Consider the following 54508-nt stretch of genomic DNA (forward strand, 5'->3'; position numbering starts at 1 on the left):
GGGACCGGGCGGCCGCCGACGCGGGCGCCAGGAACAGAGCGGCCGCACGCGCGGGCTCGGCTGCCGCCGTCAGCGGCGCAGGGGACAGCGCGGCTGCCGCCGGGGGTGCGGAAAAGAGGGCGGCTGCCGCCGCGAGGCCGAGGAGGGCTGGCGTATAGGCGTACACATACCGTCGCATAAACACATGACCCTGTCGGGCGCGGGCGGTCGGCCGGGGATGCCGCTCCGGGAGGCCCGGGAAGTCCCCTCGATCAGCGGACGTCAGGCGTCGGCTCGTCCGAACAGCGGGCCCAGCACGAGCTGCGCCGCCCCGTCGGCGACCTCGCCGGGCGCGGCGCGTACGGGGACCGGCTCCTCGCCCGCGCGCCGGGCGCGCTCGTCGAGGACGGCCGCGACCCCTCGTAGGAACGCGTCCGGGGCGGTGGCCACGGTACGGCCGCCCAGCAGGACCAGGTCGATGTCGAGCAGGGCGATGAGGTTGCCGGCCGCGATGCCGAGGACGCGTGCCGCTTCGGCGAGGTCACCGCGGGCCACCGCCGCCAGGCACAGCGCCTCCACGCAACCGCGGTCACCGCAGTCGCAGGGCGGCCCGTCGAGCTGGACGACCTGGTGTCCGAACTCCCCGGCGCCGGTCCGCGCGCCCCGGTGCACGGACCCGTCGATGACGAGCCCGGCGCCGAGGCCCGTACCGAGGTGGAGATACGCGAACGACCCGCGCTCCCCCGCGACCGCGAGCCCCAGCGCGGCCGCGTTGGTGTCCTTGTCGACCACCACGGGCACCCCGAGCCGCCGCCCGAGCGCGTCCCGCAGCGGAAACCCGTCCCACTCGGGAAAGCCGGTGACGCGGTGCAGTACACCGCGGGTGTGGTCGAGCGGACCGGGGAGGGCGACGCCGACACCGAGGAGGGCGGGGAGGGACTGGTCGGAGAGGGGCCCCGCGGTGCCGGTGGCTGGCCCTGTGCCCGGACCCGCGGCCCCCGCCCCGCCCTCCTGGGCACTGGCGGATGGACCTGCATCCGGCCTCGCGTCCCCTGCCCCGCCCTCCTGGGCACCGGTGGACGAACCTTCGTCAGGCCTCACGCCCCTGGCATCCTCGCCCTCTCGGGCACCGGTGAACGAACCCGTGCCCGGACCCACCTCCCACGCCCCGCCCCACACCCCCTTCGCCAGCGTCTCGATCTCCCCCGCGACCGCCGCCACCACCGCGTCCGCCCCCGCGCCCAGGTCCAGCGCGGCGCAGCGCTCGGCCACCACCGTTCCCGCCAGATCCACCAGCACGGCTCGCAGGGCGTCCCGGTCCAGGTGGACGCCCACCGCGTGGCCGGCTCCCGGCACGAGTCGCAGTACGGTCCGCCGCTTGCCGCCCGTCGAGGCGCGGTGTCCCGCCTCCACCGCGAGGCCCTCCTCGCGGAGCCGGGCGGTGATCTTGCTGACGGCCTGGGGGGTGAGGCCCGTGCGTTCGGCGAGTTCGAGTCGGCTGATTCCCTCGGCGCCCGCGCCCCGCAGCAGGTCGAGCACGAGCGCGGTGTTGTGGCTGCGCAGGGCCAGGAGGTTGGCGCCGCCGTTCGTCCTGTTCACGTGTCCCATTCTCCGCCACGCTTGCACTTTGGCAACAGCGTTGCGAAAGTGGGAGGCATGACTGCTGCTGACCTCCGCGTGGGCCTCGTCGGTTACGGCCTCGCGGGCTCCGTCTTCCACGCCCCACTGATCGCCGCCACCGAGGGCCTCACCCTCGACACGGTGGTCACCTCGAACCCCGAGCGGCAGGAACAGGCCCGCGCCGAGTTCCCGGACGTGCGTACGGTCGCGGGCGCCGACGAGTTGTTCGCTCGCGCCGCCGACCTGGACCTGATCGTCATCGCGTCCCCCAACAAGACGCACGTCCCGCTCGCCACCACCGCCCTGAAGGCGGGCCTGCCGGTCGTGGTCGACAAGCCGATCGCGGGGACCGCGGCCGAGGCACGGCAGCTGGCGGCGCTGGCCGAGGAGCGCGGGCTGCTGCTCTCCGTCTTCCAGAACCGGCGCTGGGACAACGACTTCCTGACCCTCCGTCGGCTCCTCGACGAGGGCGAACTGGGCGACGTATGGCGCTTCGAGTCCCGTTTCGAGCGGTGGCGGCCGCAGCCCAAGGGCGGCTGGCGCGAGTCCGGCGATCCCGCAGAGGTCGGAGGTCTGCTCTACGACCTCGGCAGCCACGTCGTCGACCAGGCGCTGACCCTCTTCGGGCCCGCCGCCTCCGTGTACGCCGAGGCGGACGTCCGCCGCCCGGGCGCCGAGGTCGACGACGACACGTTCATCGCGATCACCCACGCGAGCGGCGTCCGCTCCCACCTCTACGTCTCCGCCACCACCGCCCAACTCGGCCCCCGTTTCCGGGTGCTGGGCTCCAAGGCGGGCTATGTGAAGTACGGCCTCGACCCGCAGGAGGCCGCACTGCGGGAGGGCGAGCGCCCCGGCACGGCGGCCGACTGGGGCCGGGAGCCGGAGTCGCTGTGGGGCCGGCTCGGCTCGGGCGAGTCCCCCGTGACGGGCGGCGGCAGCCCCGTCCCCACCCTTTCCGGCGACTACCCCGCTTACTATGCGGCCGTGGCCAGGGCCCTTACCGGCGACGGCACCAACCCGGTGACCGCGCTGGAGGCGGCCGCCGCCCTCGACGTACTGGAGGCGGCGCGCCGTTCGGCCCACGACGGAGTGGCGGTGGAGCTGTGACGCACAACACCGAGCTGACCCCGAAGTTCCAGCCGGAACTGACCCCGCCGCTGGAGGAGCTGGAGGCGCAGGAACGCCGCCTGGTCTTCCGGCAGTTCACGTACGAGGACGCGTGGGCCCTTGGCTCCCTGCTGGTCGAACTGGCCCGGGAGCGGCAGGCGCCGGTGGCCATCGACATCCACCGCGGCGGCCAGCAGCTCTTCCACGCCGCCCTGCCGGGCTCGGCCCCGGACAACGACGCCTGGATCGACCGCAAGCGCCGGGTCGTGGAGCGCTACGGCTCCGCCTCCTACCTGGTCGGTGCCCGCTTCCGCGCCAAGGGCAGCACCTTCGAGGAGTCCTCGCGCCTGGACCCGGACGAGTACGCGGCCCACGGCGGCTCCTTCCCCATCACGGTGGAGGGCGTGGGCGTCGTCGGCACGGTGACGGTCTCGGGCCTGCCCCAGCTCCAGGACCACCGTTTCGTGGTCGAGGCGCTGGAGGAGTTCCTGAGCAAGGACCGTTAGCCCGGGACAGGAATTATCGCCGGGGCCCGGCACGTTGGCACCTGCCATGAAGGAGACCATCGGAAAGTACGGCATCTGGAACGGCGGCGGCCTGCGTTCGGAGGACCCGTCCCACCGGGGCGAACGCGCCGACGCCGCCGCCGAGCTGGAGGAACTCGGGTTCGGCGCGATCTGGCTGGGCGGCAACAGTTCGGCCGCCAACGCCGCCCCGCTGCTCGAGGCGACCGCCCGAATCGCCGTCGGCACCAGCATCCAGAGCATCTGGGAACACGAACCCGAGGCCGCCGCCGCGAGCTTCACCGACCTGAACGCCGCCCACCCGGGCCGTTTCGTCCTGGGCCTGGGCGTCAGCCACGCCAAGATCGCCGACCAGTACCACCGCCCGTACTCGGCCCTGGTGGCCCACCTGGACGCCCTGGACGAGGCGGGAGTCCCCGCCGAGGGCCGCGTGCTGGCCGCGTTGGGGCCCAAAACCATCGAGCTGGCCCGGGACCGCGCGGCCGGCTCGATTCCGTATCTGATCACCGCGGAGCAGACGGCACGGTCCCGCGAGCTCCTGGGCGAGGCGCCCGTGCTGGCCCCGGAGCTGAAGGTCGTCCTCGAATCCGACCCCGTGAAGGCCCGGAGCGTGGCCCGCGACTACCTCGCCATCTACCTGGGCCTGCCCAACTACACCAACAACTTCCTCCGCAACGGCTTCACGGAGGACGACCTGTTGGACGGCGGCAGCGACCGCCTGGTCGACGCGGTCTACGCCTGGGGCACGGACGAGCAGATCCGCGCCCGCATCGACGAGTTCATCGAGGCGGGCGCGGACCACGTGGCCCTGCAGATCGTGGACGGACGCCCGCGCCACGAACTCCCGAGGGAGGCCTGGCGCAGGCTGGCGTCGCTGCTGGCGTGAGTGAAGTGCCTACGCGTCCTTGAACTCCTGGCGCTGACGCCCGAGCCCCGAGATCTCCAGTTCCACCACGTCCCCGGAACGGAGATAGGGCTTGGGCTCGGGCTCCCCCATCGCGACCCCGGCCGGCGTACCCGTGTTGATCACGTCACCCGGGTACAGGGTCATGAACTGGCTGACGTAGCGCACCACTTCACCGACGGGGAAGATCTGCTCGGCGGTCGTGCCGTTCTGCTTCTGCTCGCCGTTGACCCACAGCTTCAGGGACAGATCCTGCGGATCGGGAACCTCGTCCGCGGTCACCAGCCAGGGGCCCAGGGGATTGAACGTCTCGCAGTTCTTCCCCTTGTCCCACGTGCCGCCGCGCTCGATCTGGAACTCCCGCTCGGACACGTCGTGCGCCACCGCGTACCCGGCGACATGGGCGAGCCCCTCCTCCACGGACTCCAGGTAGCGCGCCGTACGTCCGATGACGACCGCCAGCTCGACCTCCCAGTCGGTCTTCACCGACCGCCGGGGCACCAGCACCGTGTCGTAGGGGCCCACCACGGTGTCCGCGGCCTTGAAGAAGATCACCGGCTCGGCGGGCGGCTCGGCCCCCGTCTCGCGCGCGTGGTCGTGGTAGTTGAGCCCGATGCAGACGATCTTCCCGATCCGGGCGATCGGCGGCCCGACGCGGAGCCCCGTGGCGTCCAGCGCGGCCAGTTCCCCGGCCTCCGCGGCCGCGCGGACCCGGCCCAGTGCCGCGTCGTCGGCGAGCAGCGTCCCGTCGATGTCGTCCACGACACCGGAGAGGTCCCGCAGGACCCCGTCGGCGTCGAGCAGCGCGGGCGTCTCCGTTCCCGCCGTACCGACTCGCAGCAGCTTCATGATCACTATCTCCCTCGATTGCGGGGCGCCCGCCGACGGGTGCAGCCATCGGATGACTGGTCGATCCTCCAAGCTGAGTGTCCACTCCGCAATACCCGGTTCACGGACTGGACCGGTCAGCGGTAGAGGACTGCCCGCTCGACCGCGGCCCACGTCGAACTGGTCACCACGTACAGCGCGGCCGCCAGCGGCACGACCGCCACGGTGAAGAGCGTGAAGAAGGACATGAACGGCATGACCTTGCTCATCGCGCCCGCTCCGGGCACCGGCTGCCCGTCCGTCACCGGCATGACCGGGTTCGCGGCCATCATCCGCTTGGTGCGGCGGTAGTTGAAGGTCGCCACCACGATCACGAACGCGAACAGGCAGACGTACACGAGCCCCGCTCCCTGGAACATCCCGCCGTCCCCGAGCGCATCGGCCCAGCGCCCGCCGAGCGGCGCGGCGAACAGCTCGTGGCCGAGCAGTTCGTTCGCCTTTCCGCCGATCGTCGTGTTGGAGAAGAGGTGGTAGAGCAGGAAGAACGCCGGCATCTGGAACATCACGGGCAGGCAGCCGGTCAGCGGTGAGACCTTCTCCTCGGCGTGCAGTTCCAGCACCGCCTTCTGGAGCTTGTCGGGGTTGCCCTTGTGTTCCTTGCGGAGCTCGGCGATCTTCGGCTGGAGCCTGGTGCGGGCCTTCTGGCCGCGGGCGGCGGCGCGGGACAGGGGGTGCACGAGCAGTCGTACGAAAGCGGTGAACAGGACGATCGCGGCGGCGGCCGCGGTGGCGCCGAAGAGGGGGTGGAGCAGGTCGGCGAGATGCTTGACCAGATCAGCGAAGACGGACATGGGTGAGCCCTCCGGGGGTCTCGTCGTGCCGGGAGTGGTGCGAGGCGGCATGACGACCCGCGCGGGGTGTCCTTGCAGGAGTGGGCCCCTACGCGACGGTCGCCGGGAGGGCGTGGCCGGGCGCTCGGGGGCGGGGGCGGCCCTTGGCGTCGGGGTCGCGTTGCGGGAGGAAGGCCGTGCGGCGGGCGCGGTCGCGGATGGCCGTACGGACCCGGGTGGGCGGTACGGCGGGCGCCGAGCGCGAGGCGATCAGCGAACAGGCGGCGAAGGCGGAGCCGGCCGCGGCGGTGGCGGCGAGCGCGACGGCGGCGGAGAGGCTGCCGGTGTCGAGCAGGACGACGTCGAGGACGAGGAGCACGAGCACGGCGGCGGGCCGCATGCTTGTCCAGCCGCGGATCACGGCACTCCCCCCTCTCCCTGTCGTCGGTCCTCCTCCGGTTATACCTGATCGACCACGATCGGCTGCAACAGCCTCTTCGGCTTGAGCAGGGCCCGGCTGACCGGATCCGCCGGGTGGGGATCGAGTCCGGGGCCCGGCAGCATCAGGACCTCGTCGAGCGGTACGACCCTGGCGCAGGCGGGGCATTCGCCGTAGGAGCCGATCTCGGTGCCGCACTCGGTGTGCTGGAAGGTGCGCAGCACGGTGTCGCCTTTGTGCTCGCGGCCCCAGCGACCCAGGGCACGCAGGGCGGGCCACAGGGCGATGGCGCGGTCGGTGACGACGTACTCGTCGCGCGGCGGGGACTCCTGGTACCGGCGCTTCTCGAGGATCCCCTCCTCGGTGAGCATCTGGAGGCGGGCGGCGAGGACTGCGCGCGGGATGCCGAGGTGGGCGAGGAAGTCGTTGTAGCGCCGGACGCCGTAGAGGGCGTCGCGGATGACGAGGAGGGTCCAGCGTTCGCCGACGATCTCCAGCGCGCTGGCGATCGAGCATTCCTGTGTCGCGTAGTCCTTGCCCAGTGCCATGACGCCACTGTAACCATTTTCCGGCTATAGGTTCAATGACTGAACTCACTCTGCTACGGTTCTCGACATGACTAGGTTCAGTGAACGAACTCTCATGGAGACGAAGGTGTCGGCCGCCCCGGCCCCGGCGTCCCCGCGCCCTTCCGCGACGCTGGCCCTGACCAGCGCCGCCACCGCCGTGGCCCTGATGACGTACACGGCTCCGGTGGTCACGCTGCCCGACGTCGTCGCCGACCTGCACACCCCGCTGTCCGCCCAGGCCTGGCTCCTGAACGGCACCCCGCTCGGCCTCGCCGCCCTCCTCCTGGTCGCCGGCAGCCTCGCCGACGACTACGGACGCCGCCGGATCTTCGTCGCGGGCACTCTTGCGCTGGGCCTCACCACGGCCCTCGGCGCCCTCACCTCGTCCACCTGGCTGTTCACCCTGGCCCGGATCGCCCAGGGCGCGGCCAGCGCGGCGCTCCTCGCGAGCAGCCTGGGCCTGATCGTCCACGCGTTCCCGTCACCAAGGGGTCGCCTGCACGCGACCGGGGTGTGGGGCGCGTTCGTGAGCGGCGGCATCGCGGTCGGTCCCCTTCTGAGCGGCGCGCTGCCGAGCTGGCGGGTGTCCTACGGCGTTCTCGGCGCCGCGGCCGTGCTCGTGGCCGCCCTGTCCGCACGGTTCCTGACGGAGTCCCGGGCCCCGCGCGGCGGCCGCCCCGACCTCGCCGGCGCCGTGACCTTCGGGCTCGCCCTGGTCGCCCTGGTGGCGGCACTGACCCTGGGCCGGGACGGCTGGCTGCGGGCACCGGTCGAGCTGTTGCTGCTGGCGTCCGTGGTCCTGCTGGCCGCATTCGTCGCGGTGGAGCGGCGCTCCCGGACCCCCATGATCGACCTCGGCCTGCTGCGCCACCGCCGGTTCCTCGCGTCCTCCTCCAGTGGCCTGTTCACGGGCCTCGCGGTGATCGGCCTGTTCAGCTTCCTCCCCGCCCTCCTCCAGCAGACGGTCGGCCTGTCCGCGATGGACACCGCCTGGCTCTTCCTCCTGTGGTCCGGCCTGTCCTTCGCGGTGGCCCTCCAGGCCCGGCGCCTGGCCGGCCGCGTGCCGCCGCGATGGCAGCTCGCGATCGGCTTCCTGCTGCACGCGGCGGGCGTCCTGACCATGCTGGGCTCGCTGGACGCCGGTTCCTGGGTGCGGCTGCTCCCCGGCCTCGTGGTGGCCGGCATCGGCAGCGGCCTGCTGAACGCGGCACTCCCGCTGCTCGCCGTGGAGTCCGTCCCGGCCGCACGGGCGGCGATGGGATCGGGCGCCCAGCAGACCTTCCGCTACATCGGCTCCTGCGCCGGAGTCGCCCTGACCATCGCCATCGCCACCTCCTCCGGCAGCGGCCTCGCCCACGGCGCGGACATCGCGATGGTGGTGTCGGCGGTACTGGCCCTGGTGGCGGCGGCGAGCGTGGTGGCACTGCGGGAGCAGTGAGCCCCCTGCTCGCGGTGGAGTCCGTCCCGGCCGCACGGGCGGCGATGGGATCGGGCGCCCAGCAGACCTTCCGCTACATCGGCTCGTGCGCCGGAGTCGCCCTGACGATCGCCATCGCCACGTCCTCCGGCAGCGGCCTCGCCCACGGCGCGGACATCGCGATGGTGGTGTCGGCAGTACTGGCCCTGGTGGCGGCGGCGAGCGTGGTGGCACTGCGAGAGCAGTGAACCCCCTCAACGCGGCCGCCCCGCTGCTCGCCGTGCAGCCCATCCCCGCCGCCCGGGCCGCGACGGGCTCGAGCGCCCAGCAGACCTTCCGCCACATCGGCTCGTGCGCCGGAGTCGCCCTGACGATCGCGATCGCCGCCGCCAGTGCCAGCACGTGATGGCGCTGCGAGAGCAATGAGGAGCGCCTCAACGCGGCCGCATCGACACCAGCTTGCCCCACACCACCAGCCGGTACCGGGACGTGTACTCCGGGGTGCACGTGGTGAGGGTGAGGTAGTAACCGGGCGCGGTGTAGCCGTAGGTGGGGTGGACCGTCGAGCGCGGGACCGGGCGGATCACTCCCGAGTCGCGGGCCGAGGTCTGGCGGAGGGTCTTGTCCACGGCGTACGTGAAGACCGCGCTCCGCGTCTCCACCCGGACGGTGTCCCCGGGCGCGAGGCGGTTGATGTACCGGAAGGGCTCGCCGTGGGTGTTGCGGTGCCCGGCGAGCGCGAAGTTCCCGGCCCGGCCCGGCTGTCCGGCGCCGGGGTAGTGGCCGACGTACCCCTTGTTGAGCACGCTCCGCTTGCCGACGCCCTCGGCGACGGGGACGCGGAGGTGGAGACGGGGGACGGTGAGGATGGCGTACGCCTGGGACCGGCCCGAGGTCAGGTCGGCGGGGTCCGGCACGGCGGCGCGGAGATCCCGCCCGGCGCGGGCGCCCGGGGACGCCGTAGGCGCCGTAGAAGAGGACGCGGACGGGGACCCGGAGCCGGCGGCCGTACCCGAATCCGCTCCCCCGCCCCGCCCCCACTCCCGCTCCAGCGCCTCGACCCCGTGCCGAGCGCCCTCCTTGGCCTCCCGGTTGGTCCACCACAGCTGGTGCACGACGAGCAGCAGCAGGACGACGCCCGCGGTGACCAGGAGTTCGCCGCCGGTCCACACCGCGCGGCGGCGACGCTCGCGCCGGCGCCGGGCTCCGTGGTGCATGACGCGCTGCCGCATACCTCACGCCTCCTCGGCACACCTCCTCGGACGGGGCCGCCCGCACGATAAGGGCCGGGCCTTCAACTCACCAGTGCCGAACGCCTCATAGAGCCGGCGGAGCAGTCGACGCGTCCGGCATACCGAACCTCCCCGCAGAACTTCCTCCACAGGTTTTAGGAAGGGCTGTCAGAACTCTCGACAACCCCACTGGCCACACCCGATGCTTCGTCGTGGCATGAACGGGGCAGGCCACGACGCGGGTCAGAAGGCCGCGTCGATCCATCGGAGTTCGGAGTAGCCATGATCCGACGCAGAACGCTGCTGACAGCCGCAGGAGGCACCCTCCTCGGCAGCGCGCTGGCCACCGGTACCGCCCGTGCGGACGCAACGATCGCGGTCAGCCCGGGGACGTCGTACGGCACTTGGGAGGGCTGGGGCACCTCCCTGGCCTGGTGGGCCAACGTGTTCGGCGCCCGGGACGACTTCGCCGACATCTTCTTCACCACCAAGTCGACGTCCTACAACGGCACTTCACTCCCCGGCCTCGGCCTCAACATCGCCCGCTACAACCTGGGCGCCTCCAGCTGGAACTCCGTGGGCGGCACGTCGATGACCGCCTCGCCGAACATCCCCGCCTTCAAGCAGATCGAGGGCTTCTGGCAGGACTGGAACAACGAGGACCCGACGTCGTCGGCGTGGGACTGGACGGCGGACGCGAACCAGCGGGCGATGCTGGTGAAGGCGACGGCGCGAGGTGCGACCTCGGAGCTCTTCGCGAACTCCCCCATGTGGTGGATGTGCCTGAACCACAACCCCTCCGGCGCCTCCGACGGCGGCAACAACCTCCAGTCCTGGAACTACCGCCAGCACGCCTCTCACCTGGCGGCCACGGCGCTGTACGCCAAGAACAACTGGGGCGTGAACTTCTCGACGGTCGACGCCTTCAACGAGCCCTCCTCGTCCTGGTGGACGGCGACCGGCACGCAGGAGGGCTGCCACATGGACGCGACGGTCCAGTCGGCCGTACTGCCGTACCTGCGCAGCGAGTTGAACAACCGCGGCCTGACCGGCGTGAAGATCTCGGCCTCCGACGAGACGAGTTACGACCTCGCCCGCACCACCTGGAACTCCTTCAGCTCGACGACGAAGGGGTACGTGAACCGGGTCAACGTCCACGGCTACCAGGGCTCGGGCGGCCGCCGGGACCTCCTCTACACGGACGTGGTGACCACGGCCGGCAAGGCCCTGTGGAACTCCGAGACCGGCGACAGCGACGGCACCGGCTACACCATGGCCTTCAACCTCCTCTACGACTTCCGCTGGCTGCACCCCACGGCCTGGGTCTACTGGCAGGTCATGGACCCGTCGACGGGCTGGGCGATGATCGCGTACGACGAGAGCACCCTCCAGCCGGCCGCGGTCCAGACGAAGTACTACGTCATGGCCCAGTTCGCCCGGCACATCCGCCCCGGGATGAAGATCATCGACACGGGCGTGAGCAACGCGGTCGCGGCCTACGACTCCTCGGCCAAGCGCCTGGTCATCGTGGCCCTCAACACCTCCACGTCGGCCCAGACCCTGACGTTCGACCTGTCGAAGTTCACGACGGTCACGGGCGGCTCCGGCGGCCTGGTCCCGCGCTGGAACACGGTGACGACGGGCGGCGACAAGTACGTGTCGTACTCCAACACCTTCCTGAGCGGAAAGACGGTGGCCGTGCCGTTCGCGGCGAAGGCTGTGCAGACCCTGCAGATCGACGGCGTGACGATCTGAGGCGGTGGTGCGGGCCGGGCCCTGGCCTCTTCTCCCGTTAACCGGGCCCTGGCCTGCACCTCCCTCTTCTTTGCCACTGATCGGCAGTACGGTGTCACCCATGCGCCCCGACACGCCTGCCGAGAACGTCGACCACAACGCCGAAGCGGCGCGCCTGGAGCGGACCGCCGACCGGTATCCCGAGGACGCCGAAGCCCTGCTCCTGCAGGCCGCGGCCCATCTGGAACTGGCCGGCGACCGCCCCGCCGCGTCCTCCCTCTACGACCGGTTGCTGTCCTCGTCCCAGAGCCTGGAGAACCCCCACCTGGTACGAGCCCTCAAGGCCGCGAACCTCTGGGAGTACGGCCACGAGGCCGAGGCCCGCGCCATCATCGAGGGCGTCCGCGTGGCGGCCCCCCGGGACCCGGCCCCCTGGGTGATCGTCGCGGAGGCCCTGGAGTCCCACGACGAGCTGGAGCAGGCGCAGGAGACGTTCACGGACGGGGCCCGCGTGCTCCTGACGGACGTGGCGGAGCCCCCGTACTCCACGCATCCGCTGCTGTTCGGCCGTCACCGCGTCCGCCGCATGCTGGGCCTGGCCCACGACGACTGGGACGTGCTGGCGGACACCCTCCACACCTCCCCGGTCTCCCTTGACGAGCTGCACGACCCGAAGCGCGTCTGGTCGCTCGGCTCGGAGAACCCGGCGGAACTGGAGGCGGAGATCTCCCGCCTGCGCGCGGAACTCGGCACGTTCAGGGAGGCGCTGTCCCGCCCGTTCCCGGTGGCGGTCCTGCACTGGCCCGCCTCCGAACTGGCGGAGCTGGTGGACGCCTACCCGTCCCTCTCCTCGGAGTACCCCTCCCACGAGGAGCACCTGGCGACGATAGAGGCCTCCCTGCGCGAACTGTCCGCCTCCGGCACGCCGAACCTCGGCATCGTGACGGGCACGGTCCCGTCGTACGAGGCCTTCGCGGCATCGGAGCTCATGTCCCCGGCGGAGGCGACACTGCTCCCCCAGTACGCGACGACCCTGGCGGCCCGGGGCCGCGCGGTGGAGTGGCCGCCACAGCGGGGGACGGCTTGCTGGTGCGGGTCGGGGCGGGTTTATGGGGAGTGCCACGGGGAGTGACGTGGTGAGGGGGCCGGGTTGATTCCTCGGCCCCCTGCTGTCTGAGTTGGGCGAAGCACCACCACCCGAGGCACAGGCGCGCCCCCACCGGTGGCCAGTCGCTGAGCAAACCCGGCGTGCGTGCCACCGAGACGCGACCGCGCACCTCCACACCGGACCACATGGCAGCCAACGGGTCCTCCAACTCACCTGGGCCACCCATCCCTCCGGGCCGCCCGCTCGCTTCTCCCCCGTGCTGGAGCCGACTGGGTCAAGGGTCGGCCGCAGGCCGATCGCCGCAGGGAGCGCCCTTGAGGCAGTGTGCGGAAGCACGACACTGACCAAGAAGCGGGCGGCCCGACGGCAACGACCCGACAATCGGGACCGCCAACGCCCGAACCACCCCACCGTAGGCATTGCCCAGACCAGAGCGGCGCAAAGTGTGCGTCACCCCTTGCTTCGCAAACGTAAAAGTTCCTTTCTGGGGGGCTCTCCTCCAAGGATGCTGGCCGTCGCGGCGTCTTTTCGAACGGGGAGTGGGATGGGCGGGCAGTTCGGGGTGGACCCCGACACACTGACGGACCTGGCGAGCAGGCTCGACAGGGAAGCTTCGGGCCTTGCCGGGCCGATCCGGACGTTCTCGGGGAGCACCGCGGAGATCGGGGACGCGTTCGGACTGCTCGGAGCCTGTGACGGGGCAGCGGAGAAGTACCGCCAACTCCTGGAGAACACGGCCAAGGCGCTCGGACACCTTCCGGACGTCCTGAGCAGCGACGCCGACCGGCTGCGGCTGAACGCCACCCACTACGCGCACTCGGACCAGACCGCGCTCGGTTATCTGCATACCGCGGCCCGCACCTTGGGCGGCCCCGCGTGAGCGTCAACGGCTGGATCGACGGCAAGGTCCTGGACATCCTCCAGGCGTCCGGCGTGAAACTGCCGGGCGGCGACGGCGACACGCTCCGCTCCATAGCCCGTTCCTGGGACGCCATGGGCACCGAACTGGCGGACGTCGTACGGGCCGTGGACTCCGCGATCGCGGGGGTCGACCGGCAGGGCTGGCACGGGGCCGCGCGGAACGCCTTCGAGAAGCACTGGGGTGAACAGAAGCAGGTCATCCAGGAGATCGCGGGCAACTTCCATCACGTGGCCGACGGGCTGCGGTCCTACGCCGACGAGATCGACGGGATCAACAAGGAGATCATCGACATCTGCGTCGAGATCGCCGAGATGGAGATCGCCGGGGTCGCCCTGTCGTTCTTCACCGGATTCGTCTCCGACCTCGTCGCGAACACCGCCGTGGCAGCACGGGTCGCCCGGGTCGTCGACCTGGTGAAGCTCTTCTCCTCAGCGGCGGAGAAGGTGGCCGCCCTGATCGAGAGGTTCTGCGTTCTCACCGAGGAGTCGGCCGCCTTCGTGGAGAAGATGCTCACGACCGGGGCCGAATTCCTCGGAGACCTCTCCAAGAAGGGACTCCAAGGCTTCGCCACGAACTTCGTCGCCGACTCGGCCAGCATGATGGGCAGCCAGGCGCTCAGCGGCCAGCCGGTCACCGTGGGCCAGGACCTCTCCACGAGCAGCAAGGAGGCCTTGGGCACAGCCGCGTTCACCGCAGGGGGCGCGTCACTGGCGGAAGGCGCCCACCTGACGGGCGCGGTCGGCAAGGTGCTGAGCGGCGAAGGCCGGGCCGGCAACGCCGCCAACGGCGCGCTCGGCAACATCAGCGGCGGCCTCACGGCCGACCTGTGGAACCACGTGAGCGGTGCGACCGTGGCGGACGACGCGCTGACCAACGCGGTGACCGGGGCCACGGGGAACGCCTCCAACGATGCCCGCTTGCGTCATCTGGAGGAGCACGGTGGCCTCGGGGGCGAGCACCTCAGCGACCAGGGGCGCCTCGCCGACTCGGCGTATCGGAACTCCTCCGCCACCGGCCTCAACACGGCGGTCTACGCGGCGGGCGCCGGCATCGAGTCGGATGTCCAGGGTCTGGCCAAGGACATCGACAACGAGAGCGAGTGAACAGTGCACGGTGGGCTCGGGGACATGATCCTCGCGGGGGTCGCGCACAACAATCCGGACCACACCTCCGGCTGGAGGAGCTTCTTCGCGGCGTTGATCGTGATCGCCGGGGGTGCGTTCGTGCTCGCGGGTGCGGTCGCGGGGATCACCGCATGGCGTGGCGCGCAGCGGCCCGGCGCAAGGAGCCTGCGGGGTGCGCTGTTCGCCACGACAGGGCTCTTCGTGGCGGTGGGCCTGGCGATCGGCGCGATCGGCGTGTGGATGTACTGAGCGGCGCCACCGAGTGAGACACCGCTCAGCGCATGGGCCTCGGGGCCGGGAGGTTCGGTTCGGTTCGGTTCAACGACGTCGGATCAGCCGCACCGGATGTCCGGCGTGCTGAGGGTGTACTTCACCCCGCCCCGGACCAGCGACCCGCTCAGGTGGATGCACTCGTTGGTCGCATCGAACCAGGTGTAGAGCGGCCCGGCGTAGTAGTGGTAGTTCTGCGGGTGCTCCGGCGGCGGGTCGGCGACGTAGTCACCGCTCTCGTCGTGGAGGTACAGCGTGATGTTGGACGCCAGACCGTCGTAAGGGCTGGAGAAGAACTTCGCGCAGTTCCGCTTGGTCGAGGCGTTCCAGTAGGTGCGCGCGTACCCGCCCCCGTTGCTCCCCGAAGGGCTCTTGGCCCAGTAGGACTTGCCGTCCCAGCTGCCGCTGCACTCAACGGCCGCGGGAGCGGCGGCAGTTGTCGCCCCGCCCGGTGCCGCCTGCGCGGTCGGCGCGGCGACCAGACCGAGCATCAGAGCCATGACACCGAGGCCGAGCAGCTGTGTTCTCCGTAAACGCTTCATCCGCAACTCCTGTGGTGAGATGTCGCTAATCCGGTACATGACAGATGGCACTCGAAATGCTCCGCTTGTCGCGGCGCCAACACCCGGCTTTTCACGAAATCTCCGCCGTATCGGACCGACGAACGGACGCCTCCACCTCGCCGATCAACCAGCCCTCATCGCATCCGAGATGGACTTGACCCCACCGTGCACGGTGAGCCCCCCGTCCACGGGAATCTCCGCACCGGTGATGAACGACGACTCGTCACTCAGCAGGAACACCACAAGCGGAGCGATGTCGTCAACGGTCCCGCTCCGCCCCAACGGCGTCTCCCCGATGGTCGCGTCCCGGAAAGCGTCCGTAGCCCCGGCGGTCATCTCGGTCTCGATGTACCCGGGATGCACGGTATTGACCCGAATCCCCCGAGGCCCCAGCTCCATGGCGGCAACCTTCGACACCCCGCGCAAGGCCCACTTGCTGGCGGTGTAGGCGACCGGGTAGTACCCGGTAAGCGCAGCGGACGACCCGACATTCACGATGGACGCCCCCCTCGTCATCAGCGGGGACAGGTACTGGATCCCGAGCAACGGCCCTACGGTATTCACGGCCTGCACCTGCGCGAAGTCCTCGGCCCGAACACTGTCGATCCGATCCCGCTGAATGATCCCGGCGTTGTTGACCAGCCCATGCACCTGGCCGTGGGCCTCCTTGAGCTCGGCGGCGAGCTCAGCCCAGTCACCCTCACGGCTGACATCAAGCCGACGGCACTCACTGCCCTCCGGCCGCGCATCGGTTCCGATCACGGTGGCCCCCGCCAGGGCCAAGGCGGCAGCCTCGGCAGCCCCCTGCCCGCGAGCCGCTCCGGTAACAACGACGACCTTGCCGGCCAACCGCTGGGCCTGCTGATCACTTTCGGAGATCCGAGTCATGGCGGAAACATAGCCGTGGCGGGTAAGCATCCCCTTCCCGCAAGCCTCTTCCCCTTACTCGGCGATCTGTCAGCAACCCACCTGTGCCGCAAACGGCTCGGCATGCGTCGGCACCGACGCCACCAACGCGATCCACGACCCATCCGCGAACGCCAACTCGAAGCGGCCTCGTTGGAGCACACCCTTAGGATTCGCGCGGACACCGACGATGGCAGTTCGTGGCGCCTCTCCTGCAGGTCGTCCCCCGTTGGGGCCTGCCAGGCCGTGGCGCGATCTCACCGTCCACCGCCTGAAAATGATCACTTTTCTGCGCGACGCCTTCGATTGTCAGTGGTTGCTGTTAGAACTGATCCCTATCGGTGGGAGAGATCGAAGGAGCAGTCGTGGCGGATGCGGGGGACCCGACGCAGTTGGGCGAGGGCGTCTACGAAAAGCTCGTCACACAGGATCTTCACGACCAAATGGTGGGCCTCGAAGCCGCAGGGTGGAAGGCCATCGACGCGGAGGTGAGCAAGGAATCCACGCCCCACGTACTGGCCCGACACATCGGTGAGGCTGTGGGACGCAGGTTGGCCCAACTCCCCCAGAAGGAGCAGGTGGCCGTCGCCAACCACATCATGCAGTCGTTGGCAGCCAGCGCACCCGACCCGGACGAGGACGGGATCAGCAGCACCATCGCCGATGGTCCTCGCCAGTTGCTAGCCGTCGCCGAACCAGAGGCCCCTGGCGTATACGCGATCCGCCCACTGACGCCCCTCTCCGAGACGGCTCTGATCACCAACGCTCCTGACGACCCCAATCTGGGCGCCGAACTGCGGGCGGAACTTGCGACGGCCAACCGCATCGACTTGTTGTGCGCATTCGTCAAGTGGCACGGCATAAGGGTGCTCGAAGATTCCCTCCGCGCGGCGACGGAGCGGGGAGCCAAAATCCGGGTCATCACGACCACCTATATCGGAGCCACAGACCGCCACGCCGTGGACCGCCTGGTGCGAGAATTCGGCGCCGAGGTCAAGGTCAATTACGAGATCCGATCGACGCGACTTCATGCGAAGGCCTGGTTGTTCCGTCGTAATACCGGCTTCAATACGGCCTACGTTGGCAGCTCCAACCTGTCCAAGGCCGCGCTGCTGGACGGTCTGGAGTGGAACGTAAGGCTGTCGTCGGTCGCCACCCCCCGAGTGCTCGACAAGTTCGAGGCGACATTCGACGCGTACTGGAATGACTCCTCCTTCGAGTCGTACGACCCCGATGAGGACGGCGAGAGACTGACGGATGCGCTGGCCCGGGCAGGCGGAGGCGGGTCAGGCGACGACCTCAAGATCAACCTTTCCGGACTCGAAGTACAGCCGTTCCCGCACCAGCGGGACATGCTGGAACGCCTTCGCGTCGAACGCGCGATTCGCGACCACCACGAGAACCTCCTGGTCGCGGCGACCGGCACCGGCAAGACCGTCATGGCGGCTTTGGACTACCGCACCATGCGTGACCAGCAGGCGGGAGAACTCCCCCGGCTACTTTTCGTCGCACATCGCAAGGAGATCCTGAAGCAATCTCTGCGCACCTACCAAGAGGTACTCGCCAACGCTTCCTTCGGCGAGTTGCTCTTCAACGGCCAGGAACCCAGCGAATGGACTCACGTCTTCGCCAGCGTCCAGTCCCTCAACCTCCAGCGCCTGGAACAGCTCGCACCAGACCACTTCGACGTGATCGTCATCGACGAATTCCACCACGCCACGGCGGGCACATACCGCCGCGTCCTGGACCACTTCAAGCCGACGGAGTTGCTCGGTCTCACCGCGACGCCGGAGAGGATGGACGGGCTCAACGTCCAAGACGAATTCTTTGACGGCCGGATCGCTGCCGAAATGCGACTATGGGAGGCGCTCGAAGCCGACCTATTGTGCCCTTTCCACTACTTCGGAATCCCGGATGGCACGGATCTGGCTCAGCTGAATTGGCGTGCGGGTTCCTACGATCGGGACGAGCTCAGCAATGTCTACACGGCTAGTGACGCTCGGGCTCTCATCGTCATCAAGCAGGTCAAAGACAAGATCGCCAACCCTGCGGCCATGCGGGCCTTGGGTTTCTGCGTGACCAAAGCGCACGCGCACTTCATGGCGAGGCAGTTCGAGAAGGTCGGATTCCAGGCTGCGGCTCTCGACAGTGACTCGACTGCCGCAGAGCGGGAGCGGACACTGAAGGATCTCAAGGACGGCAAGATCCAAGTCATCTTCTCGGTGGACTTGTTCAACGAGGGCCTGGACATCCCCGACGTCGACACCCTCCTTCTTCTGCGCCCCACGAACAGCGCAACCGTCTTCTTGCAGCAACTAGGGCGCGGTCTTCGCCGTACGCCGAACAAACCAGTGCTGACGGTTCTTGACTTCATCGGCCAGCACCGGGCCGAGTTCCGCTTCGAGGAGCAGTTCCGCGCGCTGACGAACCTGTCTCGCAACCGACTGGTCGACAGCATCGAGCGCGACTTCCCCCACCTCCCCTCCGGCTGCCAGATCATCTTGGAGGGGAAGTCCAAGAAACTCGTGCTCGACAACATCCGCACGCAGCTCAACGCCACCATCAACACGCTCGCCAAGGAAGTCAGGGACTACAGCACGCCCACGCTCGATGCCTATCTGCGCGAGAGCAGGCGGGACATCAAGGAGCTCTACAAGAGCGACAACTCGTGGACCAAGGTCCTGCGTAAGGCGGGCGTCGTGAAGGAGGCCCCGCTGCCCGGCGAAGAGGACCTCCTCAAGCGCGTCCACGCTTTTCTCCACGTCGACGATCCCGAACGGGCCCAGATGTATCTGCGCCTACTCGCCGACGACGCCCCCGATTACGACTCCCTCACCCACGCCGAACAGGCATACGCCCGCATGCTCTTCTTCAACTTGTGGGACAAGGCGGGCGGCTTCTCCGGCTACCGGGACGGCCTCGAATCCCTGCGAGCTCAGCGACTTCTCCGGGACGAACTCCAGCAGGTGCTGTCGTATGTCCTCGACCGCACCGACCACTTCCCCATCGCCCTTGAAGGGCTGCTCAGCCACCTCCCCCTGAAGATCCACAGCGCGTACAACCGTTCCGAGGTCTTGGCCGCATTGGGGGTTGCACGCCTGGGTGGACAAATGCCCGGAGTCTTCAGCCAAGGCGTGAGCTGGATCGAGGAGATCCAGACGGACGCCCTGCTGATCACCCTGGAGAAGAACGAGCGGGACTTCTCTCCCAGCGTCCGTTACAAGGACTACGCCATCAGCCCCACCCGCTTCCACTGGGAGTCGCAGGGCAACACACCGGAGAATTCCCCGACAGGTCTCCGCTACCAGCGCCACAAGCAGCAAGGAAGCCACATCCTGCTCTTCCTCCGCCGCTACAAGCGCAACGCCATCGGCAAGTCGGAACCGTGGATGTTCCTGGGCCCGGCCACCTACGTGGATCACGCCGGCAGCAAGCCGATGGCGATCACATGGGACCTCCATCACGAGCTCCCGGCCGATGTCTGGACGTACTCGACCATTGCAGCAGGATAGCCACGGAGGATTAAAGCCACCATCGGCAGACGCGCTCAGGCGTTTCAGCGCCGTCTGTGGCCCGAGCCCTTCTCGTTCCCTCAGGTGGCCAGGACTTCAGCGTCTTCAGCCTCCACCTCGAAGCGGGTCTGTGCGCGGTCCAAGGCCTCATCGGCATCGCGTCCGTGTGCCCTCAACCAGTGAAGGACGTCGACCATCACATCGATCGCCGCTTCCTCAACCACCGCCACCGCTCCGGCCCCCGCCAGCCATAGGCGATCCTGTTCGCCACCGTAGCCGCCCAGCAATGCCTCCACTCGATTCACCCGAGCGCCCCCAGAGTGCCCCTCGGCCGAAGGCAACCCCGTCGGCAGCTCACACCAAGTCACCTTCCGGTCAGCCTGGAGCTGAACACCCCAACGGTCGGTAACAGCAGTGACCAGTGCCATTCCTCTGCCGGACTCGGCATCCAGACCGGCATCGAGGAACACCGGCAGAGCGCGGGCGTCGGAATCGTGGACCTCGATCCGTACACGAGTTCCGCTCATGGACACGACGAGGGTGGCGGGCGTACCGATGCCGACGTGGCTGATGACGTTCGACACGAGCTCGCTGACACAGAGCTGAGCGGCATCGATGACACCGTGAAGCCCCCAGAGCCCCAAATGAAGCCGCATGATCCGCCGGAGCGCCGCGACCTCCTGCGGTTCTGCCGTGAAGGGAAGGCTCCAGGGCTTCCTTGAGACACCAGCGATGCAGTCCATCCATCAACACCTCTACCTTCGAGCCGAGTTGCGGGGTGCATTCACCCACATACAGAGAGTTGCATTGGAACTCTCAAAATGGAACTCTCATTTCCTGCGACTGGTGGTGCGAGTGCACGGCGAGCGCCCCCGGCGCGCGCCACCTTGCCGTCCCCTTGGGACAACCAGGACGATCTGCTGGATCGACACGAAGGGCCGTAGGAATGGCAGTTGGACCCACGACACGAAGGCGCCAACTCGGTGCCGACCTCCGTCGTCTCCGGGAGCGAAATGGGCTGACCCTCGAAGAGGCAGGCACCCGCGTCGGCATCTCGAAGGCGACTTTGAGCCGCTATGAAACGAAGGAAGGGACGGTCAAGTGGCCGGCCGTTGATGCCCTCTGCCGCGAGTACGGCGCCTCCGATGCGGAACGCCTCGCCCTCGTGGAGCTCGCGAAGGGCGCCAAGATCCAGGGCTGGTGGCGATCCCTCGCCGACCCCATCCCTGAGTCGATGAACCTCATGCTCACGCTTGAGGACGAGGTCGTACGCGAAGACCACTACGCCTGCATGTACGTCCCCGGTCTTCTTCAGACCCGCGCCTACGCGGAAGCCGTCCACCGAGCATCAGAAGTGCATTGTCCCGAGCGCGAAGTTCAGCACATGGTCGACATCCGCATGAAGAGGCAAGAGCTTCTCGAACGCGATGAGCCCCCGCTGCTCTGGTGCGTGATCGACGAGGCGGCACTGCGGCGCAGGGTGGGCGGCAGCGAGGTCATGCAGGACCAGCTCCAGCACCTACTCACCGTGGCGCAACGACCGCACGTCACCGTCCAGGTGCTCCCCTTCTCATCTGGCGCACACGCAGCCACGGTAGGCAGTTTCGCGGTCATGCGAGGTCCGTCTCCCGAACTGGACGTGGTGTACGTGGACTTGCTCGGCGGCGGCCTCTTCATGGAGAAGCGGCCCGAACTGGAGCGTTATAGGTTGGCGTTCGAGTACCTCAGCGCACAAGCGCTCGACCTTGAGTCCTCTGCGGCGGTCATCCGCCGTATAAGCAAGGAGCTTTGATGACGAAGGCACCGACGCACGAGTGGTTCAAGTCCTCCTATAGCGGAGGCAGCGGAACCGAGTGCGTGGAGGCCGCTTTCGTACAGCCCGGAGTTCTCGTACGGGATTCCAAAGCACCTGAACGCCCATACCTCGTCGTGTCAGTGGGGGCGTGGGGCAGCTTCCTGGCTGGAGTACGTCGTCCCGAGGACTTCTAGGAGCAGGCGATCGTGAGCGGACCGAACTCGCTGCAACGGACCTCCAACGTGCACCGAGGCAGGACCGACCACGAGAGCATCGCGTGACCACCGTCAACGGCATCACCGCCCGCGGCACACAGCACTGCGAGACATCAACCCTCGGCGTACTCCTCCGCCACCAAGGACTCGATCTCTCCGAGCCCATGCTCTTCGGTCTCGGCCGCGGCCTCTCCTTCGTCTACTGGGACAGCAAGAGCATGGGCTTCCCGTTCCTCGGCGGACGGGTCAAGCCCTTCGAGCTCACCCGGAATCTGGCCGAGACGCTCGGGCTGGAGCTCGTGGTGCAGGAGACCGCCTCGCCTCGGAAGGGCTGGGCGAACGTCGTGGAGGCCATTGATGGCGGCCGGCCCGTGGGGCTGCAGCTCGACAGTTACCACCTGGACTACTTCGGGTCGAAGGTGCACTTCGGTGGTCATGTCGTCGCCATGTACGGCTACGACGACCAGGTCGCCTATCTGGTGGACACAGAGCAGCAGGGCGGAGCGGTGGCCACGAGTCTCGGTGGTCTCGCTCAGGCTCGGGCCGCGCGTGGGCCGATGACCGCCAGGCACCGGTCCTTCACCTTCGCCGCTCCCCAGTGCCTGCCCGCTGCTCACACGAGGATCGTTCCCGCCATCACCGCCTGTGCGGACGCCTTTCTCGACCCGCCCATCGCCAACCTGGGTCATCGCGGCATCGAGAAGAGCAGCAAGCTGGTACGCACCTGGCTCGGGCGGACCGACGACCCGCGGCGGGACCTTCCGCAGGCCGCCCTCCTGATGGAGAAGGCCGGTACCGGCGGTGCCCTGTTCCGTAACCTCTACCGTGACTTCCTCGCCGAATGCTCCCAAGTTCTGGAGTCCAGCCCTCACTTGCGCACCGGCCACCAGTTGTACGCCGAGGCCGCTGCGCTGTGGACCGAGGTCGCCGCGCTGATCACCCGAGCCGGTGAGTCGGGCGATGAGCAGTACCTCGTACGGGCGGGCAACGCCCTCCACGAGCTCGCACGCATCGAACGCGAGGCCATGGAGGCGCTGAGCCGTCTGCAGTCCTGAATCGAGGCCCGGGCCAGAAGCCCACGCGGTACTTCAGGTGCGTGGCCAGCGGGGTGTCCACCACTCTGACCTGCTCGAGGCGCCCCACCCCCAGGAATCGGCGGCCTCGCGCCACACCTCGCCTGGACGGCACAGACCGTCGTCGCGCTTTCCTGCCTCCCACCCCCCGCAGCCTCCTATCCTGGCCAGGTGAGACTTGAGGGGGTCGGGCTGCGCTACGGGTGGCGTGGGCCGTGGGTGGTGCGTGAGGTGGATCTGGACCTGCCGGCCGGTCGGCTGATCCGGGCCCAGGGTGCCAACGGGTGCGGGAAGTCGACGTTGTTGCGGGTGGTCGCCGGGTCGGCTCGGCCGGACCGGGGGCGGGTGCTCGGGCGTCCGGCGCGTACCGCGTACGTGCCGGAGCGGTTCCCGCCCGCGCTGCCCTTCAGCGCGTCGGAGTATCTGCGGCTCATGGGGCGGGTGCACGGTCTGCCGGGCGCGGAGGCGGAGCGGCGCGGGGCGCGGCTGCTGGCCCGGTTCGGGGCAGAGGAGCACGCGGGGCGGCCGTTGGCCAAGCTGTCCAAGGGGACGTGCCAGAAGGTGGCGGTCGTACAGGCGCTCCTCGCCGAGCCCGAGCTGCTGGTGCTGGACGAGGCGTGGACCGGACTGGACGCCGATTCCCGGATCGCCCTGGACGAGGAGGTGGAGCGGCGGGTGGCCGAGGGCGCGACCGTGGTCTTCGTCGATCATGATCCGGAACGGCTCACGGAGCGCACAGATCTGCGGTGGGTCGTCGGTGGGGGCACGGTGGCCGTGACGCGGCAGGCCGCCGCCGCTCCGGTACGGATCGACTGCGCGGGCCTGACTGGCGAGGTGGCGGAGCTGTCCGCGCTGCCCGGCGTACGGGCGGTCCGCACGCTCGCGGACGGGAGCGTGCGGTTGGAGACGGATGAGGCCCACTCGGACGCGGTGCTGCGCGCGCTGCTCGCCGAGCCGGGGGCCCATGTGCGTGGCGTGAGCGGGGGACAGCGGTGAGAGCGCTGCTTCCGCGCGGCGGCGCCTCGGTGGCTTGGGCCCACGCCCTCCACCCGAGCGGGGCACCACGGTGAGAGCACTGCCTCAGCCCTACGACATCCCGACGCCCCGAGCCCACACCCTCCACCCGAGCGGGGCACCACGGTGAGAGCACTGCTTCAGCCCTACGACGCCCCGGCGCCCCGAGCCCACACCCTCCACCCGAGCGCGGCACCACGGTGAGAGCACTGCTTCAGCCCTACGACGCCCCGGCGCCCCGAGCCCACACCCTCCACCCGAGCGGAGGCCGACCGTGACCGCGCTGCTTCGCTACTACGGCGCCCTCCTCCTCCGCTCGCAGCGCTGGCTGCCGCCCGTGCTGTTCTACGTCGGGCTGGTGGCGATCTCGCTGGACGGTCAGTCCCGGCTCGGCAGTCAGCTCGGCTGGAACGCCGCCGTGCTGGTGCCCGCCCTGGCCTGGCTCACCCGCTCCCTGCTGGCCGCGGAACCCCCGGCGGCCCGTGCCTGCCTCGCCGCCGCGACCGGCACCCGTCGGCCCCAGTACGCCGCGCTCGTCATCCCCCTGGCCGTAGGTCTGCTGCTCGTGACACTCGCGGCAGCGGTGTCCCTGCTGGTCTGCGGGGTGCCCGAGAACCTTTCCCTGGTCCTCGGCAACGGGCTGACCACCGGCCTGGTCTGCGCGTTGACGGGCAGTGCGCTGGGAGCGGCCGGTAGTCCGCCGCTGGTGCGCACGACGGCGGCCGCGGCCGGAACGCTGGTCATCGGTTCGGTGCTGCTGCTGGTGGTCTCCGCCTCACCGGCGAACGCGGCCGTCCGTGCCGCCTTCTCCTCCGACGGCGCCGATGGCCACTTCCCGCTGCTGCCCCTGCTGGCCGTACTCCCGCTGGTCGTGGCCGGCTGGTGGGCGTCGGCCCGCGCGGCCGGCCGCATCGGTGCCGGAACCGGTGCCGACGCCGGCACCGGCCAGGAGCCCGGGTGACGGTCACCGACACACGGGGCGGCCGTGGGACCGAGGGCTCGCTCATACTGAGCGGCACCGGCGGGCACCCGGTCCGACGCCGGTCGCGGGGATACTGCCCCTCAAGCACCGATCCTGGAAGGCGACGACATCATGCTCATCCTCTTTGGCACCAAGGGATACCTGTACCAGCTCGCGATACTCACCCTGGTGTGCGGGCGCTGCGGGAACCCGGCCGCGCACACCCTGCGCAAGCGCGTCACGAAGTTCACGCTGTTCTTCGTGCCGCTGTTCCCGATCTCCACGAAGTACGCGACGCAGTGCACGTTCTGCGGTGCGGAGAGCAAGGTGAGCGCGGAGGAAGCGGAGCAGCTGCAGACGCAGGCCGCCGCCGGTGGCGCGGCCGGGGGTCAGATGCAGGGCGGACAGGCCCCGCAGCAGCCGTACCACCAGTAACGGTCAGGTGAGCTTGCGGGCCACCCCGCCGTAGAAGCCGATCTCCCGCGAGCGGGGCGGCGGGGGTGTGTCCGGGCGCCAGAACGGGACCTGGGCCACGCCCGGTTCGATCAGCTCGAAGCCGTCGAAGAGGCGCTCGATCTCGGTACGGGTGCGGAGGTTCATGGAGGCCGTCGCCTTGCTGTAGACGGCCGCCGCCCCGCTGCGGTCGGCGAAGTCGCCCGTGGCGTGGGAGAGGATCAGGTGGCTGCCGGGGGCGAGGGCGTCGCGGAGGGTGGCGATGATCTCCTCGGGCTTGTCCGCCTCCGTGAGGAAGTGGACGACGGCGACCAGGAGCAGGGCCACCGGCTCGTCGAAGTCGATGACGGCGCGTACGTCGGGGTCGTCCAGGATCGCCCGCGGGTCGCGCAGGTCGGCCAGGACGATGCCGGTCGTGCCGGCCGCGTTGAGCAGGGCGCCGGCGTGGGTGTGCACGATCGGGTCGTTGTCGACGTAGACGACGCGGATGTCCGGTGCCACCTCCAGGGCCGTCTCGTGAACGTTCGGTGAGGTGGGCAGGCCGGTGCCGATGTCCAGGATCTGGCGGACGCCGGTGCCTACGACGTGACGGACGGCCCGGCGCAGGAAGGCCCGGTTGGCCCGTACGCCGATCCGCGCCTCCGGGGCCGCGGCGACGAGCCGTTCGCCGGCCTGGCGGTCGACCTCGTAGTTGTCCTTGCCGCCCAGCAGGTAGTCGTAGATCCGTGCGGGGTGCGGCTTGGTGGTGTCGATCTCCTCGGCACGGAAGCCGTTCTCTCTCACGGGGGCTCCTCTCGGGCGGCGGCGGGCGCCTGACCGCGTCAGTTGTGCGTGCGTCGATTCAACTCCCTTACGGTGGGCGGAAGTTCCAGGGGGAGGGTTCTGCGGCGGGCTCGGGTGTGGGCTCCTGGCTCGCGCAGGTCGAATGCGGTCTCGGTCACATCACACCCCCCGCGCGAAGTCCGCCACCACCTCGAAGTCCGTATCCCGCAGCCCCACCCGGGGATCGACCCAATGCAGCAGAGCCGGGCCGTCATGGTGGGAAGCCACGAACTCGCGGTCCTTTTCGTCAAGTTCGTCGTCCAGCCAGACGAAGGGGCGGCCCTCGGCGTGGGTGACGAGGTGGCGGGTCTTCCAGAAGGTGCCGTTCGGGCCGGGGGCCAGGGTCGTGGGCCAGTCGACGACCGGGAGGGGTGGGAGGCCGAGGACGGGGGCGATGAAGGTGTTCGCCTCCTCGCGCCAAGTGGTCGCCCAGACCAGGTCGTAGCGGTCCGTCAGCTTCAGCAGGGCCTGGCCGTGGGCGGGGTTGAGCCAGACCCGGAGGGGCTTGACGCGGGAGGGGGGCAGGCCGGGGTGCTGGGCGATCCAGCCGTCGGGCTTCATGCGGTGGGTGGTGTAGCCCTCGGGGCGGTGCTGGGGCTTGGCGGCGTACGGGTTCAGGGGGCCGTCGACGTCGAGGTAGAGGAGGGGGCGGCCGGTGTTCATGAGCGCTCTCGTCGGCGTCGTTCCCAGTCGGTGCGCAGGAGTTCGTACTCCACCTCGCCCTGCTCGGAGCCCTCGATCGCCTCCGGCCAGTCGCCGAAGAAGGTGCGCAGGAAGGTCAGTCCTGACTTCTCCATCACGCGGCGCGAGCCCTTGTTGACGGTCATGGTGTTGGCGGTGACGCGTTCGACGCCGAGCTCGGTGAAGCCCTTGTCGATGAGGGCGCGGGAGCCCTCGGTGGCGTAACCGCGGCCCCAGGCGGCCTTGTTGAGGCGATAGCCGAGTTCCACGACGGCCGGGCTGTCGTCGTCGAGGGGGCGGAACTCGAACCAGCCGAGGAAGGTGCCGGTGGACTTCTCCTCGGCCGCCCAGTAGCCGCGGGTGCCGAGACCGGGGTGGTCGTGGAGGACGCGGGGCAGGGTGCGGGTGCGGATCGTCTCGGGGGGCGTGGGCGCGCCGCCAGTGAGGAAGCGCATCACCTCGGGGTCGCCGTCCAGGGCGACGAGATGCCCGGCGTCGGCCTCGGTGAACGCCCGCAGCCGCAGCCTTTCGGTCTCCAGGAAGACGTACGTCACGGGCTTCTCCTCGTCGACTCGCCGGCCAGGAACTTCTCGATCTCCCGGTGGAGCGGTTCCGGCCGGTCCAGGTGTACGTCGTGGGCGGCGCCCGGGACGACGGCCGTACGGGTGTCCGGGCGACGGGCCAGCATCTCGGCCGCCTCCGCGGTCTGCATGGTGCCGGACGCGCCGCGCACGAGGAGCGTGGGGCAGCGGATCCGCGACCACTGCGGCCAGTAACCGTCCTCGGCCAGTTCCGTCATCGTGCGGACCAGCGTGTCACGGTCGAAGCGTGGACGAAGGCCGTCCGCCCGCTCCTCGAGCCCCCGTGCCCAAGCCTCGTGGCCGAGGAAGGCCGTCGCCTCCTGCAGGGAGCTGAAGGGGAGGGGCCAGCTGTCCAGCCAGCCCGCGATCTCACCGGGCAGCTCCGGGCTCCGGCCCGCCGGGCCCGCCTCGACCAGGACCAGGGAGTGCACCAGTGCGGGATGGTCCGCGGCGAGCAGCATCGCCGTATGGCCGCCCAGGGACTGGCCTACGAGGAGCGCGGGGGTGAGATCCAGTTCCCGCAGCAGGGTCACGGCGTCCTCGACGTGGGCGGCGCGGCTCACCGACGGCGGGCGGCGGGTGCTCTCACCGTGGCCACGGGCGTCGTACGACACCACGCGGTGCCCGGACGCCTCCAACCGCCGCGCCAGGTCGTCCCATTCGCCCAGATGGCCCGCGAGCCCGTGCAGGAGCAGCACCGATGGTCCGGGACCGGGGCGGTCGCGGTAGGCGATGCGGGTGCTGTCGCCGACGGTGAGGTACTTGGCGGGGCGCGTCAAGTTTCTTCCCCCTCCCGTGGGTTGCGTACGTGGGGGAAGACTCGCCCGCCCGCGCGCCGGGCGCCAGCTGTTTTCCAGGTCCCGGCTGTGACAGCCCTGTTGCCGGAACTGTGGGCTCCGCCACAGCCGTACGCCTGGTGTGCTGCTGGACTCTGCGGACCCGGAAACGAGTGGTCAGCCGGAAACGAGTGGTCAGGAGTCCAGAGTGCTCTTGCTGGTACCGCTGCTCATCCTTGTGCTCGTGGTCACCGCCTTCGGGCTCCTCGGCTACGGCGGCGGCCGAATCGCCGACTGGCTCGCCCGTCGTGCGCAACTCCCCACCGCGCTCCGCGGGCTCGCCGCTCTGGCGGGAGCCATGGGGGCAGCCGTCTACGCGTGGGGCCTGCTGTACGTCGTCGGCGCGGTCCTGGAGGCAGAGGACGGCGGAGCGAACTCGTCACCGATCATGCCGTGCCGTTCGGACGATCGGGCCGTCCATGTCATCGACTACTCGGTGAGCTACCTCCCCCTCTCCTTCGACTGCGAGATTACGGGCGGCGGCAGCTACACCGCCGACGTGATCCCCGCCTACGTCACCCCCGCCGCCGTAGGCCTCGCCCTCGCCGCCGTCGGCTGTGCCGTCTCCGCCGCGTATGTGACGGAGCTGCGGCTGCGGGCCGGGGCACGCAAGGGCGAGGCCACCTAGATGATCGATTCGAAGGCGTTAGTGGTCGTAGGCGGTCAGTGAGCGCGGGCCAAGCTGCCCGGTGCGGTCGTTGCGCCAGATCGCGGCGGTGGCGCCAGGATGCGCGGCATGACACGGGCGATCACAGATGGACCACGCACATGGACGCGACCGTTCCCCGCCGCGCAGCGGGACGGCGATGCGCGCAACTGTGCGCTCAATAGCCATTACCGCCGGTCGAATGGGTGCCGCTGCCCGTTGAGGCGGTGCCGCCCACGGTGACTTCGGTCTTCATGCCCAGGTCCTTGTGGCCGTCGACGGGGCAGTAGACCTGGTACTTGCCGTCCTTCAGCGAGACGGTGAGGTTCGCCGACTCTCCGGGTGCCAGCGTCCGCGTCTTGTGTTCCGTTCCGGAGCCGTCGATCTCCATGGCGTGGTCGTGTTGGCCGTCGTTCTTGACGGCGAACGTGTAGTTCCCGGCCTTCAAGGTCTTCTGGGACAGCTCCATCTTGTAGTCGACCAGTTTCACGTCCACCTGGGTGGTTCCCTGCTTGCCACTCTGTTCCGGGGCTGACGATGACGAGCCGCCACCGTTGCCGTTTCCGCCTCCGCACGCCATGAGGATGGCTGCCAGTGCTCCGGCGGCCAGCCCGGGCCCGACGTTCCTGCGTACGAACGTCATGAGCGTCGTCGCCATGTCTCGGCCCTCCGTGAGAAATCGTTACTGACCAGAGATACGGATGGATCACGCCAGGAGACTCACAAATCGTAGCAATCGGGGCGAACAGATCATGACTGACAGGGAATGCGAGTGGCTGAGGGCCGTCGCCGACGAGTCGGCGCTGGGTATCCTCCCCGGTCAGGAGCGCGCCGAGGCCATCGCCCACCTGGACCGCTGCCCCACCTGCCGGAAGCACGTGGAGCACCTGACGTTCGTCGGAGACGGACTGCTCTCCCTCCTGCCGGACAGCGAGCCGCCCGTCGGCTTCGAGACACGGGTGACGGACAGGCTGGGCCTGAACCGGCCGGCGCGCAGGCGGCGACCACGGGCCGGCGTGGCGGTCGCGGCCGCCGTCGCGACCGCCCTCGGGTTCGGCTTCGGTGGCTGGGCCGTCGGTACGGCCATCAAGGGAGCGTCGGCTCCCTCCTCGCGGAGTTCGCAGCCACCCGGCTCGGAGGACGGCCTGCTCGCAGCGTCCCTGCTGGCCCCCGGCCACCGCCCGGTGGGCCGGATCTTCGCCTATAGCGGATCTCCGGGCTGGGTCTACCTGTCGGTCCACCTCGGCCGGGACGGGTCCGGACCCGGCTCCCGGGCCGGTGGCGAGTCCGAGGCCGCAGGCTCGCGCGACGGATACCCGGAGGCCGGAAAGGTCGGATGCCGCCTGGAGCGTACGGACGGCACGTCGGTCCACCTCGGGGCGTTCTCCCTCGACGACACCGGCCGGGGCTACTGGGGAGCCCCCACGCCTGTCGACCCGGCCACGGTGTCCGGTGCCCGGCTGCTGGCCGCGGACGGCTCCGTCCTGGCCACGGCCCACTTCGACGCACGGCACAACCAGTGACCTCAGATCACCCCACGTCCACCGGTCAGTGGCGCCTCTCATCCGGCCCGGTTCGGTCAGTGGCGCCGGACGCGGCGTCCGGAGGAGCCGCGTCCGACGTGCCGGGGGCGGATACGCGCCCCTGCGGAATTGATCATCCAGGCACGGCAGGCGGGGCTTCAGCCCATGGGGACCAGCTCCGCCTTGCCGAACAACAGGGCGTAGCCGGAGGGCAGCTGGGTCAGGACGCGGTCCACGAGCTCGTCGCCCACCAGTTCCGGCAGCACGCTCAGGACCGAGCTGACGTGCCAGCGGGCCGTCGCCGGGGTCGCGCCCTCGATACGGGCGGCCACCGTGTCCACGAACTCCGGTGCCGACAGAGGTCTGTTGAGCGGGATGCGGGAGGCGATGATCCTGGCCGCTTCCTCGGGCAGGGCCCGGGCGAGGTCGACGCGTTCCTCGCCGGTGACGTGGTCGCCGAGGGCGGACAGGACGACGCGCAGGACGTGTTCCGCCTCCGCCGTGGTCACGTACTGTCCGGCGTCCTGCACCGCCTCGGCGAGGTCGGTCCAACTGGGTCGGTTCGCGCTCATGTACGGGTCTCCTGGGGGTTGTCGCGCCGGGCGCCCCGCGGACCGACACACCGGCCCGCGGGACGCCGCTGTCTGTTGCGTGGGCGGGGGTCAGCCGCTGTCTCCGCGACTGCGGGACTCAGCCGCTGATCTGCCTGCGTTCGCTGTCGCCGCCCGTGATCTGGATGCGGCGCGGCTTGGCCTGCTCGGCCACCGGGATGCGCAGGGTGAGGACGCCGGCGTCGTACGAGGCGTCGATGCGTTCCGTGTCGAGGGTGTCGCCGAGGAAGAGCTGACGGGTGAAGGAGCCCGTGGGGCGTTCGGCGACGATCATCTCCGCGCCCTCGGGGGCGGGGACGCGGCGCTCGGCGCGGACGTTCAGGACGTTGCGTTCGACGTCCAGTTCGATCGTCTCGGGGTCGACACCGGGAAGGTCGAAGTGGACGACGAAGTCGTCCCCGGACCGGTACGCGTCCATCGCCATCGCGGCGGGACGGGCGGTGGAACCGAAGACCTGCTGCGCGAGCCGGTCGAACTCACGGAAGGGGTCGGTACGCATGAGCATCACAGTCCATCTCCTTTCCACAGACTCTGCGGTGCGATGCCCTACGCCTTCTTATATAGCTCGGAGCCAGGAAACTTGACAAGCCCCGACTCAGGTCCGTTTTCCGGAACCGGCTCGGAGTTAGCCTCGGCCTCATCGGCGGTGTCGATCGTGACCGCGTCGATCGTGATCGTTCAGGAGGCAGACATGGCGAAGGTTCCGAGTGCGGTCGTAGCGGCGGGCGGGATCGTCGGCGGGTACGGCGTGGCCCGCTGGACGAGGAAGCGGCAGCTGGGCGGGGCGGTGCTGGCCGTCGCCGGGGCCGCGGCGGCCCAGCAGTGGCGGGAGCGGGCCGGCGGGAAGGCCGCCGGAGCGCTGACGGCCGCGTATGTCGCCGCCTTCGCCGGGTCCCACCCGCTGGCCAAGAAGGTGGGCGCGTGGCCGGCGGTGTTCGGCGTGGCGGGAGCGGTGGCCCTGGCGTCGTGGGCGGTGGCGGACCGCAACGCCTGAGAGGTCACCGGCCTCCCCCGTCCCGGTGGGTCAGCACATTGACCACCCGGCCGTTCGGATCCCGGACGAAGAAGCGCCGTACGCCCCACTCCTCGTCCCGCAGCTCCCGTACGACCTCGGCGCCCGACGCCACGACCTGCGCGTACACGGCGTCGACGTCCTCGACCTCCACGCTCAGGTCGGGGACGACGGGGGCGGTGCGCTCCTCGGTGAGGAAGCTGATCTGGGCGGTCGGGTTGGCGGGCGACGCCATCGTGACGACCCACCCCATGTCCATGACCTCCTCGAAGCCGAGCAGGCCGTAGAAGGCACAGTTGGCTGTCAGGGCCTCACCGGACTCGACATGGATGTCGGGCATGATCCTGCGGATACTCATGGCACGGCTCCTTCGCTGTCATCGGCGGCCGGCGGGCCTCTTTCTGTTATCGCCCTTCCACCCTCGCGTCTCCTGAGCGTCCCCAGCCACCGGCACGCGAGGAATGACGTTCGTGACTTCACAGATCAGCCGTCGCAGCATGCTCAAGGCGGCGGGAGCCGCGGGTGTCGCGGTGACCGCCGCGACGGCCGCGCCCGCCACCGCCGCCGAATCCGCGTTTGCGCACCCGGGTCTGCTGCACACGCGGGCCGACCTCGCCCGCATGGCCGCGAAGGTGAAGGCGGGCGCCGCGCCCTACACGGCCGGCTTCGCCAGGCTGACCGCCAACCGCCATGCGCAGAGCGGCTGGACGCCCAACCCGCAGGCGACGGTGTACCGGGGCGCGGGCAGCCCGCAGAACTACACGACGCTCTACAACGACATCCACGCCGCGTACCAGAACGGCCTGCGCCACCACGTCAGCGGCGACAGCGCGTACGCCGACACGGCCGTGGCGATCCTCAACGCCTGGTCGGCGAAGCTGACTTCCGTCGAAGGCAGCGCGGACCGTTTCCTCGCCGCCGGACTCTACGGCTACCAGTTCGCCAACGCCGCCGAACTGGTCCGGGATCACCCGGACTTCGACCTCTCCCGCTTCCAGGAGATGCTCACCAAGGTCTTCGCCCCGCTCAGCGACGACTTCCTGGTCCGGCACAACGGTGCCGTCGTCACCAACTACTGGACCAACTGGGACCTGTGCGCCATGGCCTGCGTCCTGGCCACGGGCATCTTCTGCGACGACGCCTCCCAAGTCGCCCGCGCGATCGACTACTTCAAGCACGGCGAAGGCCTCGGCTCCCTCAAGCACGCCATCCCCGTCGTGTACGACGACGGCCTCGCCGAGTGGCTGGAGGCGGGCCGGGATCAGGGGCACGCGCTTCTCGGGGTCGGCCTGATGGGCACGTTCTGCGAGATGGCGTGGAACCAGGGGTACGACCTGTACGGCTACGACGACAGCCGGTTCCTCAAGGGCGCCCAGTACGTGGCGAAGTGGGGCATGGGAGGGGAGGTCTCCTACACCGCGAACACTCGCGCGAAGGGGGCGATCGGGGGGTGGTCCGGTCGGGAGACGGCGTCCGCGGTGGCCGGCGTCGACCCCGCGATGACCCGCCCCATCTGGGCGATGATCGCCAACCACTACACGAAGCGGCGGGGGCTTTCGGCGTCGTACGTCACCCGGATCGCGGCGAAGTCCTCGCCGGAGGGTGGGGGCGGGGACTACGGCCCCAACAGCGGGGGCTACGACCAACTGGGCTTCGGCACGCTGGCGTTCACGCGGGACCGGGCCTCGGATACGGGGGCCTCCCCTGTCCCAGCGGCCGGCGCGAGCGCTCCTCCGACCTCCGGCGCCCGGCCCCAGACGGGGGGTACGGCGTCCCCCGCCGCGGGCGACGACCTCGCGGCCAGCGGCTCCAACGACATCGTCGGCTGGTCCGCGGCCGCGGGGGTCACCGCGGTGGCGGGGGGACTGCTTTTGCTGCGGCGGCGGGATCGAGTGCGGCATGGGGGTACCGAGTAGGGGGTGCCGGGTCAGGTTGTCGGGCGAGTGCGGGCCGGTGGGGGCTGGTCGCGCAGTTCCCCGCGGGCAGCTGCGCTGGGCTTGGGTGGGGCGCCTATGGGGGTGCCGGGTCAGGTTGTCGGGCGAGTGCGGGCCGGTGGAGGCTGCTCGCGCGGTTCCCCGCGGACAGCTGCGCTGGGCTTGGGTGGGGCGCCTATGGGGGTGCCGGGTCAGGTTGTCGGGCGAGTGCGGGCCGGTGGGGGCTGGTCGCGCAGTTCCCCGCGCCCCTGGGGAGTTGCAGTCACCGGCGCCACGACGGACCGATCCTCACCCCCCCCCGCACCACCTCGCGCGCCCGGCGGACCGCCGGCCCCACCGCGCGCCACGACGGACTGTTCGCCGTACCGCGCGCCGCGACGGGCCGTTGGCCGCGTACGGCGCGCAGGGGACGGGGTGGGGGGTGTCCGCCCGCAGCGGCCGGCGTCCGTTACAGGGCACTGTTGAAGCAGCCGAGCCGCCGGACCGAGGACGGACACCCCCCACCCCGGCCCCGACCCACCCACCGAACCCCACGCGCTACACCCGCCCCCACCGAAGCCGAAACGGGCCGCCGCAGGCATCCAGGGGCGCGGGGAACTGCGCAAAAACGCCCGCCCCCACCAACCGCTCACGTCGCAGTCAGCGGCTTCGCGATGTCCTCCAGCGACCGCCGCTCCGCCCGCACCGCAAGGAACGCCGCCACCAACCCCGCCGCGCACATCAGCCCCGCGCCGATCTGGAAGGCAAGCACCGTGTCACCGACCTTCCCCGTGTTCGTCAGGTCGGCGAACAGCAGCGGCCCGCTGATACCGCCCGCCGCCGTACCCAGCGCGTAGAAGAACGCGATCGACATCGCCCGCGTCTCCATCGGGAACACCTCGGACACCGTGAGGTAGGCGCTCGACGCCCCCGCCGACGCGAAGAACAGAACCGCGCACCAGCACGCCGTCAACGTGCCCGCGCTCAACGACCCCTGGTCGAACAGCCACGCCGTCCCGAACAGCAGCAGCCCCGACAGCAGATACGTCGACGAGATCATCACCCGCCGCCCCACCGTGTCGAACAGCTTCCCCAGCAACAGCGGCCCACAGAAGTTACCGATCGCGATGACCGCGAAGTAGTACCCGGTGTCCCCCGTCGGCACGTCGAAGAACTTCGTGAGGATCGCCCCGAACCCGAACGTGATCGCGTTGTAGAGGAAGGCCTGGCCGATGAACAACGAAAACCCCAGCACCGAACGGCGCCGGTAGTCCGAGAACACCGTTCGCGCGATCTCCACGAACGTCACACTCCGCCGCTGATGGATCGTGATCTCGCCCTCGGGCGCCGGCAGAGCGGACCCCCGCTCCGCCTCCACCCGCTGCTCGATCGACGTGACGATCCGCTCGGCCTCCTCGTCCCGCCCATGGATCAGCAACCACCGCGGACTCTCCGGCACATGCCGCCGTACGAGAAGGATCACGAACGCCAGCACAGCCCCGAGCGCGAACGTCAGCCGCCACCCCACGTCCTTCGCGAAGATGTCGGTGTTCAGCGCGACGATCGACAGCAGCGAGCCGCCCACCGCTCCCAGCCAGAAACTCCCGTTGATCATCAGGTCGACCCGGCCCCGGTACTGCGCCGGGATCAGCTCGTCGATCGCGGAGTTGATCGCCGCGTACTCCCCGCCGATCCCGAACCCGGTCAGGAAGCGGAACGCGAAGAACCACCAGGACTCGAAGGCGACCGACGTGAGCGCCGTGGCGGCGAGATACACCGCCAGAGTGATCATGAACAGCTTTTTACGGCCCCATTTGTCCGTCAACCGGCCCCAGAACAGCGCCCCCACACACGCCCCGGCCACATACAGCGCCGCCGCGATCCCGGTGACCTGCCCGGAGGAGATGGACAGCCCGCTCCCCGGCTCCGAGAGCCGGCTCGCGATGTTGCCGACGACCGTGACCTCCAGGCCGTCGAGGATCCACACGGTGCCGAGTCCGATGACGATCGTCCAGTGCCAACGCGACCAGGGAAGCCGGTCGAGTCTGGCGGGGATGTTGGTCGTCACGGTACGGCCGGTATCGGCCTGGGCTGTGGTCACGGAAGGGCTCCCTCCCCGTCAGGCGATCGGCGGGCGATCGGCGGGCGAACGTCACCCGGGTGCCCCCGACCAGCCCGCCTACGCCCTGCCTACGCCCCGCCTACGCCCCCAGCACCCGCGACACCGTGTAGATCAACAACCCCGCGAGCGACCCCACGACCGTGCCGTTGATCCGGATGAACTGAAGGTCACGGCCGATGTGCGCCTCGATCTTCCGCGTCGTGTGCTCGGCGTCCCAGCCGGCCACCGTGTCCGTGATCAGGGAGGTGATCTCCCGCCGGTAGGTGGTGACCACGTACACCGCGGCCCCCTCCACCCACCCGTCGACCTTCGACTGCACCTTCGGGTCGACGGCCATCCGCTGCCCCAGCGACAGCAGCGACGCCCGCACCCGCAGCCGCAGCTCACTGCGCTCGTCCTCGGCGGCGGAGACGATCATCGACCGTACGGCGGTCCAGGCGGACGCGATCAGGTCCTGGACCTCGCCGCGGCCCAGCACCTCGCCCTTGAGCCGCTCGACACGCGCGCGGGTGTCAGTGTCGGACTGGAGGTCCGAGGCGAAGTCCGTCAGGAACCGGTCCAGCGCGCCCCGCGCCGGATGGGACGGCATGTCCCGCATCTCGGTGACGAAGCGCAGCAGCTCCTTGTAGACCCGCTCGCCGACCTTCTTGTCGACGAAACGCGGGGTCCAGCCCGGGGCGCCCCCCTGCACCGCGTCCATGACCTGGTCGTCGTGCAGCACGAGCCAGTCGTGGGCCCGGGCCACCACCAGGTCGACGACCCGCCGGTGCCCGCCGTCGGCGACGACCTTGTCCAGCATCTTCCCGATGCCGGGCGCGATCTCCTGGGCGTCGGCCCGCCGGGTGATCGCCTCACCGACCACGGCCTGGACATCGGAGTCCCGCAGGACGGTCAAGGCACCCCTGAGCGCGGCCGACAGCTCCGCCGTGACCCGGTCGGCGTGCTCGGGCTCGGCCAGCCACGTCCCCAGCCGGCTACCGATCCCCACGGCACGCAGCCGCTGTCGTACGACGTCCTGCGAGAGGAAGTTCTCGCCGACGAACTCGCCGAGTGACACCCCCAACTGGTCCTTCTTGGTGGGGATGATCGCGGTGTGCGGGATGGGCAGGCCGAGCGGGTGGCGGAAGAGGGCGGTGACCGCGAACCAGTCGGCGAGCGCGCCCACCATGCCGGCCTCGGCGGCCGCGGCGACATAGCCGGCCCAGGGACCGGCCCCGGAGTTGTGCGCCCACTTGGCCAGCACGTACACCACGGCCACGAGGAGCAGCAGTCCGGTGGCGGTGAGCTTCATGCGCCGCACGCCGCGCTGTTTCTCCAGGTCCGCTTCGCTGAAGGTGTTCATCGCACGTACGGCCGAAGCGGGGACGGCACGGTTCACGGCCCCGTCCGGCCGGGCATGCTGCTCCACGTCAGATGGTCCCGTTTCCTGAGGTTTCGTACGATCCATCCGCTCCACCCGTTCGGTGATCCCTCACACATTGTCCCTTCCTGACCGACTCCCGGAACAGAACAAGAGTTCCCGGCGTCTTTCCGGACGAGCGAACCGGAGGGGGTCTCGTCACCTACCCCCAGGTTCATGCCTCATCATGAGGTGATCAGATCGGAGCCCCGGGCTCCCATCGCCCTAGGAGAACAGCACCACATGACTCGGCGTCATGGTTACGCCCTTCTCGCCGCGATCATCGCCGTGATCGTGGCCATGTCCACCGCCATCTACGTCGGAGTGGCGGCCGACACCGGCACCAGGGACCGCACCTCGCTGTCCGGCCCCCGGCCCGCACGCCCCTCCGCCGCACCCGCCTCCGCCGGAGTCTGGGTCGGCACCTGGTCCGCCTCCCCGGTCGGCGCCGAACCCGGCACCCAGGCCGAGGGCATGACCGGCCGCTCCGTGCGCAACGTCGTGCACGCCGCCGTCGGCGGTACGAGTGCCCGCGTCACGCTGTCCAATCTCTACGGCCGGACCACGCTGACCATCACGCACGCCTCGATCGCCCTCGCCGCCGGCACCCGGACCGCCGCCGCGAGCGCGGGAACCATGCGGCCGCTCACGTTCGCCGGCAACACCACGGTCGTCATCGCGGCGGGCGGACAGGTACTCAGCGACGCCGTCGCCCTGGCCGTCCCGGCGGGCGGCGACGTCCTCGTCACCACCTACTCCCCCAGCCTGTCCGGGCCGGTCACCTACCACCCGACGGCACGGCAGACGTCGTACGCAGGCGAGGGCGACCTCACCGAGGACGAGACCGGGACGGCGTACACCGAACAGGTCGACCACTGGCGGTATCTCACCGCGCTGGACGTGCTCAGCGGCGAGGCCGACGGCACGGTGGTCGCCTTCGGCGACTCGCTGACCGACGGCAAGAACTCCACCGCCGACGCGAACGACCGCTGGCCCGACTACCTGAACCGGCGCCTGCGTACCGCGATCGCCGCCGGGCGGGACCTGCCCCGCTACAGCGTCGTCAACGCGGGGATCGGCGGCAACCGGGTCCTCTCGGACGCCCGTGGCCGCCCCCTGGAGAACCAGGCGGGCATCCGCCGCTTCCGACGGGACGTGCTCGACCGCCCCAACGTCAAGATCGTGGTCGTCGACCTCGGCATCAACGACCTCCTGCGCACCCCGGGCACCGCCGACCCACAGAAGATCCTCACCGGCCTGCGCGACCTGGTCCGCCAGGCCCACGCGCGCGGCATCAAGGTCGTCGGCGCGACCCTCATGCCCGTCGGCAAGCGCGCCACCTGGACCGAGGCCCGCGAGGTCGTCCGCCAGACGATCAACGCGGAGATCCGCTCGGGCAGGGTCTACGACGCGGTGGTCGACTTCGACAAGGCGCTGAGGGATCCCTACGACCCCCGCGCGCTCCGCACGATGTACGACTCCGGGGACCGGCTGCACCCCAACGACAAGGGGTACGAGCGGATGGCGGACACCTTCGACCTGGCGTACCTGAAGGGGTCGACGGCGGCACGGCTGTAGCTGCGGGCCGGTAGGGGCTTGTCGCGCCCACGCGGCGGAGCCGCACATCGATACAGCCCCGCGCCCCTGGGTGGGTGCAGTCGCAGCATGCTTAGCTGCACCCACTCGTCTGGGGGCGCGGGGCCGTGACATCAGCGGCTCCGCCGCGGGGCGCGACCAGCCACAACGGACCCGCACCCGCCCACCGACCGCTCAGTCCTCGCCCCGTCGGAGCTCCCGGACCGCCTCCCGGCGATCGAGCCGCTCCTGCCGCCGCTCCTCGCGGAGCCGCTGCCGCTCGGCCCTCGTCACCTTCCGTTCGACCCCGACCCCGCCCCAGAACGCGAACCCGGTCACGACCACCCGAGGCGCGCCCGGCTCCCCTGGGACACCCTGCTCAGCGTGGTCGAACCCGCCCATGATCCCGATCCCGCGCACCACGACCTCGACCCCGGGCGGCACGATCACCTGCACCCCGCCCATGATCGCGACACAGTTGATCTCGACCTCGCCGTCGGCGAAGTTCGCCTCCCGCAGATCGAGCTCACCACCACCCCAGAAGGCGAAGCAGTTGAACCGCCGGGGCACGGTCCACCGCCCCCTGCGCTGGAACCCGGACATCACGGCGACGGCCCACGTGGACGAGCCCTCACCGCCGACGATCCGGGACGCCCAACTCCCGTCCGGCTCGGGCCGCTTCAGCATGTCGACCCTGGGGACGGCCACCTGGCCGACCGGAAGATCCCGGGTGATCGGCGCGAGTTCGCCGTACGTCCGTGCCTTGTACGTCGCGTCCAGCCGTTCCTCGAACTCCTCCATGTCGAGCCGCCCCTCCGCGAGGGCGTCCCGCAGGACCTCGGCGACTCGCTCACGATCGGCGTCGGCAGCCCGCAGTTCCGGGCCGGGGGGCCTGGGGGATGTCCCCCCGGAAGACACAGCGTCGGTCATGTACAGCAGCCTACGAGTTACCGCACCCCACGGCTACGACACCGCTTTCTCCGCTTCTCCGGCGTACATCTTCGCGATCACCGCCTCGATGTCCGGCTCCCGCACCGACAGATCCAGCAGCGGATACTCCGCCGCGACCCGCGCCACCAGCGCCGCCGCCGACTCGGACGCGGGGAACGCCAGCCACTGCCGCGGCCCCTCCACCTTCACCACGCGCGCGGGCGGCGCCTCGATCGGCGGCAACTCCCGCTCCAGGTCCACCACCAGAGTGCGTTCGCTCTCGCCCACCTCGTGGAGTCCGACGAGGGGACCGTCGTACATCAGGCGCCCGTGGTCGATGACCATCACGCGCGAGCAGAGCTGTTCGATGTCCTGGAGGTCATGAGTGGTCAGCAGGACCGTCGTACCGCGCTCGGTGTTCAACTCCCGTAGAAACCCCCGCACCTTGGCCTTGGAGATGACGTCGAGTCCGATGGTCGGCTCGTCCAGGTACAGCACCTCGGGGTCGTGCAGCAGGGCCGCCGCGATGTCACCCCGCATCCGCTGGCCCAGCGACAGCTGCCGTACCGGCACGTCCAACAGGTCGGCCAGTTCGAGGAGTTCGACGCAGCGGTCGAGGTTCTCGCGGTAACGGGCGTCCGGGATGCGGTACATGCGGTGCATCAGCTTGTAGGAGTCGATCAGCGGAAGGTCCCACCACAGGGTCGTGCGCTGGCCGAAGACCACGCCGATGCGGTGGGCGAGCCTTGTCCGCTCCCGGGACGGGTCGATACCCGCCACCCGCAGCCGACCACCGCTCGGCGTCAGGATGCCCGTCAGCATCTTGATCGTCGTCGACTTGCCGGCGCCGTTCGGGCCGATGTACCCGACCATCTCGCCGCGCGCCACGGTGAAGGAGATCGAGTCGACCGCCCGCACCTGGCGCCGCTCCCGCCTGAGGAAACCCGTCTTCTTGCGCACGTCGAAGACCTTCTCGACGCGGTCGAGTTCGATGAAAGCGTCTACCGCCAAGTCCGCCACCACGTCCACCACTTGGTCCACCTCTAACTCCCCGTACTCCGATACGAACCGAGGCCCGCCCGCCACGCGAGCCCGGCCAGCGCACCGCACGCCACCGCCACCAGCGGCGACGCGAAGGCCGCCCACTGCGGCAGATCCAGCGGATACGGCCGACCCAACACATAGGAGGCCGGCACCCAGTTGACGAAGGCGAGGGGCAGCATGAACGTCACCCCGCGCACGAAGTCCTTCCCGAACACCGTCGGCGGATACTGAAGCAGCGTCGTACCGCCGTACGTGAACGCGTTCTGCACCTCGGAGGCGTCCTGCGCGAAGATCTGGAAGGCCGCGCCCGCCACGAACACCGCGCAGAAGATCGCCGCACCGCTGACCACCATCAACGGCACCAGCAGCACCTTCGCCGCACTCCAGTCGACGTCGACCGAAGCCAGCGCCCACACCAGCACCACCGTGCCCTGGGTGATCCGGCCCAGGCGGCGCACCGCGAAACGGTCCGCGCCGATCTGCGCGAGCACCGGTGCCGGCCGCACCAGCAGTATGTCGAAGGAGCCGTCCCGGATCCGGGCGCCCAGCACATCCATCGAGCCGAGCACCAGGTCGGCGATCCCGAAGGCGGTCACCGAGAGGCCGTAGAGGAAGGCGATCTCGGGCAGGCCCCAGCCACCCAGCGAGTCCACCTGCGAGAACATCAGCAGAATCCCGACGAAGTCCAGGCCGGTCATCAAAAGGTTGCCGAACATGGTGACGACGAACGAAGTGCGGTAGGTCATGGAGGAGCGGACCCACATGCCCGCGATCAACCAGTAGGCCCGCACACCCTCACCCAGACGCGACGTCTCAGCCACCCTGCACCACCACCCGCCGCGTCGCCGCCGACTGCAGCATCCGCCCGGCCGCCAGCAGCACCACCGCCCACGTCGCCTGGAAGGCGTACGCCCCCAGCGGATCCGCCTCCCCCATCAGCACGTCCGCCGGCATCTGGAGCTGCGCCGCCCACGGCAGCGCCCGCACGATGTCCCCCAGCACCCCCGGGAAGGCGTTGAGCGGGAAAACGATGCCCGAGCAGAAGACGCCCGTGATCATCACGGCCTGCATGATGCCCATGCCGTCCATCAGCCAGAACACGCTCAGCGCCGCCAGATAGCGGATCCCGAAGCTCACGACCATCGCGAGCAGCAGCGCCACGAACAGCGCCGCCCACGAGGTGACGTCCGTGGGCAGCGCCATCCGGAAGAACAGCGCGCCGAAGACGAAGGGGACCACTCCGCGTCCCAGCAGCTGGAACAGCGAGCGGCCCAAGTCGCTCGCCAGCCACCACAGTTGGAGATCGGCCGGCCGGTACAGGTCGACCGCGATCTCACCCGTGCGGATCCGCTCGGTCACGTCCTTCTCGGCACCGCCGCCCTGGATGGCCAGCGTCGAGTACAGGCACTGCCCCAGCCATACGTAGGTGACCGCCTGCGCCTGGTCGTAGCCCCCGAGATGGGGCTTCTCGTCCCACAACGCGAGATAGGTGTAGACGAGGATCACACCGAAGACGGTGTTGGTGAACACACCTGCGAGCGTGGCCGCACGATATGTCGCGTACCGTCTGAATCCACCCGCCGCGACGGCGGCGTACAACCGCCAGGAACCCACATCCACAGCCCTCCTCCGCCCGCGACACCAAAGCGCAGGAGCCTAGTGCGCAGGTGACGAGGCGGGCCACCCATTTTCCCGGGGAGACGCGCGCCATATCCGGGAACGGAACGCATGGTGCGAGAGTCTTCAACAGGGGACGCAGAAGGCGTAACGAGGTCGTACGGGAACGTACGAGGCGAAACAGGAGTCCGTGCACGAGATGAGCGACCAGCCGCAGCAGCCGACCGAGGGCTGGGCACCGACAGACCCGCAAGCGGCTGAAGGGCCCGGCGGGCAGAAGAAGGCCAAGCGGCCCAAGCGCACCGGCTGGCGACGGGTGATCCCGACCTGGCGCATGGTGCTGGGGACCTTCGTCCTCGGGCTGATCGCCCTGGCCGGCCTGTTCTTCCTCGGCTACTCCATGGTCAACATCCCGCCGGCCAACGCGCTCGCCACCAAGCAGTCCAACGTCTACCTCTACGCCGACGGCAGCCAGCTCGCCCGCGACGGCGAGGTCAACCGCGAGAACGTCTCCCTCGCACAGATCTCCAAGGACGCCCAGCACGCCGTACTGGCCGCCGAGGACCGCGACTTCTACAGCGAGTCCGCGATCGACCCCAAGGCCATGCTCCGCGCCGGCTGGAACACCGCCACCGGCAAGGGCAAGCAGTCCGGCTCGACGATCACCCAGCAGTACGTGAAGAACTACTACCTGGCCCAGGAGCAGACCGTCACCCGCAAGGCCAGGGAGTTCTTCATCTCGATCAAGCTGGACCGCACCCAGTCCAAGGACCAGATCCTCGAGGGCTACCTCAACACCAGCTACTTCGGCCGCAACGCCTACGGCATCCAGTCCGCCGCCCAGGCCTACTACGGCACCGACGCCGACGACCTCGACCCGGCCCACGCCGCCTACCTCGCCGCGCTGGTCAACGCGCCGAGCGAGTACGACGTCGTCGCGCACCCCGAGAACAAGGCGGCGGCCGAGGCCCGCTGGAACTACGTCCTGGACGGCATGGTCAAGAAGGGCTGGCTGGCCCAGTCCGAGCGCACCGGCCTGAAGTTCCCGATGCCCAAAGAGCAGACCGTCTCCACCGGCCTGTCCGGGCAGCGCGGCTACATCGTGCAGGCCATCAAGGACTACCTCACCACCAACAAGATCATCACCGCGGAGCAGCTGGAGGCCGGCGGCTACCGCATCACCACCACCCTGGACAAGAGCAAGCAGAACGCCTTCGTGAAGGCCGTCGACGACCAGGTGATGAAGAAGCTCGACAAGAAGAACAACAAGGCCGACAACTACGTCCGCGCGGGCGGCGCCTCCGTCGACCCGAAGACCGGCAAGGTCGTCGCGATGTACGGCGGCATCGACTACGTCAAGCAGTACACGAACGGCGCGACCCGCGGCGACTTCCAGGTCGGCTCCATCTTCAAGCCCTTCGTGTTCGCCTCGGCCGTCCAGAACGACTCCGAGACGCAGGACGGCCAGACCATCACCCCCAACACCTACTACGACGGCACCAACAAGCGCCCCGTCGTCGGCTGGAACGGCGGCAGCTACGCCCCCGAGAACGAGGACCAGGGCTCCTACGGCGAGATCACCGTGCGCGCGGCCACCGACAAGTCCGTCAACTCGGTGTACGCGCAGATGGCCGTCGACGTCGGCGCCGACAAGGTCAAGCAGACCGCGATCGACCTGGGCATCCCCTCCGACACCCCGGACCTGACCGGCACGCCCTCGATCGCGCTCGGCGTGAACACCGCGAGCGTCCTCGACATGGCGGAGGCCTACGCCACCCTCGCCAACCACGGCCGGCACGGCACGTACACGATGATCGACAAGATCACCAAGGACGGCGCGGAGACCGTCGAACTGCCTCAGAAGAAGACCCAGCAGGCCGTCAGCCGCGAGGCCGCCGACACCACCACCTCGATCCTGCAGAGCGTCGTCGAGAACGGCACCGCCACCGCCGCCCAGGGCGCGGACCGCCCCGCCGCGGGCAAGACCGGCACCGCCGAGGAGGACACCGCGGCCTGGTTCGCGGGCTACACCCCGGACCTCGCCACGGTCGTCTCCGTCATGGGCCAGGACCCGGTGACCGCCGCCCACAAGTCGCTGTACGGCGCCATCGGGCTGCAGCGCGTCAACGGCGGCGGCCCGCCCGCCCAGATCTGGGCGCAGTACACCAAGGCCGCCCTCAAGGGGAAGCCGGTCACCGACTTCGACCTCGAGCTCCAGCCGGGCGCCGAGACCCGGGCCCCGAGCAGCCAGGCCCCGGTCGACCCGACCACGGGCGGCCAGGACGACGGCGGCACCACCGGCGACACCACCGGCGGCGAGCAGACCCCGGGCCAGACCGAGGGGCAGACCCAGGGCCAGGACAACGGCGGCACGACCACGACCGGCGGCGACACCACGACGGGCGGCACGACCGACGGCGGCGCGACCACCGGCGGCGGCACGACCGACGGCGGCACGACGACCGGCGGGACCACGGGGGGCGGGGGCACCACCAACGGCGGCACCACGAACGGCGGCGGCACGACGGGTGACACGACCGGCGGAACCACCGGAGACACACCGAGCGGCGGGGCGACGACGGAAGGCGCGGGCCTGGTGAGCCCGTACAGATGGGACTGACGTCCCGCGAGGACGGCGAAAGGGGCCGGTGACGTCGGTCACCGGCCCCTTTCGGACCGCTGTCTACAGATACAGGCCCGTCGAGTCCTCGGAACCCTCGAACCGGTCGGCCGCCACGGCGTGCAGATCACGCTCACGCATGAGCACGTAACCGGTCCCGCGCACCTCGACCTCGGCGCGGTCCTCGGGGTCGTACAGCACCCGGTCACCGGGCTCCACGGTCCGTACGTTCTGCCCCACCGCGACCACCTCCGCCCAGGCCAGCCGGCGTCCGACGGCCGCGGTGGCGGGAATGAGGATGCCGCCGCCCGACCGCCGCTCGCCCTCACCGTTCTCCTGCCGCACGAGTACACGGTCGTGCAGCATCCGGATGGGCAGCTTGTCGTCCGGGGTGTCGTTTCTCTTCGCGCTCACGCCACTGAACCTACCTGTCCTCGGCACCCGTGCACGCGGCCGGGTCAGCCCTTGCGGCGCCGGGTTCCCAGGGCGAGCAGCCCCACGAGCCCCACGGCGACGAGGGCCACGGGCACGACGCGCTCCAGCCGGGGTGCGCCCTCCTCGTCCACGAACTGGGCCTTCACATCCGTGACGGCCTTGTTGACGGAGACGTACGCCCGCCCGAGCGTGTGGTCGATGTTGGAGACGACTTTGGCCTTGGCGTCGCCGACGATCGTCTTCGGGTGCACCCGCACCCCGATCTCGTCGAGCGTATCGGCCAGCAACTCGCGGCGGCGCTTGATGTCCGCCTCGATCTGCGCCGGGGTTCTGATGTCCGACGTGTCCGCCACGGTGGGGCCTCCGGGGTCGCTGCTACATGTCCTGGACAGTCTGTCAGTTCCGACCGCGACCGCACTGTCGGGACCCCCGGTTACGCTGACCCAATGAGCGAGCGACTCCAGCCCGGGGACGTGGCCCCCGCCTTCACCCTGCCCGACGCCGACGGCAACGACGTGTCCCTCTCCGCCCACAAGGGCCGCAAGGTCATCGTCTACTTCTACCCGGCCGCCCTGACCCCGGGCTGCACGAAGCAGGCCTGCGACTTCACCGACAACCTGGAGGTGCTGGCCGGCGCGGGGTACGACGTCCTCGGCATCTCCCCGGACGCCCCGGAGAAGCTGGCGAAGTTCCGCGAGAAGGAGTCCCTGAAGGTCACGCTGCTGGCCGACCCGGAGAAGACCGTGACCGAGGCCTACGGCGCCTACGGCGAGAAGAAGAACTACGGCAAGACCTACATGGGCGTCATCCGCTCCACGATCATCGTGGACGAGGAGGGCAAGGTCGAACGGGCCCTGTACAACGTCCGCGCGACGGGGCACGTGGCGAAGATCATCAAGGACTTGGGTATCTGAGCGAGATCCAGCAGTCAGGAGCCAGGTCGGGCCGCTCGGGCACGGCCTGGCTTCCTCGCTCCACGCGTCCCCGGCGAGCTCGGACGCAACGCGCCGCCAGAACCGCACGGCACCGGTGTCCACGTCCTGAAAGGAAATCTCCCACTCCCCCGGATGCCGGGCGACGACGTCCCGTATACCCCGCAGTCCCACCCGACTCCTCCGCACGGCCCGCACGACGAAGAAACTGTTGAGCACCCGGGTGGGCGTGTCGAGCCCTCGCACGAACGCGAACCCGACGGGATGCCCGCCGAGGCGGAAGAGATACGGCGCCCAGTCCTCGTCTCCCGAGAATGCAGCCTCCAGCCGCTCACTGCGGAACGTCCCGTCCGGGTTGGGCAGTTGCCCCCCGAACTCGGACAGGTCATGCCGGAAGAGCAGCCAGAGGCGTTCGACGGCGGGGCGATCGGCGGGGGTCGCCGAGCGAATTTCCAACTCTGCTGAGGTCATGAAAAAAGCCTCCCGAGCGAACAAGAGTCCGCGCCGGAAGGCCTCGCTGTGAGCTACAGCATATCAACTGCCTTGACGTTTCCAGCGTGACTGTCCGATAGACGGTTCGTTACTCCGTACGAGGCCACGAACGCGTGGCCGAGATCGGAGGAGAACGATGGGGTTCCGGTACACCCGCGAATTGCTCGAAGAGGCGGCACGGGCAACAACGAACTGGGACGACGCCGTACGGTGGTGCGGAGGTTCGCCCACACCTGGCAGCAGACGCTACCTGCGACAGAAAATGGCGGAGGCGGCCGTAGACGTCTCACACTTCCCTGTCCGGTGGGCGCGCCATACCGAGGAGACGCTTCGAGAGATCGTGGCCGTGTCGACCAGCGTCAAAGAAGTGGTTCGCCGCCTGGGTATCAGCCCAGTGGGCGGCAACCACACGCACATCAGCCGCCGTATCGCGACGCTGGGCATCGACACATCCCACTTCGTGGCGCGATCGGGCGGCGCGAAGGGCTCACGCGGCGATCTACTGAGCCTCAGGTCACCACAGGACGGCCGGGTCCCGGGAAGTCGCCTGCTTCAGCACCTACTCCGTCGCGGGGTCCCGGAGATCTGCGCAATGTGCGGCACAGGACCCCAGTGGAACGGAAAGCCCCTCCGCTTGGAGGTCGACCATGTCAACGGCGACTGGTGGGACAACCGTCCGGAGAACCTCCAACTGCTCTGCCCCAACTGCCATGCAGTGACGGACACATACCGCGGCCGCAGGCGAAGGGCAAGTGCATGAGCAGGCCGACGTACACATGCGACCTGCTGACTCGAGCTGCCGCCAAAGCCACCAGCATGGTCGACCTAATGCGAACGCTGGGAGCACCGATGGGTAGCGGCCCTCGCCACTACCTCAGTAAGCGGCTCCAGCACTACGGCATCGACACCTCGCACTTTCAGGAAGAGCCCCTGCCAGAACGCGAACGGCGCAGCTACCCGGAGGAACTACTCAGAGAAGCCGCCGCTCATTCGCACAGCATCAGGGAGATGGTTGAGTACATGGGCCTTCCTCCACGTGACGCTCCATACGGCCACATCAGAAAGAAGTTGGACAAGTTCGGGATCGACACCTCGCACTTCACCAGCGGACGGCGATATGGTCCGCGGCTTCTTCCCCGCCACGAACTGGCGGCAGCGGTTCAGGCCTCCACGAGCGTAGCCGGAGTCCTGGCTGCCCTTGGCCGAATGAACAGCGGTACAGCTCGGGCGCTCGTGAAGCGCAGCGTCGAAGCCCACGGCCTGTCGACCGCTCATTTCACGGGGCAGGGACACTATCGCGGCACCCGCTCCCTGAACCGAAAGTCGGCGTCCGAGATCTTGGTCCGGCTCGCTCCCGACTGCCTACGCACCAAGACCGTCCTGCTCAGGCGGGCGCTTGACGACCTCGGCGTACCGCATGTCTGTGATGAGTGCGGTATCGGAGACACCTGGCAGGACAGACGACTCGTCCTGGAGATTGATCACGTCAACGGCGACTGTCTGGACAACCGCCAGGAGAACCTGCGGTACCTGTGCCCGTCCTGTCACAGCCAGACGAGCACGTTCTCTAAACGATCGCACGGATCTTCCACCCCGCCGCAACCGGTCGTCGAGTACCAGTAAACTGTGCGTGGGGCCGTAGCCCAATTTCGGCAGGAGGCACCACTTTTAGGTAGTGGACAGTGCGAGTTCGAGTCTCGTCGGCCCCACGTTCGGGCGCGGCTCCCAGTGGGGGCCGCGCCCCATCCGTGTTCTGGCCTGGCCTGCAACTCAGCCCAACAACTCCCGCACCACCGGCACCAACGCCCGAAACGCCTTCCCCCGGTGGCTGATCGCGTTCTTCTCCTCAGCCGTCAGCTCGGCGCACGTCCGCGTCTCGCCCTCCGGCTGGAGGATCGGGTCGTAGCCGAAGCCGTTCGTGCCGACAGGGGTGTGGCGGAGGACGCCCCGCAGCTGGCCCTCTACCACCCTCTCCGTGCCGTCCGGCAGTGCCAGGGCCGCCGCGCAGGCGAAGTGGGCGCCGCGGTGTTCGTCGGCGATGTCCGACAGTTGGGCCAGGAGGAGGTTGAGGTTCGCGCGGTCGTCTCCGTGCTTGCCTGCCCAGCGGGCCGAGAAGATTCCCGGGGCGCCGTTCAGGACGTCCACGCACAGGCCCGAGTCGTCGGCCACGGCGGGCAGGCCCGTTGCCTGGGCGAGGGCGTGGGCCTTCAGCAGGGCGTTCTCGGCGAAGGTGACGCCGGTTTCCTTGACGTCGGGGATCTCGGGGTACGCGTCCGCGCCGACGAGGTCGAAGGGCAGACCTGCGTCGGCGAGGATCGCGTGGAGTTCGGTGATTTTCCCGGCGTTGCGGGTGGCGAGGATCAGGCGGGTCATGCCCACCAGTATCCAGCCGGTGTCAGGGGGTGCAGACCTTCGTCAACTCGCCGGCCGCGTCGGTGATGGGGCTCAGGTCCGGTGTCTCGTCGCCGTTCTTGACGGCCGTACGGACGTTGGTCACGGCCTCGTTGAGGTTGTCGACCGCCTGGTTGACGTCGGTGTTGTCGGTCTTGTCGCCGATCTCGTCGAGGTTCTGGTCGATGGAGGTGAGGGCCTCGTCGATCTGGGTCGGGTCGTTCGACGCGTTCTCCACGGCCTGCTGGAGGTCGGTGACGCTGTCGGCGACCGCCTCGGCGGTCTGGACGCAGTCCAGTGCCTTGCTGACGGCGTCGCAGCCGGTGGTGAGGCCGACCGTGAGTCCTACGGCGGCCACCGCGGCGGCGATGGTGATATGGCGACTACGGCGGCGTCGGCTCGCGGCCATGGATCTGTTCCCTCCCTGTGGCAGGCCTCAGGAGGCCCCCGTTGACTGGCCGGGCGCCCGTTGTGTACAGCGGGCGCCCGTACTCCCGAAGACGCCGGGGCGGCCGGTCGGGTTGCGCGCGCCCGCCACCGTTCTTGGCGGTCCCTTTACCTTTCGAGGACCGTATCAAGCGCCTTGCTCTGCAGGACGGCGAGTTCCGAGCAGCCCGACACGGCGAGGTCGAGGAGGGAGTTGAGTTCGTCGCGGGCGAAGGGCTCGGCCTCGGCGGTGCCCTGGACCTCGACGAAGCGGCCGTCGCCGGTGCAGACGATGTTCATGTCGGTGTCGGCGCGTACGTCCTCCTCGTAGCAGAGGTCGAGGAGGGGTACTCCGCCGACGATGCCGACGGAGACCGCGCTCACGGTTCCCGTGAGTGGCTGGCGGCCGGCCTTGATCAGCTTCTTGCCCTGGGCCCAGGCGACGGCGTCGGCCAGGGCGACGTAGGCGCCGGTGATGGCCGCGGTGCGGGTGCCGCCGTCGGCCTGGAGGACGTCGCAGTCGAGGACGATGGTGTTCTCGCCGAGTGCCTTGTAGTCGATGACCGCGCGCAGGGAGCGGCCGATGAGGCGGCTGATCTCGTGCGTACGGCCGCCGATCTTGCCGCGGACGGACTCGCGGTCGCCGCGGGTGTTGGTGGCGCGGGGCAGCATGGAGTACTCGGCGGTGACCCAGCCTTCGCCGCTGCCCTTGCGCCAGCGGGGGACGCCTTCGCTGACGGTGGCGGTGCAGAAGACCTTCGTGTCGCCGAAGGAGACGAGGACGGAGCCCTCGGCGTGCTTGCTCCAGCCGCGTTCGATGGTGATCGGGCGGAGTTGTTCGGGGGTGCGGCCGTCGATTCGAGACATGGCGTTGAGCCTAGCGGGATACGGGGATGCGGAAGGGGCCCCTCCCGTGATGGGTGGGGCCCCTTGGCCGGGACGATGTGCGGGCCTTACATCATGTCTTCGATTTCCGCGGCGATCGGGTCGGCGTCGGTGCCGATGACGACCTGGATGGCGGTGCCCATCTTGACGACGCCGTGGGCGCCTGCGGCCTTGAGGGCGGCGTCGTCGACCTTGCTCGCGTCGACGACCTCGGTGCGGAGGCGGGTGATGCAGCCCTCGACCTCTTCGATGTTCTCGATGCCGCCGAGTCCGGCGACGATCTTCTCTGCCTTGGTGGCCATGTCGGTCTCCTCACGCACGGTGGGCTCAGTTTCGCGAGCGATTGCGCCGTACGTACCGAAGATGACGTCACAGCAACCCAATCGTCCGTAGCTGGTCTACACCACCTGGAGGGTGGTCGCCAACCCAGCGGGGCGTAGTCCTCCGGTTGCGGAATTGACGGGTTCCTTATAACGCCCTCATCGTGTACAACAGGTCTACACCACTGAGTGGTGTAGACCACCACCCGATGGAGGAGTTATGAGCACCGCCACCGACACGGCGGCCCCCGCAGCGAAGAAGCGGGGTTCCGGTCTTTTCCAGGGCCTGCAGAAGGTCGGCCGCAGCCTGCAGTTGCCCATCGCCGTGTTGCCGGCGGCCGGGCTGCTGCTCCGCTTGGGCCAAGCGGACTCCCAACAGCGCTTTCACATACCCGCCGACGTGGCGAAGGTGTTCGCCGGTGCCGGCGGCGCGCTGCTGGACAGCTCCTTCGGTCTGCCCCTGCTGTTCTGCATAGGTGTGGCCATCGGCTTCGCGAAGAAGGCCGACGGCTCGACGGCGCTGGCCGCCGTGGTCGGCTTCCTCGCCTATTACGCGGTGATCCACCAGTACCCGATCAAGGACGGCCACGAGGGCGCCACCTACACGGCGACCGGCCTCGGTGGCGGCTTCTGGCAGAAGGGCACGGAGGCCGCGCAGACCGCGAGCTTCCAGAACCCGGGCGTGCTGGGTGGCATCATCCTCGGTCTGCTGACCGCCGTGCTGTGGCAGCGCTACCACCGCAAGAGGCTCGTCGACTGGCTCGGCTTCTTCAACGGCCGTCGGCTCGTCCCGATCGTCACGGCCGCCGTCGGTACGGCTCTCGGTGTCCTGGTCGTCCTGGGCTGGGAGCCCATCGGCAACGTGATCACCAACTTCGGCGAGTGGATGACGGGCCTCGGCTCCTTCGGCGCCGCCCTCTTCGGTCTCATCAACCGCGCGCTGATCCCGATCGGCATGCACCAGTTCGTCAACTCTGTCGCGTGGTTCCAGATCGGCGAGTTCACCAACTCCTCCGGCACCGTCTTCCACGGCGACCTGCCGCGCTTCTTCGGTGGCGACCCGAGCGCCGGTATGTTCATGACCGGCTTCTTCCCGATCATGATGTTCGGCCTGCCCGCCGCGGCGCTCGCGATCGCCCACTCGGCCCGTCCGGAGCGCCGCAAGGCCGTGATGGGCATGATGATGTCGATGGCGCTGACCTCGTTCATCACGGGTGTCACCGAGCCGATCGAGTTCACCTTCATGTTCATCGCCCCGGTGCTCTACGCCATCCACGCGGTCCTCACCGCGGTCTCGATGGCGGTGACGTGGGCACTGGGCATGCACATGGGCTTCAGCTTCTCGGCCGGCTTCATCGACGTCTTCATCAACTGGGGCATCTCCACCAAGCCCTGGCTGCTGATCCCGATCGGCCTGGTCTTCGGCGCGATCTACTACGCCGTCTTCCGCTTCGCCATCATCAAGTGGAACCTCCCCACCCCCGGCCGTGAGCCCGAGGAGGAGGTCGAGGACCTCACGAAGGCCTGACAGCCGGCTGGAGTATGACGAAGGCCCCCGGAGTCCTGAACCTCTCCTGGGGCCTTCCTCATGCCGTAGGGGCTAGATGTCGTACGACAGTCTCGGCACCGCCAGGGAGACCGGACCGTCGAACGCCGCTTGGGCGTCGGCGAGGTTGACCTGCGGGTCGGTCCACGGGGGGATGTGGGTGAGGACCAGGCGGCGGGCTCCTGCGCGGGTCGCTGTCTCACCCGCCTCGCGGCCGTTGAGGTGCAGGTCGGGGATGTTCTCCTTGCCGTGCGTGAAGGCCGCCTCGCACAGGAACAGGTCGGTGTCGCGGGCGAGTTCGGTCAGGGCGGTGCTCAGACCCGTGTCGCCGGAGTACGTCAGGGACTTCCCGCCGTGCTCGACGCGGATGCCGTACGCCTCCACCGGGTGCGCCACTCGCTCCGTGTGGATCGTGAACGGGCCGATGTCGAAGGTGGACGGCTTGACCGTGTGGAAGTCGAAGACCTCGCTCATGGAGGAGGCGGTGGGGGTGTCGGCGTAGGCCGTGGTGAGGCGGTGCTCGGTGCCCTCGGGGCCGTAGACCGGGATGGGGTCGCAGCGGCCGCCGTCGTGGCGGTAGTAGCGCGCGACGAAGTACGCGCACATGTCGATGCAGTGGTCGGCGTGCAGGTGGCTGAGGAAGATCGCGTCGAGGTCGTAGAGACCGCAGTGGCGCTGCAGCTCGCCAAGGGCACCGTTGCCCATGTCGAGAAGCAGCCGGAAGCCGTCGGCCTCGACGAGGTAGCTCGAGCAGGCCGATTCCGCGGACGGGAACGACCCCGAGCAGCCGACGACGGTGAGCTTCATAAAACAGAAACCTCCGCTGGCGGGAACTTTTCTGGGATGGAGACGGGGGTCGTGCGGTGCGTCGAGCGTAAGGCGCAAAACCTCCGGTCGCTCCTCCGCCAAGGGCTGTTGTGGGCGAACTCACCTGTGCTGTCACCGGTTCGGCTGGACCCGGGGCGCGGGGGGAGTGTGACCGCGCTTACGGCTTGCGCAGAGGGCGCGCAAGCCTGATCGCGCGCCGGTAACGTCGTCCTCATGGACACGTCCTGGTGGCTCGCGCTCGCGGCGGTGATACTGCTCGCGCTGGTCGCCACGCTCGTGGACGGCTGGGGTCGCGGGCGTCGGCCGAAGGGGCGCGCGGACCGGGTCGGCCGTCCGTCCGGGCGAACCGTGGTCCGGCCGCGGCCCGCGGAGATCTGGTGGGCGAACGTGCCGTACGAGGACGGGCCCGGGGGCAAGGACCGGCCCTGTCTGGTGCTCGCGGTGCACGGGAGGCGGGCGACCGTCGCGAAGATCACCAGCAAGTACCACGACGAGCGGTCCGGGGTGATCCCGCTGCCGCCGGGTGCCGTCGGGGACGCGCAGGGGCGCGCGAGTTTCCTGGAGACCGACGAGCTGCGCGCGGTGCCGGTGGGGGACTTCCGGCGGAAGGTGGGGGTGGTGGACCCGGTCCTGTGGGACCAGGTCCGTCACCTGGCGACGTAGAACGTCACGCCCAGAGCTGACCCTGCAGCGTCTCGATCGCTTCCTCGGTCGTGGCCGCCGTGTAGACGCCCGTCGAGAGGTACTTCCAGCCGCCGTCGGCCACGACGAAGACGATGTCGGCGGACTCGCCCGCCTTCAGCGCCTTGTTGCCGACGCCGATCGCCGCGTGCAGGGCGGCGCCCGTGGAGACGCCCGCGAAGATGCCCTCCTGCTGGAGGAGCTCACGGGTGCGGGTGACCGCGTCCGCCGAGCCGACGGAGAAGCGGGTCGTCAGCACCGACGCGTCGTACAGCTCGGGTACGAAGCCCTCGTCCAGGTTCCTGAGCCCGTACACCAGGTCGTCGTAGCGCGGTTCGGCGGCGACGATCTTCACGTCCGGCCGGTGCTCGCGCAGGTAGCGGCCGACGCCCATCAGGGTGCCGGTGGTGCCGAGGCCCGCGACGAAGTGGGTGACGGAGGGGAGGTCGGCGAGGATCTCCGGGCCGGTGGTCGCGTAGTGGGCGCCCGCGTTGTCGGGGTTGCCGTACTGATAGAGCATCACCCAGTCGGGGTGCTC

Annotated in this window: 58 protein-coding genes, 1 tRNA gene and 3 pseudogenes (1 of these 62 cut by a window edge); 30 read left to right on the forward strand and 32 right to left on the reverse strand. The window is 69.4% G+C overall.

The genetic code is table 11. The features are described 5' to 3' along the window. Nucleotides 1–261: 261 nt before the first annotated feature. Nucleotides 262–1587, reverse strand: a complete 1326-nt coding sequence (locus tag BFN33_RS40520) for an ROK family transcriptional regulator (protein ID WP_069765232.1) — start codon at nt 1585–1587, stop codon at nt 262–264. Between the two features lie 48 nt (nt 1588–1635). Here BFN33_RS40520 and BFN33_RS40525 point away from each other — a divergent pair, with 48 nt between their 5' ends. Genes BFN33_RS40525 through BFN33_RS40535 form a run of 3 tightly spaced genes read left to right on the forward strand, consistent with a single transcriptional unit; the run spans nt 1636 to nt 4119 of the window. Further along, nucleotides 1636–2709, forward strand: coding sequence for a Gfo/Idh/MocA family oxidoreductase (locus BFN33_RS40525; RefSeq protein WP_069765233.1), 1074 nt, complete (start codon nt 1636–1638; stop codon nt 2707–2709). After that, the gene (locus BFN33_RS40530; RefSeq protein ID WP_069765234.1) at nt 2706–3215 is read left to right on the forward strand and encodes a heme-degrading domain-containing protein; all 510 of its coding nucleotides are present in this window, start codon (nt 2706–2708) and stop codon (nt 3213–3215) included. The genes BFN33_RS40525 and BFN33_RS40530 overlap by 4 nt, the downstream gene beginning before the upstream one ends. 46 nt (nt 3216–3261) lie before the next feature. Further along, nucleotides 3262–4119 carry an LLM class F420-dependent oxidoreductase gene (locus tag BFN33_RS40535; RefSeq protein WP_069765235.1) on the forward strand — a complete coding sequence of 286 codons (858 nt, stop codon included), beginning with the start codon at nt 3262–3264 and terminating at the stop codon, nt 4117–4119. Between the two features lie 9 nt (nt 4120–4128). On the opposite strand, the gene BFN33_RS40540 is transcribed toward BFN33_RS40535, so the two are convergent. The 4 genes from BFN33_RS40540 to BFN33_RS40555 all read right to left on the reverse strand — a co-directional run bounded on the left by BFN33_RS40540 (nt 4129) and on the right by BFN33_RS40555 (nt 6782). Continuing rightward, entirely contained in the window at nt 4129–4986 is an 858-nt protein-coding gene (locus BFN33_RS40540) for a fumarylacetoacetate hydrolase family protein (RefSeq protein WP_069765354.1), read from the reverse strand. 116 nt (nt 4987–5102) lie between these two features. Further along, on the reverse strand, nt 5103–5816 hold the full coding sequence (locus tag BFN33_RS40545) for a YidC/Oxa1 family membrane protein insertase (RefSeq protein WP_069765236.1): 714 nt from the start codon (nt 5814–5816) through the stop codon (nt 5103–5105). An 88-nt stretch (nt 5817–5904) separates the two neighbouring features. Further along, the gene (locus tag BFN33_RS40550) at nt 5905–6195 is read right to left on the reverse strand and encodes a DUF6412 domain-containing protein (RefSeq protein WP_088245493.1); all 291 of its coding nucleotides are present in this window, start codon (nt 6193–6195) and stop codon (nt 5905–5907) included. 59 nt (nt 6196–6254) lie between these two features. Further along, complete coding sequence (locus BFN33_RS40555) at nt 6255–6782, reverse strand: helix-turn-helix domain-containing protein (RefSeq protein ID WP_069765238.1); 528 nt, start codon at nt 6780–6782, stop codon at nt 6255–6257. Nucleotides 6783–6849: 67 nt separating this feature from the next. Between BFN33_RS40555 and BFN33_RS40560 the strand changes: the two genes are divergently transcribed. The 3 genes and pseudogenes from BFN33_RS40560 to BFN33_RS52355 all read left to right on the forward strand — a co-directional run. Next, nucleotides 6850–8241: an MFS transporter gene (locus tag BFN33_RS40560; RefSeq protein WP_069765239.1), complete on the forward strand. Its 1392-nt coding sequence runs from the start codon at nt 6850–6852 to the stop codon at nt 8239–8241. 2 nt (nt 8242–8243) lie between these two features. Continuing rightward, a pseudogene (locus BFN33_RS40565) lies at nt 8244–8468 on the forward strand (MFS transporter); the annotation flags it as partial. A 5-nt stretch (nt 8469–8473) separates the two neighbouring features. Further along, nucleotides 8474–8614: pseudogene (locus BFN33_RS52355) on the forward strand (MFS transporter); the annotation flags it as partial. Nucleotides 8615–8654: 40 nt separating this feature from the next. Here the strand turns inward: BFN33_RS52355 and BFN33_RS40570 are convergent. Continuing rightward, on the reverse strand, nt 8655–9452 hold the full coding sequence (locus BFN33_RS40570; protein WP_069765241.1) for a class E sortase: 798 nt from the start codon (nt 9450–9452) through the stop codon (nt 8655–8657). 282 nt (nt 9453–9734) lie between these two features. Here BFN33_RS40570 and BFN33_RS40575 point away from each other — a divergent pair, with 282 nt between their 5' ends. The 5 genes from BFN33_RS40575 (at nt 9735) to BFN33_RS40595 (ending at nt 14589) form a co-directional block, all read left to right on the forward strand. Continuing rightward, nucleotides 9735–11207, forward strand: a complete 1473-nt coding sequence (locus BFN33_RS40575) for a beta-1,6-galactanase (protein ID WP_069765242.1) — start codon at nt 9735–9737, stop codon at nt 11205–11207. 100 nt (nt 11208–11307) lie between these two features. Further along, a complete protein-coding gene (locus tag BFN33_RS40580) occupies nt 11308–12318 on the forward strand; it encodes an SEC-C domain-containing protein (RefSeq protein ID WP_069765243.1) in 1011 nt (336 codons plus the stop codon). Nucleotides 12319–12838: 520 nt separating this feature from the next. After that, a complete protein-coding gene (locus tag BFN33_RS40585; protein ID WP_256123008.1) occupies nt 12839–13174 on the forward strand; it encodes a WXG100 family type VII secretion target in 336 nt (111 codons plus the stop codon). Then, on the forward strand, nt 13171–14319 hold the full coding sequence (locus BFN33_RS40590) for a WXG100 family type VII secretion target (RefSeq protein WP_069765245.1): 1149 nt from the start codon (nt 13171–13173) through the stop codon (nt 14317–14319). Before BFN33_RS40585 ends, BFN33_RS40590 begins: the two co-directional genes overlap by 4 nt. Nucleotides 14320–14343: 24 nt before the next feature. Then, nucleotides 14344–14589, forward strand: coding sequence for a hypothetical protein (locus BFN33_RS40595; protein WP_069765246.1), 246 nt, complete (start codon nt 14344–14346; stop codon nt 14587–14589). 83 nt (nt 14590–14672) lie between these two features. On the opposite strand, the gene BFN33_RS40600 is transcribed toward BFN33_RS40595, so the two are convergent. Both BFN33_RS40600 and BFN33_RS40605 read right to left on the reverse strand, forming a co-directional pair. Further along, a complete protein-coding gene (locus BFN33_RS40600) occupies nt 14673–15152 on the reverse strand; it encodes a hypothetical protein (protein ID WP_256123009.1) in 480 nt (159 codons plus the stop codon). A gap of 144 nt (nt 15153–15296) precedes the next feature. Next, nucleotides 15297–16061 carry an SDR family NAD(P)-dependent oxidoreductase gene (locus tag BFN33_RS40605; RefSeq protein WP_069765356.1) on the reverse strand — a complete coding sequence of 255 codons (765 nt, stop codon included), beginning with the start codon at nt 16059–16061 and terminating at the stop codon, nt 15297–15299. 383 nt (nt 16062–16444) lie between these two features. On the opposite strand from BFN33_RS40605, the gene BFN33_RS40610 reads away from it, so the two are divergent. Continuing rightward, entirely contained in the window at nt 16445–19591 is a 3147-nt protein-coding gene (locus tag BFN33_RS40610; RefSeq protein ID WP_370743361.1) for a DUF3427 domain-containing protein, read from the forward strand. Between the two features lie 80 nt (nt 19592–19671). Here the strand turns inward: BFN33_RS40610 and BFN33_RS40615 are convergent, their stop codons facing one another. After that, nucleotides 19672–20334, reverse strand: a complete 663-nt coding sequence (locus BFN33_RS40615; RefSeq protein WP_069765247.1) for an ATP-binding protein — start codon at nt 20332–20334, stop codon at nt 19672–19674. A gap of 203 nt (nt 20335–20537) precedes the next feature. On the opposite strand from BFN33_RS40615, the gene BFN33_RS40620 reads away from it, so the two are divergent. From BFN33_RS40620 to BFN33_RS40640, 6 genes are all read left to right on the forward strand, one after another. Then, nucleotides 20538–21383 carry a helix-turn-helix transcriptional regulator gene (locus BFN33_RS40620; protein WP_069765248.1) on the forward strand — a complete coding sequence of 282 codons (846 nt, stop codon included), beginning with the start codon at nt 20538–20540 and terminating at the stop codon, nt 21381–21383. Then, nucleotides 21383–21580 (forward strand): DUF397 domain-containing protein, encoded by a 198-nt coding sequence (locus BFN33_RS50735; protein WP_079141288.1) that lies wholly within the window; start codon nt 21383–21385, stop codon nt 21578–21580. Before BFN33_RS40620 ends, BFN33_RS50735 begins: the two co-directional genes overlap by 1 nt. An 83-nt stretch (nt 21581–21663) precedes the next feature. After that, on the forward strand, nt 21664–22656 hold the full coding sequence (locus BFN33_RS40625; RefSeq protein WP_069765249.1) for a BtrH N-terminal domain-containing protein: 993 nt from the start codon (nt 21664–21666) through the stop codon (nt 22654–22656). A gap of 189 nt (nt 22657–22845) precedes the next feature. Further along, a complete protein-coding gene (locus BFN33_RS40630; RefSeq protein WP_069765250.1) occupies nt 22846–23670 on the forward strand; it encodes an ATP-binding cassette domain-containing protein in 825 nt (274 codons plus the stop codon). Between the two features lie 292 nt (nt 23671–23962). After that, the gene (locus BFN33_RS40635; protein WP_069765251.1) at nt 23963–24649 is read left to right on the forward strand and encodes a hypothetical protein; all 687 of its coding nucleotides are present in this window, start codon (nt 23963–23965) and stop codon (nt 24647–24649) included. Nucleotides 24650–24781: 132 nt separating this feature from the next. Further along, nucleotides 24782–25084, forward strand: coding sequence for a zinc-ribbon domain-containing protein (locus BFN33_RS40640; protein ID WP_069765252.1), 303 nt, complete (start codon nt 24782–24784; stop codon nt 25082–25084). Between the two features lie 3 nt (nt 25085–25087). Here BFN33_RS40640 and BFN33_RS40645 read toward each other — a convergent pair whose 3' ends face one another. From BFN33_RS40645 to BFN33_RS40660, 4 genes are all read right to left on the reverse strand, one after another. Then, a complete protein-coding gene (locus BFN33_RS40645) occupies nt 25088–25885 on the reverse strand; it encodes an SAM-dependent methyltransferase (RefSeq protein WP_069765253.1) in 798 nt (265 codons plus the stop codon). A gap of 159 nt (nt 25886–26044) precedes the next feature. Next, on the reverse strand, nt 26045–26587 hold the full coding sequence (locus BFN33_RS40650; protein ID WP_069765254.1) for an HAD domain-containing protein: 543 nt from the start codon (nt 26585–26587) through the stop codon (nt 26045–26047). Beyond that, nucleotides 26584–27159, reverse strand: a complete 576-nt coding sequence (locus tag BFN33_RS40655; protein WP_069765255.1) for a GNAT family N-acetyltransferase — start codon at nt 27157–27159, stop codon at nt 26584–26586. The genes BFN33_RS40650 and BFN33_RS40655 overlap by 4 nt, the downstream gene beginning before the upstream one ends. Continuing rightward, entirely contained in the window at nt 27156–27965 is an 810-nt protein-coding gene (locus tag BFN33_RS40660; protein ID WP_069765256.1) for an alpha/beta fold hydrolase, read from the reverse strand. The genes BFN33_RS40655 and BFN33_RS40660 overlap by 4 nt, the downstream gene beginning before the upstream one ends. Before the next feature lie 205 nt (nt 27966–28170). On the opposite strand from BFN33_RS40660, the gene BFN33_RS40665 reads away from it, so the two are divergent. Beyond that, complete coding sequence (locus BFN33_RS40665; RefSeq protein ID WP_069765257.1) at nt 28171–28650, forward strand: hypothetical protein; 480 nt, start codon at nt 28171–28173, stop codon at nt 28648–28650. A gap of 196 nt (nt 28651–28846) precedes the next feature. Here the strand turns inward: BFN33_RS40665 and BFN33_RS40670 are convergent, their stop codons facing one another. Continuing rightward, nucleotides 28847–29326, reverse strand: a complete 480-nt coding sequence (locus BFN33_RS40670; protein ID WP_069765258.1) for a cupredoxin domain-containing protein — start codon at nt 29324–29326, stop codon at nt 28847–28849. A 94-nt stretch (nt 29327–29420) separates the two neighbouring features. Between BFN33_RS40670 and BFN33_RS40675 the strand changes: the two genes are divergently transcribed. Next, nucleotides 29421–30191 carry a hypothetical protein gene (locus BFN33_RS40675; RefSeq protein ID WP_079141289.1) on the forward strand — a complete coding sequence of 257 codons (771 nt, stop codon included), beginning with the start codon at nt 29421–29423 and terminating at the stop codon, nt 30189–30191. Between the two features lie 158 nt (nt 30192–30349). Here BFN33_RS40675 and BFN33_RS40680 read toward each other — a convergent pair whose 3' ends face one another. Beyond that, a complete protein-coding gene (locus BFN33_RS40680; protein WP_069765259.1) occupies nt 30350–30763 on the reverse strand; it encodes a DUF2267 domain-containing protein in 414 nt (137 codons plus the stop codon). Between the two features lie 118 nt (nt 30764–30881). Further along, nucleotides 30882–31307, reverse strand: a complete 426-nt coding sequence (locus BFN33_RS40685) for an Hsp20/alpha crystallin family protein (protein WP_176742598.1) — start codon at nt 31305–31307, stop codon at nt 30882–30884. A gap of 186 nt (nt 31308–31493) precedes the next feature. Between BFN33_RS40685 and BFN33_RS40690 the strand changes: the two genes are divergently transcribed. Next, the gene (locus BFN33_RS40690; RefSeq protein ID WP_069765359.1) at nt 31494–31796 is read left to right on the forward strand and encodes a hypothetical protein; all 303 of its coding nucleotides are present in this window, start codon (nt 31494–31496) and stop codon (nt 31794–31796) included. Nucleotides 31797–31800: 4 nt separating this feature from the next. Here the strand turns inward: BFN33_RS40690 and BFN33_RS40695 are convergent, their stop codons facing one another. Continuing rightward, nucleotides 31801–32172: a VOC family protein gene (locus BFN33_RS40695; protein WP_069765260.1), complete on the reverse strand. Its 372-nt coding sequence runs from the start codon at nt 32170–32172 to the stop codon at nt 31801–31803. Between the two features lie 112 nt (nt 32173–32284). Between BFN33_RS40695 and BFN33_RS40700 the strand changes: the two genes are divergently transcribed. Continuing rightward, the gene (locus tag BFN33_RS40700) at nt 32285–33730 is read left to right on the forward strand and encodes an alginate lyase family protein (RefSeq protein ID WP_370743362.1); all 1446 of its coding nucleotides are present in this window, start codon (nt 32285–32287) and stop codon (nt 33728–33730) included. 646 nt (nt 33731–34376) lie between these two features. Here BFN33_RS40700 and BFN33_RS40705 read toward each other — a convergent pair. Further along, nucleotides 34377–35828, reverse strand: coding sequence for an MFS transporter (locus tag BFN33_RS40705; protein WP_069765261.1), 1452 nt, complete (start codon nt 35826–35828; stop codon nt 34377–34379). A gap of 100 nt (nt 35829–35928) precedes the next feature. Further along, nucleotides 35929–37296, reverse strand: a complete 1368-nt coding sequence (locus BFN33_RS40710) for a DUF445 domain-containing protein (protein WP_069765361.1) — start codon at nt 37294–37296, stop codon at nt 35929–35931. Nucleotides 37297–37491: 195 nt separating this feature from the next. Here BFN33_RS40710 and BFN33_RS40715 point away from each other — a divergent pair, with 195 nt between their 5' ends. Next, nucleotides 37492–38826, forward strand: a complete 1335-nt coding sequence (locus BFN33_RS40715) for an SGNH/GDSL hydrolase family protein (protein ID WP_069765262.1) — start codon at nt 37492–37494, stop codon at nt 38824–38826. Nucleotides 38827–39018: 192 nt separating this feature from the next. On the opposite strand, the gene BFN33_RS40720 is transcribed toward BFN33_RS40715, so the two are convergent. From BFN33_RS40720 to BFN33_RS40735, 4 genes are read right to left on the reverse strand one after another with little or no spacing between them, the layout of a single operon-like run. Further along, on the reverse strand, nt 39019–39753 hold the full coding sequence (locus BFN33_RS40720; RefSeq protein ID WP_069765263.1) for a DUF1707 domain-containing protein: 735 nt from the start codon (nt 39751–39753) through the stop codon (nt 39019–39021). Between the two features lie 33 nt (nt 39754–39786). Next, nucleotides 39787–40794: an ATP-binding cassette domain-containing protein gene (locus tag BFN33_RS40725; RefSeq protein ID WP_256123010.1), complete on the reverse strand. Its 1008-nt coding sequence runs from the start codon at nt 40792–40794 to the stop codon at nt 39787–39789. Nucleotides 40795–40796: 2 nt separating this feature from the next. After that, on the reverse strand, nt 40797–41618 hold the full coding sequence (locus BFN33_RS40730) for an ABC transporter permease (protein WP_069765264.1): 822 nt from the start codon (nt 41616–41618) through the stop codon (nt 40797–40799). After that, on the reverse strand, nt 41611–42411 hold the full coding sequence (locus tag BFN33_RS40735) for an ABC-2 family transporter protein (protein WP_069765265.1): 801 nt from the start codon (nt 42409–42411) through the stop codon (nt 41611–41613). The genes BFN33_RS40730 and BFN33_RS40735 overlap by 8 nt, the downstream gene beginning before the upstream one ends. A 202-nt stretch (nt 42412–42613) precedes the next feature. Here BFN33_RS40735 and BFN33_RS40740 point away from each other — a divergent pair, with 202 nt between their 5' ends. Further along, the gene (locus BFN33_RS40740) at nt 42614–45034 is read left to right on the forward strand and encodes a transglycosylase domain-containing protein (protein ID WP_069765266.1); all 2421 of its coding nucleotides are present in this window, start codon (nt 42614–42616) and stop codon (nt 45032–45034) included. A 63-nt stretch (nt 45035–45097) separates the two neighbouring features. Here BFN33_RS40740 and BFN33_RS40745 read toward each other — a convergent pair whose 3' ends face one another. Both BFN33_RS40745 and BFN33_RS40750 read right to left on the reverse strand, forming a co-directional pair. Beyond that, nucleotides 45098–45448: a co-chaperone GroES gene (locus tag BFN33_RS40745; protein ID WP_069765267.1), complete on the reverse strand. Its 351-nt coding sequence runs from the start codon at nt 45446–45448 to the stop codon at nt 45098–45100. A 44-nt stretch (nt 45449–45492) separates the two neighbouring features. After that, complete coding sequence (locus BFN33_RS40750) at nt 45493–45822, reverse strand: DUF3618 domain-containing protein (protein WP_069765268.1); 330 nt, start codon at nt 45820–45822, stop codon at nt 45493–45495. Between the two features lie 93 nt (nt 45823–45915). On the opposite strand from BFN33_RS40750, the gene bcp reads away from it, so the two are divergent. Further along, nucleotides 45916–46383, forward strand: coding sequence for a thioredoxin-dependent thiol peroxidase (gene bcp, locus BFN33_RS40755; protein WP_069765269.1), 468 nt, complete (start codon nt 45916–45918; stop codon nt 46381–46383). On the opposite strand, the pseudogene BFN33_RS54880 reads toward bcp, so the two are convergent. Continuing rightward, nucleotides 46364–46872, reverse strand: a pseudogene (locus tag BFN33_RS54880) (GNAT family N-acetyltransferase). The gene bcp and the pseudogene BFN33_RS54880 sit on opposite strands and share 20 nt — an antisense overlap. Before the next feature lie 613 nt (nt 46873–47485). Here BFN33_RS54880 and BFN33_RS55690 point away from each other — a divergent pair. From BFN33_RS55690 to BFN33_RS40765, 3 genes are all read left to right on the forward strand, one after another. Then, nucleotides 47486–47653, forward strand: coding sequence for an HNH endonuclease (locus BFN33_RS55690; protein ID WP_370743365.1), 168 nt, complete (start codon nt 47486–47488; stop codon nt 47651–47653). Continuing rightward, nucleotides 47650–48516 carry an HNH endonuclease gene (locus BFN33_RS40760; protein ID WP_069765270.1) on the forward strand — a complete coding sequence of 289 codons (867 nt, stop codon included), beginning with the start codon at nt 47650–47652 and terminating at the stop codon, nt 48514–48516. The genes BFN33_RS55690 and BFN33_RS40760 overlap by 4 nt, the downstream gene beginning before the upstream one ends. Before the next feature lie 9 nt (nt 48517–48525). Beyond that, a tRNA-Leu gene (locus BFN33_RS40765) sits at nt 48526–48602 on the forward strand. A 61-nt stretch (nt 48603–48663) separates the two neighbouring features. Here BFN33_RS40765 and rdgB read toward each other — a convergent pair. The 4 genes from rdgB to BFN33_RS40785 form a co-directional block, all read right to left on the reverse strand. Further along, the gene (gene rdgB, locus BFN33_RS40770) at nt 48664–49266 is read right to left on the reverse strand and encodes an RdgB/HAM1 family non-canonical purine NTP pyrophosphatase (RefSeq protein WP_069765271.1); all 603 of its coding nucleotides are present in this window, start codon (nt 49264–49266) and stop codon (nt 48664–48666) included. Between the two features lie 22 nt (nt 49267–49288). Continuing rightward, nucleotides 49289–49693, reverse strand: a complete 405-nt coding sequence (locus BFN33_RS40775; protein ID WP_069765272.1) for a hypothetical protein — start codon at nt 49691–49693, stop codon at nt 49289–49291. Between the two features lie 146 nt (nt 49694–49839). Then, complete coding sequence (rph, locus tag BFN33_RS40780) at nt 49840–50577, reverse strand: ribonuclease PH (protein ID WP_069765273.1); 738 nt, start codon at nt 50575–50577, stop codon at nt 49840–49842. Nucleotides 50578–50663: 86 nt separating this feature from the next. After that, entirely contained in the window at nt 50664–50915 is a 252-nt protein-coding gene (locus tag BFN33_RS40785) for a glucose PTS transporter subunit EIIB (RefSeq protein ID WP_079141291.1), read from the reverse strand. A gap of 220 nt (nt 50916–51135) precedes the next feature. On the opposite strand from BFN33_RS40785, the gene BFN33_RS40790 reads away from it, so the two are divergent. Then, nucleotides 51136–52443 (forward strand): PTS transporter subunit EIIC, encoded by a 1308-nt coding sequence (locus BFN33_RS40790; RefSeq protein ID WP_069765274.1) that lies wholly within the window; start codon nt 51136–51138, stop codon nt 52441–52443. A gap of 72 nt (nt 52444–52515) precedes the next feature. On the opposite strand, the gene BFN33_RS40795 is transcribed toward BFN33_RS40790, so the two are convergent. Then, the gene (locus BFN33_RS40795) at nt 52516–53268 is read right to left on the reverse strand and encodes an MBL fold metallo-hydrolase (protein WP_069765275.1); all 753 of its coding nucleotides are present in this window, start codon (nt 53266–53268) and stop codon (nt 52516–52518) included. Nucleotides 53269–53502: 234 nt separating this feature from the next. Here BFN33_RS40795 and BFN33_RS40800 point away from each other — a divergent pair, with 234 nt between their 5' ends. Further along, the gene (locus tag BFN33_RS40800) at nt 53503–53952 is read left to right on the forward strand and encodes a type II toxin-antitoxin system PemK/MazF family toxin (RefSeq protein WP_069765276.1); all 450 of its coding nucleotides are present in this window, start codon (nt 53503–53505) and stop codon (nt 53950–53952) included. Between the two features lie 4 nt (nt 53953–53956). Here the strand turns inward: BFN33_RS40800 and BFN33_RS40805 are convergent, their stop codons facing one another. Then, a protein-coding gene (locus tag BFN33_RS40805; protein WP_031056737.1) for a PLP-dependent cysteine synthase family protein crosses the window boundary here: on the reverse strand, nt 53957–54508 show its 3' portion. The gene runs 399 nt beyond the window's last position; only the last 552 of its 951 coding nucleotides appear in the window; the start codon falls outside the window, past its right edge — the gene reads right to left on this strand; the stop codon is at nt 53957–53959.

Source organism: Streptomyces sp. LUP47B, from assembly GCF_001746295.1.
GTDB lineage: Bacteria > Actinomycetota > Actinomycetes > Streptomycetales > Streptomycetaceae > Streptomyces.

What these genes read in the sequence shown, in the direction of transcription:
- BFN33_RS40520 (WP_069765232.1), bottom strand. Translation starts at nt 1,587, where the DNA reads ATGGGACACGTGAACAGGACGAACGGCGGCGCCAACCTCCTGGCCCTG.
- BFN33_RS40525 (WP_069765233.1), top strand. Translation starts at nt 1,636, where the DNA reads ATGACTGCTGCTGACCTCCGCGTGGGCCTCGTCGGTTACGGCCTCGCG.
- BFN33_RS40535 (WP_069765235.1), top strand. Translation starts at nt 3,262, where the DNA reads ATGAAGGAGACCATCGGAAAGTACGGCATCTGGAACGGCGGCGGCCTG.
- BFN33_RS40540 (WP_069765354.1), bottom strand. Translation starts at nt 4,986, where the DNA reads ATGAAGCTGCTGCGAGTCGGTACGGCGGGAACGGAGACGCCCGCGCTG.
- BFN33_RS40545 (WP_069765236.1), bottom strand. Translation starts at nt 5,816, where the DNA reads ATGTCCGTCTTCGCTGATCTGGTCAAGCATCTCGCCGACCTGCTCCAC.
- BFN33_RS40550 (WP_088245493.1), bottom strand. Translation starts at nt 6,195, where the DNA reads ATGCGGCCCGCCGCCGTGCTCGTGCTCCTCGTCCTCGACGTCGTCCTG.
- BFN33_RS40555 (WP_069765238.1), bottom strand. Translation starts at nt 6,782, where the DNA reads ATGGCACTGGGCAAGGACTACGCGACACAGGAATGCTCGATCGCCAGC.
- BFN33_RS40560 (WP_069765239.1), top strand. Translation starts at nt 6,850, where the DNA reads ATGACTAGGTTCAGTGAACGAACTCTCATGGAGACGAAGGTGTCGGCC.
- BFN33_RS40570 (WP_069765241.1), bottom strand. Translation starts at nt 9,452, where the DNA reads ATGCGGCAGCGCGTCATGCACCACGGAGCCCGGCGCCGGCGCGAGCGT.
- BFN33_RS40575 (WP_069765242.1), top strand. Translation starts at nt 9,735, where the DNA reads ATGATCCGACGCAGAACGCTGCTGACAGCCGCAGGAGGCACCCTCCTC.
- BFN33_RS40580 (WP_069765243.1), top strand. Translation starts at nt 11,308, where the DNA reads ATGCGCCCCGACACGCCTGCCGAGAACGTCGACCACAACGCCGAAGCG.
- BFN33_RS40585 (WP_256123008.1), top strand. Translation starts at nt 12,839, where the DNA reads ATGGGCGGGCAGTTCGGGGTGGACCCCGACACACTGACGGACCTGGCG.
- BFN33_RS40595 (WP_069765246.1), top strand. Translation starts at nt 14,344, where the DNA reads ATGATCCTCGCGGGGGTCGCGCACAACAATCCGGACCACACCTCCGGC.
- BFN33_RS40600 (WP_256123009.1), bottom strand. Translation starts at nt 15,152, where the DNA reads ATGAAGCGTTTACGGAGAACACAGCTGCTCGGCCTCGGTGTCATGGCT.
- BFN33_RS40605 (WP_069765356.1), bottom strand. Translation starts at nt 16,061, where the DNA reads ATGACTCGGATCTCCGAAAGTGATCAGCAGGCCCAGCGGTTGGCCGGC.
- BFN33_RS40615 (WP_069765247.1), bottom strand. Translation starts at nt 20,334, where the DNA reads ATGGACTGCATCGCTGGTGTCTCAAGGAAGCCCTGGAGCCTTCCCTTC.
- BFN33_RS40620 (WP_069765248.1), top strand. Translation starts at nt 20,538, where the DNA reads ATGGCAGTTGGACCCACGACACGAAGGCGCCAACTCGGTGCCGACCTC.
- BFN33_RS50735 (WP_079141288.1), top strand. Translation starts at nt 21,383, where the DNA reads ATGACGAAGGCACCGACGCACGAGTGGTTCAAGTCCTCCTATAGCGGA.
- BFN33_RS40640 (WP_069765252.1), top strand. Translation starts at nt 24,782, where the DNA reads ATGCTCATCCTCTTTGGCACCAAGGGATACCTGTACCAGCTCGCGATA.
- BFN33_RS40650 (WP_069765254.1), bottom strand. Translation starts at nt 26,587, where the DNA reads ATGAACACCGGCCGCCCCCTCCTCTACCTCGACGTCGACGGCCCCCTG.
- BFN33_RS40670 (WP_069765258.1), bottom strand. Translation starts at nt 29,326, where the DNA reads ATGGCGACGACGCTCATGACGTTCGTACGCAGGAACGTCGGGCCCGGG.
- BFN33_RS40675 (WP_079141289.1), top strand. Translation starts at nt 29,421, where the DNA reads ATGACTGACAGGGAATGCGAGTGGCTGAGGGCCGTCGCCGACGAGTCG.
- BFN33_RS40680 (WP_069765259.1), bottom strand. Translation starts at nt 30,763, where the DNA reads ATGAGCGCGAACCGACCCAGTTGGACCGACCTCGCCGAGGCGGTGCAG.
- BFN33_RS40685 (WP_176742598.1), bottom strand. Translation starts at nt 31,307, where the DNA reads ATGCTCATGCGTACCGACCCCTTCCGTGAGTTCGACCGGCTCGCGCAG.
- BFN33_RS40690 (WP_069765359.1), top strand. Translation starts at nt 31,494, where the DNA reads ATGGCGAAGGTTCCGAGTGCGGTCGTAGCGGCGGGCGGGATCGTCGGC.
- BFN33_RS40695 (WP_069765260.1), bottom strand. Translation starts at nt 32,172, where the DNA reads ATGAGTATCCGCAGGATCATGCCCGACATCCATGTCGAGTCCGGTGAG.
- BFN33_RS40710 (WP_069765361.1), bottom strand. Translation starts at nt 37,296, where the DNA reads ATGGATCGTACGAAACCTCAGGAAACGGGACCATCTGACGTGGAGCAG.
- BFN33_RS40715 (WP_069765262.1), top strand. Translation starts at nt 37,492, where the DNA reads ATGACTCGGCGTCATGGTTACGCCCTTCTCGCCGCGATCATCGCCGTG.
- BFN33_RS40720 (WP_069765263.1), bottom strand. Translation starts at nt 39,753, where the DNA reads ATGACCGACGCTGTGTCTTCCGGGGGGACATCCCCCAGGCCCCCCGGC.
- BFN33_RS40740 (WP_069765266.1), top strand. Translation starts at nt 42,614, where the DNA reads ATGAGCGACCAGCCGCAGCAGCCGACCGAGGGCTGGGCACCGACAGAC.
- bcp (WP_069765269.1), top strand. Translation starts at nt 45,916, where the DNA reads ATGAGCGAGCGACTCCAGCCCGGGGACGTGGCCCCCGCCTTCACCCTG.
- BFN33_RS55690 (WP_370743365.1), top strand. Translation starts at nt 47,486, where the DNA reads ATGTGCGGCACAGGACCCCAGTGGAACGGAAAGCCCCTCCGCTTGGAG.
- BFN33_RS40760 (WP_069765270.1), top strand. Translation starts at nt 47,650, where the DNA reads ATGAGCAGGCCGACGTACACATGCGACCTGCTGACTCGAGCTGCCGCC.
- rdgB (WP_069765271.1), bottom strand. Translation starts at nt 49,266, where the DNA reads ATGACCCGCCTGATCCTCGCCACCCGCAACGCCGGGAAAATCACCGAA.
- BFN33_RS40775 (WP_069765272.1), bottom strand. Translation starts at nt 49,693, where the DNA reads ATGGCCGCGAGCCGACGCCGCCGTAGTCGCCATATCACCATCGCCGCC.
- rph (WP_069765273.1), bottom strand. Translation starts at nt 50,577, where the DNA reads ATGTCTCGAATCGACGGCCGCACCCCCGAACAACTCCGCCCGATCACC.
- BFN33_RS40790 (WP_069765274.1), top strand. Translation starts at nt 51,136, where the DNA reads ATGAGCACCGCCACCGACACGGCGGCCCCCGCAGCGAAGAAGCGGGGT.
- BFN33_RS40795 (WP_069765275.1), bottom strand. Translation starts at nt 53,268, where the DNA reads ATGAAGCTCACCGTCGTCGGCTGCTCGGGGTCGTTCCCGTCCGCGGAA.
- BFN33_RS40800 (WP_069765276.1), top strand. Translation starts at nt 53,503, where the DNA reads ATGGACACGTCCTGGTGGCTCGCGCTCGCGGCGGTGATACTGCTCGCG.